Annotated in this window: 53 protein-coding genes (2 of these 53 only partly in view); 8 read left to right on the top strand and 45 right to left on the bottom strand. The window is 68.5% G+C overall.

What is annotated here, in order from left to right:
* From ACS5PM_RS16640 to ACS5PM_RS16520, 25 genes are all read right to left on the bottom strand, one after another.
* On the bottom strand, positions 1 to 552 hold the 5' portion of the coding sequence (locus ACS5PM_RS16640) for a right-handed parallel beta-helix repeat-containing protein (RefSeq protein ID WP_439388776.1). The gene continues 450 nt to the left of window position 1, outside the view; only the first 552 of its 1,002 coding nucleotides appear in the window; it begins with the start codon at positions 550 to 552; its stop codon lies beyond the left edge, outside the window.
* 14 nt (positions 553 to 566) lie between these two features.
* Positions 567 to 1,718: a GSCFA domain-containing protein gene (locus ACS5PM_RS16635; RefSeq protein WP_439388775.1), complete on the bottom strand. Its 1,152-nt coding sequence runs from the start codon at positions 1,716 to 1,718 to the stop codon at positions 567 to 569.
* The gene (locus ACS5PM_RS16630; RefSeq protein ID WP_439388774.1) at positions 1,636 to 2,469 is read right to left on the bottom strand and encodes a hypothetical protein; all 834 of its coding nucleotides are present in this window, start codon (positions 2,467 to 2,469) and stop codon (positions 1,636 to 1,638) included. The genes ACS5PM_RS16635 and ACS5PM_RS16630 overlap by 83 nt, the downstream gene beginning before the upstream one ends.
* Before the next feature lie 19 nt (positions 2,470 to 2,488).
* Positions 2,489 to 3,493, bottom strand: a complete 1,005-nt coding sequence (locus tag ACS5PM_RS16625; protein ID WP_439388773.1) for a polysaccharide pyruvyl transferase family protein — start codon at positions 3,491 to 3,493, stop codon at positions 2,489 to 2,491.
* 89 nt (positions 3,494 to 3,582) lie between these two features.
* Positions 3,583 to 4,752, bottom strand: a complete 1,170-nt coding sequence (locus tag ACS5PM_RS16620; protein WP_439388772.1) for a glycosyltransferase — start codon at positions 4,750 to 4,752, stop codon at positions 3,583 to 3,585.
* Positions 4,736 to 8,245 (bottom strand): glycosyltransferase family 4 protein, encoded by a 3,510-nt coding sequence (locus tag ACS5PM_RS16615; RefSeq protein WP_439388771.1) that lies wholly within the window; start codon positions 8,243 to 8,245, stop codon positions 4,736 to 4,738. Before ACS5PM_RS16615 ends, ACS5PM_RS16620 begins: the two co-directional genes overlap by 17 nt.
* 22 nt (positions 8,246 to 8,267) lie before the next feature.
* Entirely contained in the window at positions 8,268 to 9,530 is a 1,263-nt protein-coding gene (wecC, locus tag ACS5PM_RS16610; protein ID WP_439388770.1) for a UDP-N-acetyl-D-mannosamine dehydrogenase, read from the bottom strand.
* 15 nt (positions 9,531 to 9,545) lie between these two features.
* Entirely contained in the window at positions 9,546 to 10,670 is a 1,125-nt protein-coding gene (wecB, locus tag ACS5PM_RS16605; RefSeq protein WP_439388769.1) for a non-hydrolyzing UDP-N-acetylglucosamine 2-epimerase, read from the bottom strand.
* Between the two features lie 42 nt (positions 10,671 to 10,712).
* Positions 10,713 to 12,425: a glycosyltransferase family 4 protein gene (locus tag ACS5PM_RS16600; protein ID WP_439388768.1), complete on the bottom strand. Its 1,713-nt coding sequence runs from the start codon at positions 12,423 to 12,425 to the stop codon at positions 10,713 to 10,715.
* On the bottom strand, positions 12,409 to 13,767 hold the full coding sequence (locus tag ACS5PM_RS16595) for a glycosyltransferase family 4 protein (RefSeq protein WP_439388767.1): 1,359 nt from the start codon (positions 13,765 to 13,767) through the stop codon (positions 12,409 to 12,411). The genes ACS5PM_RS16600 and ACS5PM_RS16595 overlap by 17 nt, the downstream gene beginning before the upstream one ends.
* A 17-nt stretch (positions 13,768 to 13,784) precedes the next feature.
* On the bottom strand, positions 13,785 to 16,319 hold the full coding sequence (locus ACS5PM_RS16590) for a polysaccharide pyruvyl transferase family protein (protein WP_439388766.1): 2,535 nt from the start codon (positions 16,317 to 16,319) through the stop codon (positions 13,785 to 13,787).
* 27 nt (positions 16,320 to 16,346) lie between these two features.
* Positions 16,347 to 17,447 (bottom strand): KpsE/RkpR family capsule polysaccharide export protein, encoded by a 1,101-nt coding sequence (locus tag ACS5PM_RS16585; RefSeq protein ID WP_439388765.1) that lies wholly within the window; start codon positions 17,445 to 17,447, stop codon positions 16,347 to 16,349.
* Between the two features lie 5 nt (positions 17,448 to 17,452).
* A complete protein-coding gene (locus ACS5PM_RS16580; protein ID WP_439388764.1) occupies positions 17,453 to 18,121 on the bottom strand; it encodes an ABC transporter ATP-binding protein in 669 nt (222 codons plus the stop codon).
* A complete protein-coding gene (locus ACS5PM_RS16575; protein ID WP_439388763.1) occupies positions 18,121 to 18,915 on the bottom strand; it encodes an ABC transporter permease in 795 nt (264 codons plus the stop codon). Before ACS5PM_RS16575 ends, ACS5PM_RS16580 begins: the two co-directional genes overlap by 1 nt.
* A 40-nt stretch (positions 18,916 to 18,955) precedes the next feature.
* Positions 18,956 to 20,854 carry a polysaccharide biosynthesis protein gene (locus ACS5PM_RS16570; protein ID WP_439388762.1) on the bottom strand — a complete coding sequence of 633 codons (1,899 nt, stop codon included), beginning with the start codon at positions 20,852 to 20,854 and terminating at the stop codon, positions 18,956 to 18,958.
* A complete protein-coding gene (locus ACS5PM_RS16565; RefSeq protein ID WP_439388761.1) occupies positions 20,847 to 21,443 on the bottom strand; it encodes a sugar transferase in 597 nt (198 codons plus the stop codon). Before ACS5PM_RS16565 ends, ACS5PM_RS16570 begins: the two co-directional genes overlap by 8 nt.
* Before the next feature lie 6 nt (positions 21,444 to 21,449).
* The gene (locus ACS5PM_RS16560; protein WP_439388760.1) at positions 21,450 to 22,616 is read right to left on the bottom strand and encodes a DegT/DnrJ/EryC1/StrS family aminotransferase; all 1,167 of its coding nucleotides are present in this window, start codon (positions 22,614 to 22,616) and stop codon (positions 21,450 to 21,452) included.
* A gap of 1 nt (position 22,617) precedes the next feature.
* A complete protein-coding gene (locus tag ACS5PM_RS16555; protein WP_439388759.1) occupies positions 22,618 to 23,322 on the bottom strand; it encodes a class I SAM-dependent methyltransferase in 705 nt (234 codons plus the stop codon).
* A complete protein-coding gene (locus ACS5PM_RS16550; protein ID WP_439388758.1) occupies positions 23,319 to 24,356 on the bottom strand; it encodes a glycosyltransferase family 2 protein in 1,038 nt (345 codons plus the stop codon). The genes ACS5PM_RS16555 and ACS5PM_RS16550 overlap by 4 nt, the downstream gene beginning before the upstream one ends.
* Before the next feature lie 70 nt (positions 24,357 to 24,426).
* Positions 24,427 to 25,575, bottom strand: coding sequence for a glycosyltransferase (locus ACS5PM_RS16545; protein ID WP_439388757.1), 1,149 nt, complete (start codon positions 25,573 to 25,575; stop codon positions 24,427 to 24,429).
* Positions 25,576 to 25,577: 2 nt separating this feature from the next.
* Positions 25,578 to 26,471, bottom strand: a complete 894-nt coding sequence (locus tag ACS5PM_RS16540) for a class I SAM-dependent methyltransferase (RefSeq protein WP_439388756.1) — start codon at positions 26,469 to 26,471, stop codon at positions 25,578 to 25,580.
* Between the two features lie 14 nt (positions 26,472 to 26,485).
* Positions 26,486 to 27,784 (bottom strand): oligosaccharide flippase family protein, encoded by a 1,299-nt coding sequence (locus ACS5PM_RS16535; RefSeq protein WP_439388755.1) that lies wholly within the window; start codon positions 27,782 to 27,784, stop codon positions 26,486 to 26,488.
* Positions 27,781 to 28,533, bottom strand: a complete 753-nt coding sequence (locus tag ACS5PM_RS16530; RefSeq protein ID WP_439388754.1) for a TylF/MycF/NovP-related O-methyltransferase — start codon at positions 28,531 to 28,533, stop codon at positions 27,781 to 27,783. Before ACS5PM_RS16530 ends, ACS5PM_RS16535 begins: the two co-directional genes overlap by 4 nt.
* Positions 28,534 to 28,561: 28 nt before the next feature.
* Positions 28,562 to 29,680, bottom strand: a complete 1,119-nt coding sequence (locus tag ACS5PM_RS16525; RefSeq protein ID WP_439388753.1) for a glycosyltransferase — start codon at positions 29,678 to 29,680, stop codon at positions 28,562 to 28,564.
* A 2-nt stretch (positions 29,681 to 29,682) separates the two neighbouring features.
* A complete protein-coding gene (locus tag ACS5PM_RS16520; RefSeq protein WP_439388752.1) occupies positions 29,683 to 30,234 on the bottom strand; it encodes an acyltransferase in 552 nt (183 codons plus the stop codon).
* A gap of 89 nt (positions 30,235 to 30,323) precedes the next feature.
* On the opposite strand from ACS5PM_RS16520, the gene lysS reads away from it, so the two are divergent.
* Positions 30,324 to 31,841: a lysine--tRNA ligase gene (gene lysS / locus ACS5PM_RS16515; RefSeq protein ID WP_439388751.1), complete on the top strand. Its 1,518-nt coding sequence runs from the start codon at positions 30,324 to 30,326 to the stop codon at positions 31,839 to 31,841.
* Positions 31,842 to 31,884: 43 nt separating this feature from the next.
* Entirely contained in the window at positions 31,885 to 32,442 is a 558-nt protein-coding gene (locus tag ACS5PM_RS16510) for a pyridoxamine 5'-phosphate oxidase (protein WP_439388750.1), read from the top strand.
* Positions 32,443 to 32,445: 3 nt separating this feature from the next.
* On the opposite strand, the gene ACS5PM_RS16505 is transcribed toward ACS5PM_RS16510, so the two are convergent.
* The 6 genes from ACS5PM_RS16505 to ACS5PM_RS16480 form a co-directional block, all read right to left on the bottom strand.
* A complete protein-coding gene (locus ACS5PM_RS16505) occupies positions 32,446 to 33,240 on the bottom strand; it encodes an enoyl-CoA hydratase (protein WP_439388749.1) in 795 nt (264 codons plus the stop codon).
* Between the two features lie 26 nt (positions 33,241 to 33,266).
* On the bottom strand, positions 33,267 to 34,454 hold the full coding sequence (locus tag ACS5PM_RS16500) for a DUF3108 domain-containing protein (RefSeq protein ID WP_439388748.1): 1,188 nt from the start codon (positions 34,452 to 34,454) through the stop codon (positions 33,267 to 33,269).
* A gap of 29 nt (positions 34,455 to 34,483) precedes the next feature.
* Positions 34,484 to 36,223: a M61 family metallopeptidase gene (locus tag ACS5PM_RS16495; RefSeq protein WP_439388747.1), complete on the bottom strand. Its 1,740-nt coding sequence runs from the start codon at positions 36,221 to 36,223 to the stop codon at positions 34,484 to 34,486.
* Positions 36,224 to 36,238: 15 nt separating this feature from the next.
* The gene (locus ACS5PM_RS16490; protein WP_439388746.1) at positions 36,239 to 36,706 is read right to left on the bottom strand and encodes a DUF3429 domain-containing protein; all 468 of its coding nucleotides are present in this window, start codon (positions 36,704 to 36,706) and stop codon (positions 36,239 to 36,241) included.
* A 136-nt stretch (positions 36,707 to 36,842) separates the two neighbouring features.
* Complete coding sequence (locus tag ACS5PM_RS16485; protein ID WP_439388745.1) at positions 36,843 to 37,604, bottom strand: DsbC family protein; 762 nt, start codon at positions 37,602 to 37,604, stop codon at positions 36,843 to 36,845.
* A 37-nt stretch (positions 37,605 to 37,641) separates the two neighbouring features.
* Positions 37,642 to 38,754 carry an FAD-dependent monooxygenase gene (locus tag ACS5PM_RS16480; RefSeq protein WP_439388744.1) on the bottom strand — a complete coding sequence of 371 codons (1,113 nt, stop codon included), beginning with the start codon at positions 38,752 to 38,754 and terminating at the stop codon, positions 37,642 to 37,644.
* Positions 38,755 to 38,885: 131 nt separating this feature from the next.
* Between ACS5PM_RS16480 and ychF the strand changes: the two genes are divergently transcribed.
* Both ychF and fumC read left to right on the top strand, forming a co-directional pair.
* Positions 38,886 to 39,980 (top strand): redox-regulated ATPase YchF, encoded by a 1,095-nt coding sequence (gene ychF, locus ACS5PM_RS16475; protein WP_439388743.1) that lies wholly within the window; start codon positions 38,886 to 38,888, stop codon positions 39,978 to 39,980.
* 47 nt (positions 39,981 to 40,027) lie between these two features.
* On the top strand, positions 40,028 to 41,416 hold the full coding sequence (gene fumC / locus ACS5PM_RS16470; RefSeq protein ID WP_439388742.1) for a class II fumarate hydratase: 1,389 nt from the start codon (positions 40,028 to 40,030) through the stop codon (positions 41,414 to 41,416).
* On the opposite strand, the gene ACS5PM_RS16465 is transcribed toward fumC, so the two are convergent.
* Positions 41,413 to 42,702, bottom strand: coding sequence for a hypothetical protein (locus ACS5PM_RS16465; protein WP_439388741.1), 1,290 nt, complete (start codon positions 42,700 to 42,702; stop codon positions 41,413 to 41,415). The genes fumC and ACS5PM_RS16465 overlap by 4 nt on opposite strands.
* A 338-nt stretch (positions 42,703 to 43,040) precedes the next feature.
* On the opposite strand from ACS5PM_RS16465, the gene rpoH reads away from it, so the two are divergent.
* On the top strand, positions 43,041 to 43,970 hold the full coding sequence (gene rpoH, locus ACS5PM_RS16460; protein WP_439388740.1) for an RNA polymerase sigma factor RpoH: 930 nt from the start codon (positions 43,041 to 43,043) through the stop codon (positions 43,968 to 43,970).
* 58 nt (positions 43,971 to 44,028) lie between these two features.
* On the opposite strand, the gene ACS5PM_RS16455 is transcribed toward rpoH, so the two are convergent.
* The 5 genes from ACS5PM_RS16455 to ACS5PM_RS16435 are packed head-to-tail and all read right to left on the bottom strand — an operon-like array spanning position 44,029 to position 48,149.
* Positions 44,029 to 44,634, bottom strand: a complete 606-nt coding sequence (locus ACS5PM_RS16455) for an SCO family protein (protein ID WP_439388739.1) — start codon at positions 44,632 to 44,634, stop codon at positions 44,029 to 44,031.
* A 20-nt stretch (positions 44,635 to 44,654) separates the two neighbouring features.
* A complete protein-coding gene (gene cyoE / locus ACS5PM_RS16450) occupies positions 44,655 to 45,569 on the bottom strand; it encodes a heme o synthase (protein WP_439388738.1) in 915 nt (304 codons plus the stop codon).
* A complete protein-coding gene (locus ACS5PM_RS16445) occupies positions 45,566 to 46,720 on the bottom strand; it encodes a COX15/CtaA family protein (protein WP_439388737.1) in 1,155 nt (384 codons plus the stop codon). The genes cyoE and ACS5PM_RS16445 overlap by 4 nt, the downstream gene beginning before the upstream one ends.
* A gap of 3 nt (positions 46,721 to 46,723) precedes the next feature.
* Positions 46,724 to 47,440, bottom strand: coding sequence for an SCO family protein (locus ACS5PM_RS16440; RefSeq protein ID WP_439388736.1), 717 nt, complete (start codon positions 47,438 to 47,440; stop codon positions 46,724 to 46,726).
* Complete coding sequence (locus tag ACS5PM_RS16435; RefSeq protein WP_439388735.1) at positions 47,394 to 48,149, bottom strand: SURF1 family protein; 756 nt, start codon at positions 48,147 to 48,149, stop codon at positions 47,394 to 47,396. The genes ACS5PM_RS16440 and ACS5PM_RS16435 overlap by 47 nt, the downstream gene beginning before the upstream one ends.
* Positions 48,150 to 48,188: 39 nt before the next feature.
* Here ACS5PM_RS16435 and ACS5PM_RS16430 point away from each other — a divergent pair, with 39 nt between their 5' ends.
* Entirely contained in the window at positions 48,189 to 48,425 is a 237-nt protein-coding gene (locus ACS5PM_RS16430; RefSeq protein ID WP_439388734.1) for a twin transmembrane helix small protein, read from the top strand.
* 81 nt (positions 48,426 to 48,506) lie between these two features.
* Here ACS5PM_RS16430 and ACS5PM_RS16425 read toward each other — a convergent pair whose 3' ends face one another.
* The 7 genes from ACS5PM_RS16425 to ACS5PM_RS16395 all read right to left on the bottom strand — a co-directional run bounded on the left by ACS5PM_RS16425 (position 48,507) and on the right by ACS5PM_RS16395 (position 54,558).
* Positions 48,507 to 49,391, bottom strand: coding sequence for a cytochrome c oxidase subunit 3 (locus ACS5PM_RS16425; RefSeq protein WP_439388733.1), 885 nt, complete (start codon positions 49,389 to 49,391; stop codon positions 48,507 to 48,509).
* Between the two features lie 40 nt (positions 49,392 to 49,431).
* Positions 49,432 to 49,689 (bottom strand): DUF2970 domain-containing protein, encoded by a 258-nt coding sequence (locus tag ACS5PM_RS16420; protein WP_439388732.1) that lies wholly within the window; start codon positions 49,687 to 49,689, stop codon positions 49,432 to 49,434.
* On the bottom strand, positions 49,686 to 50,300 hold the full coding sequence (locus ACS5PM_RS16415) for a cytochrome c oxidase assembly protein (RefSeq protein ID WP_439388731.1): 615 nt from the start codon (positions 50,298 to 50,300) through the stop codon (positions 49,686 to 49,688). Before ACS5PM_RS16415 ends, ACS5PM_RS16420 begins: the two co-directional genes overlap by 4 nt.
* Before the next feature lie 32 nt (positions 50,301 to 50,332).
* Positions 50,333 to 50,452 (bottom strand): cytochrome oxidase small assembly protein, encoded by a 120-nt coding sequence (locus ACS5PM_RS16410; protein ID WP_439388730.1) that lies wholly within the window; start codon positions 50,450 to 50,452, stop codon positions 50,333 to 50,335.
* A gap of 5 nt (positions 50,453 to 50,457) precedes the next feature.
* Entirely contained in the window at positions 50,458 to 52,083 is a 1,626-nt protein-coding gene (gene ctaD, locus ACS5PM_RS16405) for a cytochrome c oxidase subunit I (protein ID WP_439388729.1), read from the bottom strand.
* A 57-nt stretch (positions 52,084 to 52,140) separates the two neighbouring features.
* Positions 52,141 to 53,316, bottom strand: coding sequence for a cytochrome c oxidase subunit II (coxB, locus tag ACS5PM_RS16400; RefSeq protein WP_439388728.1), 1,176 nt, complete (start codon positions 53,314 to 53,316; stop codon positions 52,141 to 52,143).
* A gap of 321 nt (positions 53,317 to 53,637) precedes the next feature.
* Positions 53,638 to 54,558: a biotin synthase gene (locus ACS5PM_RS16395; protein WP_439388727.1), complete on the bottom strand. Its 921-nt coding sequence runs from the start codon at positions 54,556 to 54,558 to the stop codon at positions 53,638 to 53,640.
* 147 nt (positions 54,559 to 54,705) lie between these two features.
* Here ACS5PM_RS16395 and ACS5PM_RS16390 point away from each other — a divergent pair, with 147 nt between their 5' ends.
* Positions 54,706 to 55,290: a ComF family protein gene (locus ACS5PM_RS16390; RefSeq protein ID WP_439388726.1), complete on the top strand. Its 585-nt coding sequence runs from the start codon at positions 54,706 to 54,708 to the stop codon at positions 55,288 to 55,290.
* Positions 55,291 to 55,332: 42 nt separating this feature from the next.
* On the top strand, positions 55,333 to 55,812 hold the full coding sequence (locus ACS5PM_RS16385; protein WP_439388725.1) for a tRNA (cytidine(34)-2'-O)-methyltransferase: 480 nt from the start codon (positions 55,333 to 55,335) through the stop codon (positions 55,810 to 55,812).
* A 4-nt stretch (positions 55,813 to 55,816) separates the two neighbouring features.
* Here the strand turns inward: ACS5PM_RS16385 and ACS5PM_RS16380 are convergent, their stop codons facing one another.
* On the bottom strand, positions 55,817 to 55,852 hold the 3' end of the coding sequence (locus tag ACS5PM_RS16380; RefSeq protein WP_439388724.1) for an NAD(P)H-dependent glycerol-3-phosphate dehydrogenase. 945 nt of this gene lie beyond the right edge of the window; the window shows 36 of its 981 coding nt (coding positions 946–981); its start codon lies off the right edge, out of view; it ends in the stop codon at positions 55,817 to 55,819.

Genomic DNA, 55,852 nt, shown 5'->3' with positions numbered 1-55,852 from the left:
GCCGATGGCAGCAAAAGAGGGCTCGATGCCCTTGGTGTGCTGGCCAATGTCCTCGAAGCGGTTGAGTTCGATGACGTTGCCGCCGGACCACTGGCGCGCATCAAAGCGATCGCCGAAGAACTGGATCGCGCCGCGAAAATTGCGCACGATGAAGCCTCGCACCGTCACGTTGCTGGTGGTCCCCGCCTGGCCGCGGACCAGCAGCCACGTGGTGCCGCCTCCCCCGCCATCGAACTCGGCGTGACCGGTCGGGTCCGCGCCGCCATCAAGGACCAGGCGCGAACCGGCCTTCGGGAACTTCGTGACCTCGACGATCTGAGCGCCATACTGCCCAGGCAAGAAATGGACGGTCACCGTTTCTGAATCAAGGCCGCGGTTGGCGAGCTGCATCGCCCTGGCGACCGTCTTGACCGGCCGCTCGGGCGAAGCTCCATCGTTGAGATCGGCCCCCGAAGGCGAAACGAACACCGTGGCGGCCATCACGCATGAGGGCCCGAACACGCATGACACGAGCCATGCCGCCACATGCCAGCCGAGCCGCGAATTCGCCACCGCGTTCCTCCGGGCTAGCCCACCAGACGCTCTTCGTCGCAGATCAGGTCCGCGACGGCAGAGCTCAGGCTGGGCTTGGTGGCTTGGGGCGAGGCATCGCCCGCTTCGACCTTCATCTGCACGCCGGGCAAGAGATGATGGAAGAAGCGACCCATGACGTGGCGCACGCCGTCCTCGGTCACGGAGCGCAAGTCGGGGGCGAAGTAAGCGCCTCTGGCCGCCGTGCCGGTGACGATCTCGTACGAGGGGAAGTAGCAAACGCGCTCGAATCGGTCCGTGATGAACTGGGCAGCGACACGAAGGACGGATTTCGAATAGGTGGTGGCGCTGAGCACGTGATGGCCGGAATAGGTCGCGAGCAGCGGCACAGGCGACACCGTCAAGATGATCGACACCGCCGGGTTCACCGAGCGCAGGCGCTCGACGAATTGCACGAGGTCATCCTGGACGGCCGCCGCATCGAAGTTGACGAAGGCATGCCGGCTCGCGTCGAACTCACCGTAGCCGCAACCTGGGCACACAGGGTAGACAGCGCCGTCTCTCTGATCCATCCAGGCCTCCGTCAGCCCGAGCGTGAAGACGAAGCACTCGCAGGACTCGAACATGTGCCGGACTCGCGCAAGGTGCTGAGTGCGATCGGCGAGAAGTTCAGCCAGTGAGCGGTATCCCTCCGGATGAACAGACGGCCTGAAGGGGTCGACCCACCGATGGCCGGCCGCCCAGGCGCTGTCGAGGGGCTCGAACCGGCCGTAGGCCCGGTCGAACAACTGAAGGAGCTGTCTCGCGGTGTAGATGTTGCCGTACCTTGCCGAGAACGTCCCGTACTGGAACTGCACGGCAACTTCCGGTTCGATGAAGCTCGGCGCCGGCTCGGCCACGAAATAGTTGCAGCCGTGCTTTTGCAGATAGCGCGCGATGTGCTGGGCGAAACAACTCCCCGCGGTAGCCACGCGACTCTGCGCCGTCAGCGTGAAAGGAACCGACGTCACGGGGTCGATGCTTGGCGGGGGCGTTCCTGCGACCGCATGCCGCCAATAGGCAGACGCCTCCAACTTGCGATAGGGACAGGTGGCCGATCTATCGTCAGACATGGTGTCGGGCTCGCCCTTCCATAACAAAGCGTCGCAGCGCACCCAGGTAGGCTGCGCCGTATTCAGCGGTGGCATGAGTGGCGTCTGCGCACAGTTCTGCGCGACGATACCCATCTGACCCGAACACCTCATCCGGAGGAGGCAGGTAGCGGCCGCCGCAGGCTTCGGACACCCGCCGGGAGATCCGGCATTGGGCTCGCCACACAGCGTGCCGAAACTCGATCGGCGCAACGTCCTCGGGCCCGATCCGGGTGATCCCTCGGGCCCGGAAGAGCTCGCGCGTGCGATCGGGCAGGTGCTCCACGATGAACCGCGAATCCGGCACCGGGGGCGGGCCTTCGAGGTGCACCAGCCCGGCCACCTTGTCCAACGGCAGCAGTCGATACATCTCGGCGCACGACTCCATCGAGCGCGCCAGTTGGTACTCGATGAGGTCGTAGGGGACGAAGATGCAGTTGCCGTGGGGCGCCTGCGCGTCCGGGTCGTCGGGGTCCAGGAAGGCCACCCTCTCACCCCCCTCGAACAAGCTGAGCCGATTGGCCTGGTTTCCGCCGACCACGGAGGCCAGCCACACGCGCCGTCCCCGCTGTTCGGCCAGGGCCTGCTGGATCGCGCGGGTCACCACTGGATTGGCCATCTTCCGGCCCATCGAGTCTGTCACGGTCAAGCCGCCCGGGAACGCCTCGGACCCCGTGGAGACAACCCGGATCCCGACCTCGTCCTCCATGACGGGGGCCAGCTTGCTCCGCAAGGCATTCGCCATGCAGTTGGCGTGGCTGTTTCCGAACAACAGCACCAGATCGCCGGATTCAGCATTGCGGGTCAATGGTCCTCCCGTGTTCGGTTCAAAGGGCTCGCAGCGCTTGCGCCAGCCTCGACATGGTGCCTTCGGCCCTTTGTCTCAGCATGCGGCGCGTCGTGGTCGGGATCCTGGGCATGTAGGGCGAGAACCGGTCTGGCAGATGCTCGTCCGCCAGAGACGACAACAGCTCGGGCCGTTCCGCCATGCGCATCAAGTTGCGGCTCTTGTCCGTGGCGGAAAGGACCAGGCTCGGGACGCCATAGTGCAGGGCAACGACGGTGCCATGGAACTTCATGCTCGCCAGCACGGTGCACTCGCCGATCGCGACGCACAGATCCGTCAGCGACTCGCTGTGAGCCACCTCCTTGCCATCGACCTGCAGGTCAGCCGCCCGCTCGAGGTCGCGTCGGCCCACTTCGCCGATGCCCAGCACGATGTGGCGCACCGCATACCCGCTGCCAATCGCCTTCTCGCACAGCCTTTGCACGTGATCCAGGCGATCAGGCTCACCCTTGCGATCGCGGGTCACCACGCCGAGAACCTTCGCGGCTTTGGCCGGCGGCGCGACCTTCGGCATGGGCAGCCCGAAGACGATGTCCGCGGAGTTCATCGTCTCTACAGTGGGCTTGAGGTTGCGGGCGATCCATTCCGCGCTCTCCTTGTCGCGGGCCTCCACCATCCGGACGTTCGGATGCTGGAAGAACTTTGCCTGGGTGGCGATGGCCGCCGCGCTGGCACCCTTCCACGTCGGCACCCCTACGCCCACGACGAATACGGGAACCGAAAGGTAGGCCGACTTCCAGTAGAGCTCGGAAACCGTCCAGGGCATCACGAGATCGCCGCCGCCGATGACGATCGCATCGATGCCGCGCATCACCTCTTCCAGTGGCCGGCTGAAGTAGGGTTTGGAGGTCAGGTCGTTCAGGACCTTGAGCTCAAACTCCTTGCCCAGCCAATGCTTGAACGTCTCGATGAACAGTTCGTCTCCAAAATTGCCCCAGCCGAAGAAGCCAACCAGTCCGATGGTCTTCCTGCCTTGGTTGTCCATATCACCTTTCACTGCATTTGATCGTGATGGAAGCCGGTGTCGCCGGGCGGCCCGCCTCGGCACTCGGCAGGGCCATGCGCAAGTGCAGGCTATGTGAATGCCAGGCGCATCCGCAGCCCTGCGAAGAAGGCATCCGAAATCCGCTCCGGTCGCAGTTCCCGCGCCAGGCCGAGCGCCGCGTCACGCCGCCGCGCGAGATCGGTGCCGGCCGCGTCGATCAGTGCGACTGTCAGTCCCGCCTCGTCCGCAGGATCATAGAGAAGGCCGGCGGACTCGCCAATGTTGTCGATAAAGCCACCGATCCGCGGCCCGATCACCGGCACCCCGAACGACGTGGCCATCAGGGCCGCTCCGGAGTTGAGGGTCCTCTCGTACGGGCACACCGCGGCATCGGCGGCACGGAAGAAGTACTGGATCTCGTCGCTGCCGATGGTTCGCAACTCGAGAGTGACGTCGCTGCGGCCGTGGGCCCACAGGCGCAGGGCACGGGCAACCGCTTCGTCGGCAGGCGCGCCAGCGATGATCAGGCGCAAGGGCCGGACGGACGCCGCCCGAGCGGCATCGAATGCGGTCATCAAGCCGGCATAGCCCTTGTAGCCGAGGACAGCGCCGAACGACAGGAAGACGACCTCTTCCTGCGCGATGCGCCATTCGGCGCGCGCCTGCATCGGGCTTAGCCAGTCGGCATGCGCACCGAGGTAAGACGGATGCGGCACACACAGTTCCTTGTCCGCATCCCAGCGGTAGTGGGGACTGCACAGCGCCCGGCTTTGCGAGGTCATGACGTGCACTACATCTGCGGCGTCGGCGACCATCTGGTGAATCCGCCGGTCGTGCTCGGGCCAACGGGTCTCATGGGGCATCACGTTGTGGACAGTCCACACGACACGGTGCCCCGCCATGCGGATGCGCCGCAGTACGGCAGCAAATTCATCGACCGCCTTGTCAGCGGCCGCCTCGTCGGCGGCCTTGGCCGTACCGCCATGAAGCCAGTGGAAGTGGCAGATGACGGGGCCGACCCAAGGGATGCGCCCCAACAGTTCGGTATGGAGCAAGGGAAGCAGATGGCAGCCATGCCTGCGGGCCTGCCCGTACAACATGGCCTGATACTGGTTGCGCCGGGCGACCGGCGCGTACGCCAGAAGCACCTGTGCCGCCTGCGCCTCGCCGCCAAGCAGGGACTCGCGGATGCCGGGATCACTGGACAGGCGTTCGCATTCGGCCCAGAGTCCCTCCTCTCGATCAACCAGTATGTGCATCCTGGCTCCTCTGGGCCGGGCGAGATGCGCGGTAGCGCGAAATCACCTGCAGGTACATCTCCCGGTACCGCCGGGCATTGGCCTTCCAGGTCCGATGCTCGAAGACCCAATCGCGTGCTCGCGAGGCCATCTCATCGCGCAGTGCCGGATCGCCAGCGTATCGCAGGATCGTCGCGGCGAGACTGTCCGCGTTGCTCGCCTCGGCGATCAGGCCGCGCTCTCCATCGCCCACGACTTCACGCAGGGCCGGCAGGTCGGTCACGATCAAGGGGCGGCTCAGGGCCATCGCCTCGTAGGGCTTCAACGGAGTCACCCAGTCCGCGGCGTAGTCTGGAATGCGCGGAATCACGAACACATCGATAGCCATGTAGTAGGCCTTGATCTCGTGATGATCGACTTCGCCCGCGAAATGGACGGCCTCGGCCAGTCCCAGTTGCTGGACGAGTTGCTCCAGGTTCTTTCGCTCAGGACCGTCGCCGACGAACAGGCATCGGCAGTCCAGGCCGCGTTCACGGATCCTGGCCACGGCCTCGACGAGGTGGCAATGGCCTTCGCGCCTGGACATGTTCGACACGTACCCCACCACGAGTTGCGCGCCCGCCAGCGCCTCTATCCGCGCGGGCGGCGGAGCCTCGCGGAACTCCTCGGCGTCGATCCCGTTGGGGATCACGTCGATCTTCTGCTCGGGGACGCCGCGCTCGATCAGGATGCGGCGCATGCTCTCGGAAATCGTCACCACGTGGTCGGCCATCGCCATGCAGCGATTCTCCTTGCGGATGCGCAATTGGGTGCGCTCCATGGCGAAGACCCGCGGTCCTGCCGGCGCCCAGGTGTGTTCGTGGAAGGAGCGCACTTCATAGATCACCGGGATGTCGAAGACATCTCGCAACGCAAAGGCCTGCAACGCCAGCTCATAGCCGCGGATCCCGGACGCTGCATGCACCAGGCTGGCGCCACGCTGCGCCACGATTCCGGCGGCCTGCACGGCCCCCATCCTGACCCGCGCGGGAGGCGAAAGTGTCCGGATGCCGTTCGTGTTCGGACCGATGCGGAAATGGTCGCATCCCGCCACTTGCTCCCTGGGAAGCACGTTGCCGTCGACCACGCCGTCGTAGGCCGGATAGCCCGGCGGCGTGATCACGAAAGGATCCAGCCCCTCTTCGAGCTGCGATTTCAGCGTGTTCAGGCAGCGGATCGCGCCCCCGGTGTTCTCGAACGGGTAGGCCGTCTTGTGCAAGTGGCACACAGTCAGTCCTTGGCCGGCTGGCGGGCTCCGCCTGGCTGCGATGCGCGGATACCAGTCCGTGTCGAGTTCTTCCAGCTCTGCGCGCACGGCACGCCAGAGCCTCGAAGCCTCGGGCTTGGCGGCCTGGTGCCGGACCTGCAGGTCGGCCAGTCGCATTTGCAGTGACAGCGCTCCCTCCGCCTGTGCCAGGCGCAGCGCAGGCTCCAGCCAAGCTTCGTGGGGAACCCAGGAGTCGATCATCTGCGCCATTGACTCCAGCGTGAGGACCGTCAAGTCGGCGGCCGTTGCACTGAGCGACGGACTGGCCGCGTACGCGTGGAGGTCCACGCCGAGTTCGCTGACACCAGGTTTGACAACGAAACTCTTGAACTGCCAGCCCTCCTCCTGGAGCGCATGGGAAGGTACGTACAGGTAGGCGCCAAACCGAGCCGAATGCGCCAGCTCCTGCCACTTGCCTTTGACCGGCAGCCCGCCCTCGTCATACGCAAGAACGGACAGGATCGCCGCCTTCGGTTGCGCGCCTGCCTCGTCTTCGAGACGCGCACGCCACACGACGACATCGCCCGGCGCCACGCGGATATTCTCGGCACGCCTCCAGCGGTGCGGCTGGGCCAGCCCCTTGTAGCGCTCGCTTTCCAGCCGCCTGACAAGGCGCCGAACCAGGTCGTGATCGCCTTGCGCATGGGCGACCCTGATCGCGGGCTCGAGCCAGATGGCGTCAGGCTCCCAGCTGGCCAGTATGGTGGCGATGGACTCGACCGTCAGGACGAATGCGCTCGAGTCCACCACCTGGACAGCAGGCCCCTCGGCCAGACGACGAAGGTCCAGCTCGACCTCGACAACCCCTTGCGGAACGATGAATGAAGCGAAGGACCAGCCTGGTTCATCCTTGGGATGCGAGGCCACGTTCGAAAAGTTGGAGACGCGATCCGAATGCGCCAGGCCTTCGACTCTCGCCACGACGGCCAACCCGGTGGCGTCGATCAGGCTCACCGCAAGCACAGCTGCATGGGGCGACCCACGGCCCTCCTCCGCCTCGAGCCTGGCGCGCCAGATCAGTGTCGTCCCCGCGGCGACCGGGATGCGCAGGGCGGTCGGCCAGCCCGGTACGGCGCGCTCGGAGGATGTCGATTGCGTCTGTCCGAGCAGGCGCAGCAGTTCCTGTTGCAGGCCGGACTGGCCTGCCGCCCGCGCCACCTGGATGGCAGGGTCGATCCACGCACGATGAGGCACCCAAGTCTGCACCGCCCTGGTCACGGTGGCCACATTCAGGACAATGAACTCGACCTCGGTCAGCCGCAGCGCCGGTCCGCCGGCCTCGACGAACGCATCGAGCTTCAAGGAAGCCACGCCTGCCGGCACCTGGAACGCCTTGACGGTCCAGCCTGCACTTTCGGGCCGGAAAGAGCGGGCATAGAAGAAGTTCGGATAGCGCGCCGAATGCGAAACACCCACGGCGGCCAGATCGACCGGAGATCCGGACTCATCGGACATCGAAATCGAAATCACGGCCGCCTTGACGCCGGCGCGATCAGGATCCTCGAGTCGTCCGCGCCAGACCAGCACGTCCCCCGCCTGGACTGTCAGCGGAGCCGTCGCCACCCAGCCGGCGAGAGTGCGCCTGGGTGTCCGAGCCGTGGCGAGCCGTGCAGGCTTCGTCCCCTGGGTCGCCGGTTTAGGCGTGGATTCCGCTGTCTTCGGGGCAGCCGGCACGCTCTGGGTGATCCGTGGTGTCGATGCCAGGCTGATACCGTCCGTGGTGTCGTCGGCGCGCCATCGGATCTCGAGCCGCCGCGCACCGCGAGGAGGCTGGACCTCACGAGGGGTCAAGCCCGGCGCCGACCCTGAGCTCACCCGGAAGACCAGGAACGCCGGATCCTGCCGCGACGATTGGCAACCGGCGTACGGCGGGGGAAGGGGATTGCCGGTGGCGTCGAAGAAGCGCACGGAGCCGGTGAATCCGGCAGGCGCCTTCGCAGACTCCAGCCGCCAGTCGATGGCGATGTCGATCGGCAATGACCCATCGACGAGCGATCGCAACAACATCGCTCGACCTTCAGCCAGCTTCACGGGCTGCCATGCCGCCTCCGCCGGCACTCCGCCGCGCAGGTCGACGATATGACCGGTGGACGTCGCAGTCACCGTGGCGGCGTCGCCGGACCCGTCCTTCGAAGCAGCTTGCGTGTTCGAAAGATCGTGATTCGTCCCGAACGCTTTCCTCAGCATCCGCAGCAGCGGGGCATTCATGGCTTGAGCTGGGGTGGGCTCGTCAGGCCAGCACGCCGACGGCGTCAACGCAAACGTGATTGGCAGACAGCACGGCCTGCAGATCGGCGAACTCCCGGTGCGCCACCAGGACGACAATGATGTCGCTCTTGGCCAGTGCGGTCGCGAGGTCGACGAGTTCTGCCACTTCCAGCGTGCGCGGCAGCTTCTCGACGTTGGGTTCGACCACCTTCATCCGGGCGCGGGTCTCGCGCGCAAGCTGCTCGGCGATGTGCAGCGCCGGGCTTTCACGCAGGTCGTCGATGTTCGGCTTGAACGCCAGGCCCAGCACCGCCAAAGTCACTTCGGATTCGGCCTTGCCCGTGCGAGCGATGGCTTCCTTCACCTTGTCGAGCACCCACCCCGGCTTGCCGTCGTTCACTTCGCGGGCCGTACGGATGAGCCGCGCCTGATCCGGCGTCTTGTCGACGATGAACCAGGGGTCGACCGCGATGCAGTGGCCGCCCACACCAGCCCCAGGTTGCAGGATCTTGACGCGCGGATGATGGTTGGCCAGCCGGATCAGCTCCCAGACATCGATGTCGAGCGTGTCGCATATCAACGAGAGCTCGTTGGCAAAGGCGATATTGACATCGCGGAACGAGTTCTCCGTCAGCTTGCACATCTCCGCCGTGCGTGCGTTGGTGACCAGGAGCTCTCCTTCGACGAAGGTCCGGTAGAGCTCGACGGCGCGGGCCGAACACTCCGGCGTGAGGCCGCCGATGATCCGGTCGTTGGCCACCAGCTCACGCACGACGTGGCCGGGCAGCACCCGCTCGGGGCAGTAGGCGACATTGACGTCCACCTGCCCCTGGTGCGCCCCCGCAAAGCGCAGGTCTGGACGAGCCTGTGACAGCCAACCCACCATCTGTTCGGTCGTGCCCACCGGGGACGTCGACTCCAGCACCACCAGGTCGCCCTTCTTCAGGACAGGCGCTATCGATTCGGAGGCAGCCTTGACATAGCTCACGTCGGGTTCGTGTTCGCCCTTGAACGGCGTCGGCACGGCGATGAGGAACGCGTCGGCAGGCTCCGGGCGTGTCGTGGCTCGCAGATAGCCCTCCGTGACCGCGCTGCGGACGATCATGTCGAGTTCCGGCTCGACGATGTGGATGCGTCCTTTGTTGATCGTGTCCACCGCATGCTGGTTGATGTCAATGCCGATGACCTTGGTCTTGCGGGCCGCGAACATGGCGGCCGTCGGCAGGCCGATGTAGCCCAGACCGATCATGGAAACCGTACGGAACTTTTCTTGGGGAGTCGTCATGGAGGGCCCTGCAATTCAATTGAGGCAAGTCGGCAGCTCGCCGACGATTCTTTCGCAAGCACGGCCGTCGCCGTACGGGTTGTGCGCGAAGCTCATGCGCCGGTACTCTTCGGGGTCGTCCAGCAGGCCGCTGATGCTCGAGACGATCCGCTCGACGTCGGTTCCCACGAGCCGGACCGTGCCGGCGTCGACGGCCTCGGGGCGCTCAGTCGTGTCGCGCATCACAAGCACCGGCTTGCCCAGCGCCGGCGCCTCTTCCTGCACCCCGCCCGAGTCAGTGAGGATCAAGGTGGAGCGCGCCATCAGGTAGACGAACGGCAGGTAGTCCTGCGGTTCGATCAGGTGCACGTTGGGGATCGACGAAAGCAGCCGGTTCACCGGCTCCTGCACGTTCGGATTCAGGTGGACCGGGTAGACGAGGTCCATGTCCGGATAGCGGCGTGCCAGGTCAGCGATCGACTGGCAGATCCTCTCGAAGCCGCCACCGAAGTTTTCGCGCCGGTGCCCGGTGATGAGCAGCATGCGCGCGTCCTTGCGAAGGTAGTCGAAGCGACGCGCCATGTCGGCGCGCAGCGAATCGGTTTGCTCGAGCTTGGCCTTGACCGCGAGCAGTGCGTCGATGACCGTGTTGCCCGTCACGACGATGGACTGCGGTCGAACGTTCTCCCGCAAGAGGTTGTCGCGCGAGGCCACGGTCGGAGCGAAGTGCACGCGCGCCAGTGCGCCGGTCAGCTTTCGGTTGGCCTCTTCCGGCCAGGGCGCATACAGGTTGCCCGTGCGCAGGCCCGCCTCGACGTGCCCTACCGGAATGCGCTGATAGAAAGCGGCCAGCGAGGCTGCGAACGTGGTCGTCGTGTCGCCATGAACCAGCACGATGTCTGGCTTCTCGGACTCGTACACCGAACGGATCGACTGCAGGATGTCACTGGTGATCGAGTAGAGATCCTGCCCCGGCCGCATCAGGTCCAGATCGTGATCGGGACGGATCTGGAACAACTCCAGGACCTGGTCCAGCATCTGGCGATGCTGGGCGGTGACACACACCTTGCTCACGAACCCGGCTGATTGCTCCAGCCGCTTGACCAAGGGCGCCATCTTGATGGCTTCCGGCCGGGTGCCGAAGACCGTGAGGACCTTCATCTTGAAAGTTGCTCCCTGCAAAACCGGTAATTATCGCCGACATCACCCGGCCGCCCGATGGGCCGCCGCCGCTGCGTAGGCACGCTCCACGGCCTCGGCAGAGGCATGCCAGCCGCGTCGGGCTTCGACCCATTGCCGAGCCCGATGCCCCATGGCGCGGGCCTCTGGAAGATCGTCAAGCAGGCGCTCCAGCGCCTTTGCAAGCTCCTGGACGCTGCCCTTGGCGAAGACGCGCCCGTTCACGCCTTCGTCGATGACTTCGGCCATGGCCGCCACGCTGGACACCACGATCGGCTTGCCCAGCGCCATCGCCTCGAAGGGCTTCAACGGAGACACCAGTTCGCACACGGGCCACGCCTTGCGGGGAAAGGCGCAGACGTCCATCAGCGCGTAGTAGTCCGGGACATCCTCGTGCGCGACCCGCCCGGGCAGGCTCACCTGGTCAGCGATCCCGTTCTCATCGATGGCCCGCCGGATGGCCTCCTCGTGCAAGCCGTCGCCGACCAGCAGCAAATGGAACGTCCTGCCGGTGCGGCGCAATTGCGCGCACGCCAGGACAAGGTCGTCGAGTCCCTCGTAGTCGACGAAGGACCCTGCGTACCCGATGACCGGACGATCCGCCGGCAGGCCGATGCGCCGGGCCAGTTCGGCGCTGCGCGGCCGGGGCTGCAGCGTCTGCACATCGACTCCATTCGGGGCCACTTCAATGCGGTCCGCCGGCGCGCCCCGCCGGATGAGTTCGTTGCGCATGGCTTGCGTCAAGGTGACCACCGCATCGGCCTGTCGCAGCAGTTCGCTCTCGAAATGGCGCAGGTACCGGTACTCCGTGGTGAAGGCGAAATCCGGGTTGGAACTGACGCGCGTGACGTCCCAGAAGCCGCGAACCTCGTAGACGAAGGGCAAGCCGGCCTCGTGCGCTGCGATGCAAGCCGGAAGGGCCGTCATGTAGTTGGACGCGGCATGAACCACCGCCGGCCTCAGCTCGGCGACGAACTGCCCCACCTCGTCCGCCGCGGCGAGCAGATAGGGCATGTGGCCCAGCGTGCGACGGGTCGAACGCGGCATGCGCCCGTAGTCGAGTCCCCCCACCCGATCGCGCAAGGGGAGTTCGCCCCCCACCGAGTGCCCCGCATCCTCGGGATAACCGGGTCGGCTGTAGGGCATGACTTCCCATCCGCGTTCACGCAGCGCCGTGAGCAGCCCGTGCGAGCGGGTGGCGTAGCCGTTGGAGGTATAGGGCAGCCGATAGGCCAGCAGCGCCAGCACGCGCCCGGGGATCGGCTCGCAAGCCGCCACACCCGGCGGATTCCCCAGGCGCGCCATCACGGCGCATCTTTCGCGGATGGCGCTGATCAGGCGCCGGTCGCCTTCACCCGGCGGCGACGCCGCCTCCAGCGCATTGGCCCATTCCGCGGCCTCCTTGAGCCGGGCCGCCTCGTAGGCAATGCGACACGCCTGCCTCAGCGTGGCAGCGTCATGGCGCGCCGCCAGTGCGCGTGTGGCGAGTTCCATGGCCAAGTCGACATGACCGCGGGCCAGCGCCCACGCTCCCGCAGGATGCAGCCATCCCTGGCTCACGATTTGCGCGGTGATGGCCTTCCAGGCAACGGACGGGCCGATCGACGGGCTGCCCGGCAGGACCGCCTGCGGCCACCAGCGCGCCATCGCCGCGCCGGCATCCTTCGGGCCGATCCGCAAGGCGGTACGCAGGCGGCGCAGCAACCGATTCAGCCCGCCTTCAAACCAGCCGGGCATAGAGGGCCGCCAGGCGCTGGGCGTAGGCGGCCTCGGAGAACTTCTCCGCCTGCCGGCGGCCCCGGACCCCGAGTTCGAAGCACAGGTCATCGTCGGCATCCAGCCGCTTCATCGCTTCGGCGATGGCTTCGGTCCTGTAGGGATCGACCAGGAGTGCGGCATCGCCCGCGACCTCGGGAATCGAACTCGCGGTGGATGCGATGACCGGCGTGCCCAGTTGCATCGCTTCGAGCACGGGCAGGCCGAAGCCCTCGTATAACGAGGGAAAGACGACTGCACGCGCTCCGCGGATCAGGTGGATCAGCGCCGGGAACGGCAAGTACTCGATCCGCCGCACCCGGCGATCCGCGGTCGGCACACTTTCCAGCAGCCGGGTCTCGAGCGCGGAACGCCAGGCGCGCGCCCCGACGATCACCAGCTGCGAGCCCACGTTGGCCGACATGAACGCCTCGATGATCCTCGCCACGTTCTTCTTGGGCTCGATCGAGCCGTAGAAGAGGAAGTAGCCCCGCGGCTCCAGGCCGAAATTCCGCCCCACCGTATCAGCGACCGTGTCGTCGTCGACTTCCGCGAGTTCCCTCGGCACGTGGACGGCCTGGTAGGTGTTGGTCACCCGGTCCTCCGGCACGCCGAGCAACTGGATGATGTCCCGGCGCGAAGCTTCGGACACCGTCACGATGTGGTCTGCCGTGCGCGCGATCCACTGCATCAACGCGAGGTAGCCGGCCTTGCGGTCCAGCGTCGTGTAGGGCAGGCGCAAGGGCACCAGGTCGTGCAGCGTATAGATGTTCGGGGCGCCCGCCACGCGCATCGGCAATGGATAGGTCCAATGCACGATATCCGGCGCCTCGGGCAGGCGGATGCGCTGCAGCGAGCGGAACATGTCGAACTTGATCGCGCCGCGATCGAACACCCGATAGGCATTCCACAGACGGTCAAAGCGCGGCAGCCGTGACATGACCCCCTGAGTCACCACCGCGCCCGTGACCGGAATCCGGAAGGCGCGGTGGCCGTTGCGAAAGCCGATCGCCCGCACCATGCGCAACGTCTTGATGATCCTGTGCAGCGGCGGCGGCGTCGCGTCGAAGAACATCACCTCCTTGAGGAGGTCGTCGTGCTTGGCCTTGATCGGGGCACCGTAGAGAACGTCGACGTTGGCCCCCATGTCCTTCAACGTGTGGCTGAGGTTGCGCCCGTAGGTCGCCACGCCCGTGCCTTTGTCCAGGGACAGGTTGAAGCCGTCGATGAGCACCTGCAGCGGTCGCCCCGCGCGGCGAGGCAGCGTCGGTGGCTGCGACGGCGCGAAAGCCGCAGTTGAATCCGTGTGGCGTTGTTCCGGCATCTTGTTCCGCCCTGTCATCAGAATCGCATCCCCTTCAGTCGCCCGGCATCCGGGATGCGCGAGACGAGGGGGTCGTAAGCCAGAGGCAGGGGAAAGCTTTCCACCAGCGCGGAGGCGTCATACCGGAACGGCTCCCAGCGCTGATCGATCGCCCGGATCACCGCCTCCCAGTCCGAGCGCTCCTCCCGCCGCTGCGAATACATCTCGAAAGCGTTGCGCGGCCCTCCCCGGTAGAACTCCCAGATGCGGGGATCGGTGGTGCAGTCCTCCTCCAGCGAAATGGTCAGCGGGCCGTTTGGCACGTTGACCATCTGCCGGTAGTTCAGCACCGGAATTCCATATGCCTCGGCGATCACCACGCCATGGAAGCTCTGCGACACGATCCGCTTGCACGACAGGATCGCCCGAAGCGTCTTGCGGATGCCGTCCCAGGTCGGCTCGTGCCAGGTGTTGATCAGCAGCACCGAGCCGGCATCGGATGGGTCGATATGGAAACGCAGCGAATCAGCCGGCGGCCGGGCATCAGGCCCGAACCCCTGCACGTCCTGGATGTGCGGGATCACACCCAGCTCGTAGCGCTTCTCGACCGGCTCGTCGAATATCGAAGGCAGAAGCCAGACCGGATCGCCATAGACCTCGGGCACCGCGATGCCGAAATCGCGCAGATGCCTGGCGCTTATCGGCCCCCGGATGGCTCGAACGTCGTAGTGCGTGCGAGGAACGCTGCCGGCAAGCACACCGCCGCGGATGGACACGCCGCTGCCCCAGATCACGGCTTCGCCGTTGCGAATCGCGTGCGCAATGCTGCCCACGGCCACCAGCTTCGTCTCGGGCCTGTCGAAACCGACGTGATGGACACGCCTGCCCGACAGCGCCGAGACCATCACGGCACTGAGCGAATCGCCGAGGTTTCCATAGCCCTGCGTGTCCTTCGTGGACGCAGCCCAACAGAGCGCGACGCTACCGCCCTTGTCGCTGGCGTTGCGGACCAGCCCGCCCACGCGATAGCGCTCACCGGCATCAGGCATCGGCGGCAAGGGCTCCACGTCCAGCCCCTGGTCCTGTTCCTGCTGGTCGGAATCCCCACCGCCCCACGGCGCCAGAAGCTCGCGTAGCGCGGCCACGTGCACGCTGACGCGGGCCGAAAATGTATCGGCGCGCGGACGCCCCACGACATGCAGGTCTCCGGCGACGGCCTGCGCCAGGCGCGTCACTCCTTGGGTCACATCCACGTCGGTGGTCAGGAGCTTGCAATCTCCGTCCGACACCGTTCTGAGCAGGCGCGTCTTCTTGCCCTCGGGGCCGTCCAGCGCCAACACGGGCACGTCGCAAAGAATGGCGAGCACCAGACCGTGGAACCGAGTCGTGATCAAGCCGCGGTACTGAGAGAAGCCGTGCACCAGGTTCTCGAACGGCGCGCCGCGGAAGTCCTGGATGGACGCCGTGCAGCCGAGCTTGAGCAGCAGCGGCGACAGCCGCTTGGCATGGGACACGTCATCGTTCGACATCAGCAGCAGGTCAACCTGCTGGCCGGCCAGCACCCGGACGAGCGCAGAGCCCGGATCATTCAGGCCGGCCACCACGTGAACGTTGTCCAGCAGTTCGCCAGCCATGGCCAGACGCGCGGGTTGATGCAGGCTGGGCCGTGTGGCCCGGCGCGCGCGCAACGCCCATGCAAACAGCAGGTCGGGACCGGTGTGAACCTCGGCCAATCCCAGTCCTTGCAGCAGTTCGGTACTGGACGCATCGCGCGTCGTCGATCGATGGAACAAGGGGACGCAGGCGCGGGCGAACTCTCGCGTCGCATCGTCGCGATCGAGGCCGCCGGCGTGGTCCTGGTCGGACACACCGATCATGGCGACCGGCACGCCCGCCAGCCTGCACATCGGACCGAACTTCAGGTAGTTCGCGAGATTCTGCGTTTCGTTGCGCCCGTCCCGGCTGGCATAGATCAGCCCGCCGCCGCCGACCACGACGGCGTCGAAGCGCTTCAGGTGGCCCGGCGCGACATCCGAATCGCTCCACCACACGCGCGCATTGGCATGCCGTCGCAGAAGATCGGCCAGCACATAGGCCAGCAGGTCGTCTCCGATGTTGCCCATGCCCGAGGCGCCGACGACGAGCACCCGGGGACCCTTGCCGTGGCGCGCGCCAGGCGCCGCGCGGAACTCGTGTTCAGGGTCGCCGCGGCCGGCCAGGTAGTCGCCAACGCGTTCGCGCCAAACCTGCCAATGCCGCACGCTGAGCCACGAGGCCTTTTGCGACCAGCCGAACCGGCCGCACAGGACGAACACCTCGTTCGCCCAGCGGCAATGCCTCCGCTCGGCATGCTCCTCATGGACCCAGGGGGCGAGCCGGTGCGCATCATCCTTGCTGCAGCACCATGCGATGCGGCGGCCCTCGTGTCGCAAGCCCCACGAATACTCCAGCGGCACGAAGCGGGGGTGCTCTCCCAGAAACTCGGAGGGAACGAGCACGAGCTCCGCATCGTCCGCGGCCTCCAGGGCCGCTTTGAACGCCGCCGCCCAATAGCGGTCGTCACGCCAACTCATGGGACGCCCTGCTCTCTGTTCGGCATGTCAATCGATGTGATCTTCGATCGTGGCCACGAGCAGCCTCACGATGCCGAACCCCAGGAAGAAGGCGAGCGCCAACGCTGTCAGGTCGTAGAGCCGGCGCGGATACTCGGCCTTCTCCGGCCGCGTGGGCGAAGCCACCAGCACCAGGCTCTTGATCTTGCGAGTCGATTCCAGCCGCGCGGTCTCCATCGAGATCGTCGCTGCCTTGAAGGACTCCTCAGCGAAATTGAACTCGATCTGCAGCTCGCGAAACTCACCCGCGAGCGTGTTCAGGCGGGGCGCACCGGCCCGCCCGGAAGTCCCGCGCGCACCTTCGCTGGCCATCTGCTCGCGCAGCGCATCGACCTGCTGCCGCATCGCCTTGACCTGGTACGAGCTCGGATCCATGAAGGCTTCGGCGGCTTTCAGATCGGCCTCGAGCTTCGTCAGGCGCGACTGCAGCTCCAGCGTCAGGGCCGAACTGGCCTGGGCCTGCGCGGCCGGGTCCAGCATCCGGTTCTGCTCCTGGAACGCCAGCATCTTCAGCTTGGCCTGGCGATACTTGTCGAAAGACTTGGCCAGTTCGGAAGCAGCGAAGCTCATCTGTTCTCTCGCGAGGCGCTGCGAGATCTCGTTGATGAAGTTCTCGCTGGCCGCCACGATGGCTCGGTTGATCTTCTGCGATTCCTCTGCCGTGAAGCCCTGGGTGCGCAAAGTCAGCAGCCCGGTGGCGTCGTCGAAGTGGGCGTCGACGCGATCGCGGTAATAGGCCAGGAAGTCATCGCTGGTGGCGCGCGGCGACAGCCGAAGCAGGACATCCAGCCGGGGGGCGCCGTAGGCCTTGCGCAGGTCCAGCTGCTTGTCGAGCAGCTGGAGCATGTCCATGGATTGGACGTGGGACTGCAAGAGCAGCAGGTCGGAGTGCGAATTGGCGCCGCTGACCTGAAAGATCGAGGCCAGGCCAGCCAGGCCAATGGGTTGGTCGCCGCTTTGCTTGATCGTGATCACCGACTCGCTGACGTAGCGATCCGCTGCGAACAGGTAGAGGTAGGCCGCTGCGAAGAGCGTCGGAAGCGCGATGAGGACCAACGAAAGGTTGCGGGCGGTCAGCCGCTTGAGCATGTGCTTCAACCCTTGCCTCCCATGCGTTCGTAAGCGGCTATGCCCGCCTCGACGTCGTGATAGACCGTTGCCCGGCCGGCATCGAGGTGAACGACCACCTCGCACATCGCACGTATCAGCTTCATGCTGTGAGACACCAAAATCAGTTTGGACGACCTCATGCGCTCATCGAACAGCACGCGGCTCTTGGCCTTGAAACGTGCGTCTCCGACGCCCATGACCTCGTCGATCAGGTAGTAATCAAACTGGAAGGCCATGCTGCTTGCAAAGGCCACGCGTGCCCGCATGCCGGACGAGTAGGTGGCGACCGGCATGTCGAACCACTCGCCGATTTCCGCGAAGTCGGCGACGAAGTTCTCCACGCGCTTCATGGCCTCCCCCCGCACCCCGTAAAGCCGACACACGAAGCGCACGTTCTCGCGTCCGGTGGCCGAGGTGACCATGCCGCCGGACAGGCCGACCGGCCAGGACAGTCGCTGAGGCGTCACGATGCGCCCGCTGTCCGGGAGATCGACCCCGGCCAGCAGGTTCATCATCGTCGACTTGCCGGCACCATTGCGGCCGATCAGTCCCACGCTGACGCCTTCGGGCACCTCGAAGGACAAGTCGCGGAAGATGGTCTTGCGCCCTCGCAAGGTGAGATAGCTCTTCGTGAGCCCTTCGACCCGGATCATCAGGTGGTCACCCGACTGAGGCGGCGAAGCCGGTAGAGAGCCAGGCCGACGAAGAGCGCGACAGCTCCGGTGAAGAAGACCACTCGGTAGGACAGTTGGTCCATGGACACGTAGTCGGGCAGGCCCAGATCGCGACTGGCCTCGACCCAATGCAGCAAGGGATTCCAAGCCAGCACGTCCACGACCTGCGAGGGAAATCGCGCCACCGGAAGGACCACGCCGGACGCCAGGTACAGCGGCATGAACAAGACCCGTATGACGGCGCGCGTGTCCGGGATGAAGCTCGAGATCGCCGCGAAGACCATGCCGAGTCCGAGGCTGAACGCCACGACTCCTCCCATCAGCGTCATCCATTCGATGGGGCGCGCAGGCACCAGGTCGTAGCCATAGAAGATCGTCAGCGCCAAGGCGATGATCAGGAACAGCACCGACTCCAGGGCCAGCGTGAAAAGGGCCTTGGTAAAGATGACATCGATCAGGTGCACCGGGCGGTAGGACAGCAATCCGCGACTGGTGTTCACGCCTTCCATCGTCTGTATGCAGATGCTACGGAAGAGGAAGTAAGGCAGCAGCCCGTACAGCAGGAAGACGGGGTAGTCGTATCCCGTCACGTGGCGATCGATGATGAAACCGAACATGATCACCGGGAACGCCACGTGCGCGATCGGCTCGATCAGCGCCCAGAAGAAGCCCACCCGGCTGCGGGCAAAGCGGGCGGAGAACTCCCTCAGCATCAGCGCGTAAAGCACGTCCTTCTGGACTTGGTACGGAGAGCGGATCTCTATCGGTTGCATGTTCGTGGGGGCGAAAGGCCGCAACGGCGACGTCTCGACCTCAGCCGGCCGCCCGGTATTCGGGCACCCAGCGGACCAGCACGTCGCGCACGACGGATTCGGATGAAGGCGAGCCGGCTGACTCAAGCGCAACCAGGGATTGTCGCAGGTTCACGAGGCTGGGCCCGCCCCCCAGCCTGGCCACTCGCAATCGCCGTATGGCGGTCGGTATTGTTGCATCGCCGTCCGCCAGCAGTTCCTCGTACAGCTTCTCGCCCGCGCGCAGGCCGGTGAAGACGATCGGCACTTCCCGTTCGCTGCGTCCCGCCAGCCGGATCATCGTGCGCGCCAGGTCCAGGATCTTCACCGGCTCGCCCATGTCCAGCACCAGCACCTGGCCGCTCTCCCCAATGGCTGCGGCCTGCAGCACCAGACGGGTGGCCTCGGGGATGGTCATGAAGTAGCGCGTGATGTCCGGATGCGTCACCGTCACCGGGCCGCCCTTGGCGATCTGCTCCTTGAACTTCGGGATCACGCTGCCCGACGAGCCGAGCACGTTGCCGAAGCGGACCGCCATGAAGCGGGTCCGCGGATGCTCGGCGGCCATCGCGGAGACCACGAGTTCCGCCGCGCGCTTGGTGGCCCCCATCACGTTGGTCGGGTTGACGGCCTTGTCGGTGCTGATCAACACGAAGCGCTCGGCCCGGTGCTCGGCCGCGGCCAGCGCGGCGTGGTAGGTGCCGAGGGTGTTGTTGCGCAGCGCCGCCCAGGCGTTGTGGTCCTCCTCCATCAGCGGCACGTGCTTGAAGGCCGCGGCGTGGAAGACGACCTGCGGCCGCCACCGCGCGAAGGCGACCCGCAGGTGATCCAGGTCCTTCACGTCGCCGATCAGCCGCACCAGCTCCAGCGCCGGGAATCGCTCACCCAGGTCCTGCTCGATCGCATACAGGTTGTACTCGGACAGTTCGTACAGCACCAGGCGTGCCGGGCCGAGGCGCGCCACCTGGCGGCACAGCTCGCTGCCGATCGAGCCGCCGGCGCCGGTCACCAGCACGGTCTTGCCGGCCAGGGATTCCGCGATGCCGGCTTCGTCCAGCCTGACCGGCTCGCGGCCCAGCAGGTCCTCCGGCTCGATGTCGCGCAGGCGGTCGACCGAGCCACCGCCGCTGCTCAGCTCCTCGGCCGAGGGCACCGTCAGCACCGGCAGCCTGGCCTCGCTGGCGAGCGCCACCGCTCGCCGGCGCTGGGCCGCGCTGGCCGACGGCATGGCCACGATGACATGGGTCGCACTTCCGCGCACGCCCTTGTCGAGCACCGCGTCCAGCGGGCCGATCACGGGCACGCCGGCCACGCGCGCGCCCTGCTTGGCCGGGTCGTCGTCGAGCAGGCCCAGCACGATCCAGCCCTGGCGGTGGATGCCGGCCAGCAGGCGCCGCGCCGCATCGCCGGCACCGAAGACGATGGCCCGGCGCATGTCGGCCGTGCCCCCCGCGATTCGGGCCCGGGCGTGCTCGTAGAGCATGCGATAGGCGATGCGCACCATGCACAGCCCCATCAGCGACAGCACCGGGTGCAGCGCCAGCACCGCCCGCGGCACTTCGCGCAGCTGCAACATCAGCACCACCACCGCGCTGGCGAGGCCGGCCAGGCCGCAGGCGATGGTGAGCCGGCCGACCTCGTCGAAGCCCGAGAACCGCCACATGCCGCGCGGTACGCCGACCGCGATGAACACGATCAGGTACAGCGCCGTGACGCCCGCCATCACCGCAAGGTCGTACGCCGGCCGGGCCGACAGCCAGCGCTCGAAGCCGAGGCGGAACAGGTAGGTGAGGTTCCAGCACAGGACGATCACCACGGCGTCGATGACGAGCGACAAAGGCCGCCGGTAGGGACGGATGCGCGCCATCGCGCGCTCGAGACGCAGCCACACGCTGGGGGACGAAGCTTGCGGTTCAGCCATGGGAAAACAACAAGCGCACGGTGCGCCCGATCAACTTCAGGTCGGTCGCCAGGTTGGCGCTTTCGACGTACTGCGCGGCCAGCTTCAGCTTGGCCGGCATCACCACCTCGACGTACTCGCGCTCCGGGTCCGCGGCCCGCGCCAGCAGTCCGCTCTCGTCGCGGAACTGCAGCGACGCGGGATCGGTGATGCCCGGCCGCACCGAGAGCACCTTCTCGCGCAGCCCGGGCGGGTACATCGCCACGTAGCGCGGCACCTCGGGCCGCGGCCCGACGAGGCTCATGTCGCCCTTGAGGACGTCGATCAATTGCGGCAGCTCGTCGAGCTTGTGCCGCCGCAGGAAGGCCCCGGCCCGCGTGATGCGGGCATCGGCGCCCACGGTGATCTGCGGCCCGTGCGGCGCTTCATGGCTCATGGTGCGGAACTTGTGGATCCGAAACGGCACCCCGAAGCGCCCCACCCGCTCCTGTCGGAAGAACACCGGGCCCGGCGAGTCCAGCCTCACCCAAAGCGCGACCACGAGCAGCAAGGGCGCCAGCAGCAACAGCCCGAGCGCGGCGCAGACGAGGTCGAACACTCGCTTGGCCATGCAGCGTCAGGCACCCAGCGCAGCGCGCACCGCGGCAACGACACGCCGCACATCGGCATCGGTCATGCGCGTGTACAACGGCAGGCTCAGCATCGCCTCGTATGCGCGCTGCGAGCACGGAAAGTCCTCGGCCCGCAGGCCGTAGCGGTCGCGCCAGTACGGCTGCAGGTGCAGCGGGATGTAATGCACGCTGCAGCCTATGCCCGCGGCGAACAGCTGCTCGACCAGCGCATCCCGGCCGATGGGCGCGCCCTCTGCCAAACGCAGCACGTAAAGGTGCCACGCGTGCGCGTCGCCGGCCGCCGGCCCGGGCGGCAGGATCACCGGCAGGTCGGCCAGCCCGGCATGGAACTGCGCCGCGATCTCCTCGCGCCGCTTCTGGAAGGCCGGCAGGCGCTTGAGCTGGTGCAGGCCGAGCGCGGCAGCGATGTCGGTCAGGTTGTACTTGAAGCCGGGGGCGACGATCTCGTAGTACCAGCTCGGCACCGTGGCGGTGAAGCGGTCGAAGGCGTCGCGGCTCATGCCGTGCAGGCGCATCACCTTCATGCGCCTGGCCAGCGCCGGGTCGCGCGTGACGACCATGCCGCCCTCACCCGTCGTGATGGTCTTGTTGGCGTAGAAGCTGAAGACGCAGGCGTCCGACTCCAGCGTGCCCACCAGCCGGCCGGCGCTGGTGGTGGGCAGGGCGTGGGCGGCATCCTCGACCACCTTCAAGCCGTGCCGCCGGGCCAGCGCCAGCAGGCGCGGCATGTCGGCCGCGAGGCCGGCGAAATGCACGGGGATGACGGCCTTGGTGCGGGGCGTGATGGCGGCCTCGACCGCATCGATATCGATGCACAGCGTGCCCGGGTCGATGTCGACCAGCTTCACGTCGGCGCCGAGGTAGCGCGCCACCTCGGCGGTCGCGGTGAAGGTGTGGGTGGTGGTGATGACCTCGTCTCCCGGGCCGACGCCCAGGGCTTCGAGTGCGAGGTGCAGGCCGGCAGTCGCCGAGTTCACCGCGAGCGATTCGATGGCGGGGTCGCCGAGGAACTCGGTGAAGGCCTGCTCGAAGCGTCTGGCCTTGGGGCCGGTGGTGACCCAGCCGGAGCGCAGGGTGTCGACCACCTCGGCGATCTCCTCCTCGCCGATCTCGGGCAGCGCAAACGGCAGGAAGGGCAGCGACTCGGGCATGTCAGTCCTTGGCGATCCAGCACAGCAGGTGGGTGCGCAGGAACGGCAATGTGTTGAAGACAGTGTAGAGGCCGGGGTGCAGGCGCACGGCCGCGCGCGCCAGCGGTGGCGCCAGCGTCAGGCGGCGGGCCTGCAGCCGGCCCTGAGGGAACAGCGCGCGCACGCGGGACAGGGGCACGCCGCGCACGTCCGGGTTGCGCGGATTGTCGACGGTGAAGTCGTACCAGAGGATGCCGCCGCCGGGCTTGACGGCGGACCACATGGCCTCGGCCAGCTGCTCCTGGAAGGCATCGTCGAGCAGCGAGGAGAACACCGTGGCCTGGAACACGACGTCCGCCGGTGCCAGCGCCGGCAGCAGCTCCAGCGCGTTGCCGTTCATCAGTCGCAGCGACTCCGGCAATGCATGGCGCGCGACGGCGTGGCGATCGGCCAGCAGCTCGATGCCGGCCAGGCGCTCGGGCGCGAAGCCGAAGCGCAGGAAATCGAGCAGGTTGCCGCCGCTGCCGGAGCCGACCTCGATGAGATCCAGGCCGGAAAGCTCGCTCCACCCGAGGCCGGCGAACAGCCTCAGCAGCGCTCGCTGGCGCTCCTGCAGCGCGGCGAGCGCGGCCGGGTTCAGCAGCGAGTAGCGCACGTCATGCGACGCCCGGCGCGAGTAGCGCTCGCGCACGCGATCGGTCTCGTCCGGGCGCGTATCCGCCTTCATCGGGTGAGCACCGCGAAGCGTTCGCGCCCGCGGCCATGGCGCCACGCATCCCAGGCGCCCAGCAGCGAGCCGGCGCCGTAGCTCAGGTGGTAGGCGGCGATCGCGACCGGCACGCGCACGGCGGCGTGCCAGTCGAAGCCGATAGACGCATGCGCTTCCCGGATCACCAGCGCCGACATGGCCGCGACGCCGAGGCCGTACAACGCCACCAGCGATCGCAGCGGCGTGGCGAGCCCCACAAGCGCGAGCACGCCGGCGACGACCAGCGCGGCCACGAACGCGCCTGGCACCAGTTGCCTCCACGAGGCCGCCTGCCGGTGCTTCTTCATCACGAAAGGCTTCCAGTAGCCGTACTGCAGGTACTGCCTCGCCAGCGCCGCCAGCGAGGCGCGGGGCCGGTACACGCTGCGGATGGCCGCCGATTGCCACACCCGCCCGCCACCGCGCGTGATGCGCAGGTTGTGCTCGTCGTCCTGGTTGCGCACCAGCGACTCGTCGAAGAGGCCGAAGCGCTCGAAGCTCGCGCGCGGCCAGCAGCCGAGATAGACCGTGTCGACCCAGCCGCTGTGATCGAGCGCGCGCGAGGCTGCCCCGCCTGCGACCCAGCGCGACTGAAACGCCGCGGCCACGGCATGGGCCATCGGTTCGGCATCCGCATCCGGCACCGCGTGCCAGGGGCCGCCGACGTTGTCTGCACCGGTCTGCTCCAGCGCCGCCAGGCACTGAGCGACGTAGTCCGGCGCGTACTCGGTGTGCACGTCCATGCGCACGATGACCTCGCCTTCCGACCGCGCCAGCGCCTGATTCAGGCCGGTGGAAACGATGCGCCCGGGGTTGTCGATCCACACGATGCGAGGGTCCGCGGCGCAGAGCTGCGCCAGGCGATCTCGCGTGCCATCGTCGCTCAGGCCGTCGGCGATGACGAGCTGCAGGCGAGCGCCCTGCGGCAGCTCCTGGGCGAGCGCGCTGCGGCAGAAGGCCTCGATGTAGCGCGCCTCGTTGCGGCACGGGACGATGATCGACACCAGTCTCATGTCGCCCCCAAGGCCCTGCGGGCCGCCCCCCCGAGGGGGAGCGAGCTGCTTCGGAGCGGCCGTGCACAGCTCATGCCGCGACCTCCAGGCCCCGCCCGTGCGTGCGCGAGGCCACGCTGCGCACCAGGGCCGTCCAGCGCGCCACCTGCCGCTCGGCGCTGAACATCGCACGGTGGCGCGCCAATGCCGCCTCGGCCATCGTCTGCCGCCGCGCAGGATCGACGAGCAGCTCGACCACCGATCGGGCCAGGGCCGCCGTGTCGCCCGGCGGTACGAGCAGGCCGGTGTCGGCCGACAGGACTTCGGCCGGCCCGGTGGGGCAGTCGAAGGCGACCGAGGGCACGCCCATCGCCTGGGCTTCGAGCAGCGCCAGCGGCATGCCTTCGTAGCGCGAAGGCAGCACGAACACGGCCGCGGCGCGGTACTGGTCCGCCATGCGCTCGCTGTGGGCGACCCACTCGACGCTGCCCGTGATGCCCAGCGCAGCAGCCTGGGCGTGCAAGCCGGCACGCAGCGGCCCGTCGCCAACGATGCGCAGCCGCGCACCCGGGACCGAGGCGAGCACCTGCGGCCAGGCCGCCAGCAACAGATCCATGCCCTTCTGCGCCACCAGGCGGCCCACCGCCAGCACCCGTGGATCGCGCGGCAGTGACGGCCCTTCGGCACTGAGCGCCGAGGCATTGGGGATCACCTCGGTGCGAGGGTTCAGCGCCCGGAAGCGAGCGGCATCGGCCTCGGTCAGGCTCACCACCGCGGCGACCCGCGGATACAGCCGCGCGCGCAGCCAGCGCCACGGCCTGGACCGCGCGTCGAAATGGTTGTGGTCGCAGCAGATGGTTCGCGGCGCTAGCGAGCGGTCGGCCAGCAGGACGGAGGCCGCAGTGGTCAGGCCGTTGAGGATCAGCACGTCGGGTCGGGCCTCGCATGCGAGGCGGGCGATCGTGCGGCCGATGCGCCATTGGGTCACCAGGATCTGCCCATGCGACTCGTGCCCCGCGACACCGTCAAGCCGGCCCGACTTGCCTGGCAGTCCACCGAGGCGGGTCACGGCCTCGTCCAGCGGATAGGGCCAGTCGGCCGGCAGCGGTGCCGCGGTGGCGACGCTCACCTGCATGCCCTGCCGCGAGAAAGCGTTCGCCAGGCCGCACACGAACCGTTCCACGCCGCCGGCCAGCGCGAGCGATTCGCAGGCGAGCATGACGTGCGGCGTGGTGGCCATGGTCAGCCCGCGCGGCCGATCAGGCGGGCCACGTCCACGCGGGTGTAGTCGGGCGCGGGCAAGGCCAGGCCGCTGCGCCGCATCGCCCGCCACCGCTCGCGCGCGCCGCGCAGCGTGTCACGCAAGCCGAGCGCCTCCAGCACACGCAGTGCGGCGCGCGGCCGCGAAACAGTCGCGGCGACCGGCGCGACCGGCGACTTGAGCCATTCGTCCTTCGCATAGTCGGACTGCTGGGGCGGCGGCAACTCACCCGGCTCTCGCAGCTTGCGCGCCAGCACCAGCATGTAGACCTCGTGGCTGTTGCACAGGTTCACCCGCCGCCGCACGGCCAGCGGACTCGCCACGCGCCACCAATGGCGGTGATCGGCCTTCAGGGCGAAGAAGACATCCAGCAGCTCGAAGCCGCGCTCGGGCTGGTAGAGGTTGAAGAACAGCTCGGGGGAGAACTGGTAGAAGCCGTGGCCGCTGAGGTTGTTGGCGGGCAAGGCATGCAGCACGTGGCCTCCCACGCGGCACAGGTCGACGCAGTTGCGCCAGGCGACGGGGAAGTTGAAGACGTGCTCCAGGCAGCCGAAGTCCAGCACCGCGTCGAAGCGGCCGCGCTCCGGGCTCTGTGCTGGCCAGGGCGCATTCATGTCGTGGATCAGGCGAGCGCCTTCGTACGGCGAGGCATCCACCGCGTCGGCCTCGCGAGCGCCGAACCACTGCGTCAGCACGGGCTCGAAGTACGCCGGCACCTCGCTCAGCGGCGGCAGGCCACGGCGCAGTCGATGCGCCTGCAGGTCACCCGGCTCGACGAAGACCGCCTGGCGTCCGATCGCCAGCGTGCGCTCGAAGCGCACGCCCCGGTCCTGCGCATGCGCGAGGAAGTTCAGGTTGTGGATGTCTATGCCCATGGTTCTCGTTGCCTTCAGCCTCGCTGCCGCAGGCGCGCGGTGAGGCCGACACCGGCCAGTGCGACGGCGATCACGGTCAGTTCCACGGCCAGGGCCGTCCAGGCCAGGCCGAGGGCGCCTGCCTGGCCGCCCACCGTGAGCGCGCTCGCCACGCCGGCGATGCCGCCGACGACGACGCAGGCGCGGTAGGCCCGGTCGTAGCGGCCGCTGCCCAGCATCCAGTAGCCGATGAACTTCCAGCCCAGCAGCAGCGGCAGCAACAGTCCGAGCACCGTCGCCACGGCCTGCACCGCGCCCGGCGCGAAGCCGTGGCCATCCCGCGCCAGCCAAGTCTGCGCCCAGGGCCACGCGGCCAGCAGCAGAACGTAGAGCGCCGCCCCGACCACCAAGCCGCCCACCGACCAGCGCAGGGCGTAGCGCAAGGCGCGCCGCTCACCGCCCTCGCCGGCAAACAGGCCCACGATGCGCGGATAGACCAGCGCGAACACCGGCTCGGCGCCCGCCAGCAGCGAGCGCACGATGCGATCGGCCATGTAGTAGGTGCCCAGGTCCGCCTTGCTCATTCGGCTCGATGCCGCGGCGGGCAGTGCGAAGGAGTAGGCGGCGCCGGCCAGCGAGACGGGCAGCATGGTCCAGCCGAGGCGAAGACCCGGCAGCAGCTCGTCGCGCGCCCACAGCGCCTGGGCATGGCCGCTGGTGCGGGACAGATCCCGCCGCAGCCACCACCAACCAAGCACCGCCAACGCGCCGGACAGCAGCAATTGCAGCGCCAGGTAGTGGCCAACGCTGTCGGCGACGGCCCAGACCGCGGCGATGAACGTCGCCTGCAGCGCCACCTCCACTCGCGACCAGGCCGCGAGCTGCTGGCTGGCCTGCAGGTACCACGCGGCCGGCCAGCCCATGGCGACGGCCAGCGCGGCGATCCACAGCGTGTCGGCCCAGCGCGTCTGCGGGCTGCCCGCCCAGGCAGCGGCCAGGATGGCGAGCAGCGGCACCGGCAGGCTCAGCACCACCCGCGCCGTGAAGACCTGGCGGGCGATCGCCGCACGGCCCGCGTCATCGGCCACCACTGCGAGCCGCGTGGCCGCGGCGAGGAACCCGCCTTCGACCAGCGTGGACAGCAGCGCGGCCCAGACCAGGATGAAGCCGAGCCGGCCGAACTCTGCCGCACCAGTGCGCGAGGCCATCAGCGGCAGCAGCAGCAGCGGCCCGATCAGGCGCAGGGCCGCCGCCGCGTACACCGGCGGGAGCGCGCGACGCAGCGACGGGGATGACGCGGCGCTCGTCATCGCGACGGCCTGGCGGACGCTCACGCGCCCTCGTGCTTGACCATCAGCCGCGCGGTGTAGTCCACCCGGTGAAGGAAGACCGGCGCGGCGGCGAAGTATTCGTCCACCGCCTGGCGCGCCCCCTGCCAGTGGCCGTAGTCGTCGATGATCATCACGCCCTGGCGCGCCAGCAGCGGGTACAGGTGGGTCAGCTCGTGGCGGGTCGACTCGTACCAGTCGGTGTCCAGGCGCAGCAGGGCGACGCTGCGAGGCAAGGTGCCGGGGATGGTCTGTTCGACCGGCCCCTTGACGAAGTGGATGCGCTCGCGCGGATAGCCGGTGGACCACAGGTTGGCCTGCACGTCGTCCAGGCCCGCTTCGCACCACACGCCATCGCCCTTCGTGGTGCGGGCCAGCTGCGCTGCCGCCGATTCTCCGGTGTGGCTGCGGTCGTTCGCCGTGGGCTCGTTCATGCCCTCGAAGGTGTCGTAGAGGTACAGGTCGCGCGAGGTGTCGCCGCGGGCCATCAGCGCCAGCGCCACGAGCATCATGCTGCCGCCGCGCCAGACGCCGCATTCGACGATGTCACCGTGCACCCCGTGGCGCACGAGGTGGTCGACCGCGCCGAGCAGGCTGGCGCGGCGCTCGAGGCTCGTCATGGTGAAAGGGTCGACCCGGCGGATGAGCTCGCGGTCGGCGTCGGACAAGTCGGCCAGGGCCGCCGACTCGCGGTCGGCCGGGCTGGTGAGGTGGTAGCCGGCGCGGGCGAGCGCGCTCTTGATCAATCGCAGCATAGAGGGCGGGGATTGTCGCACCGCGACATCAGCCGAAATACGCGCCCCGCCCTTGGTCCAGCACCGTGTCCCAGCCGCAGGCGGCCTGGGCCGCGGCGAAGGCCCGCGCGAAGCGCTCGGGCTCGGCGGCGAGGCGGTCCAGGCAGGCGAGCACGGCTTCGGGGGTGCGCTCCTTCATCACGAGGTCGGCGAGGCCGTGGCGGCGCATGAAGTCGCCCAGGTCGCCACTGTCGCTGCAGATGAAATGGCAGCCGGCATGCAGCAGGGTGTAGAGAACGCCCGACTGGGTGGCGGCGGCGTGGGGCAGGACGAACACCACGTCCCGCGAGAACAGCTGCTGCAGCGCCGTGGCATCGAGGTAGCGGTCGTCGATACGGACGCCGAGGGCTTCCAGCGTGCGGCGCAGCGGCTGCAAGACATGGTCCCATCGGCCGATGACCTCCAGCCCCAGTCCACGCGCCTTCACTGCAGGCGAGCGGGCCAGCGCCTCGAACACCTCTACGCCCTTGTACGGCTTGACGGTGCCCCAGCAGACCAGCGCCGAGGGGCGCGCCATCGGCCGGTAGGGCCTGGGACCTTCGCCCGGCAGGGTGGGCAGCAGGCCGTGCGGCAGCACGACCGACTTGGGCGCGAAGGCCGCACCGTAGCGGCGGATGAAGTCGTCCTGGGTCGCGCTGCTCGCAAAGACCAGCGTGCGAGCCAGTTCAGCGATGCGTTGAGTCGGGCGGTGGCGCTGGCCGGTGAATCCATGCGGCACGGCGTTGTGAACCGTGAACACGAGCTGGTCTCGCAACGCGTACAGCAGCGGCCACTCGAGCGGCCACAACACGCTGAACTGCAGGTTGACGACGTCGAACCGGCGGCGTTCACGCCAGAGCCGCCACAGCAGGCCTGCATAGGCCAGCACGCCACGCCACCGCGGCGCCACCGAGCCGGACACTGCGGCCGTCACCACGCGGACGCCCGGCAGGCGGCGCATTTCGTCCAGGCACGGGCCGTTGTAGCGCGTCATCGATCCGAAGAAGCTGACCTGGGCGCCGCGCCGGGCCAGCGCAGCCACGAGTTGTTCGTCGTACGGCAGCACGAAGGAGCCCCCGTCCAGCACCGCGATGCGTCGCGGCGCGCCCTGCCCGGCCGAGTGCGCCACGGTCAGTGCGCCAGCCAGTAGCGGCGGCGCAGGGTGTAGGTGGGCTCGGCGCGACGCTCGCCCAGGTCCTGCGCGGGGTTGCCGCCCACCACGCGCATAGGCGGCACGTCCTTGGTGACGACCGCGCCGGCCATCACGACGCAGCCCCGGCCCAGGTGCACGCCGGGCATCACCATGGCACCGGCGAAAAGGACCACGTGGTCGTCGATGTGCACAGCGGCCCCCTTGACCGCGAAATCGGGGTCATGCGGATCGTGGCCCAGGGTGTAGATGCGCACGTCGTGGGCGATCGAGACATTGCGGCCGATCTCCAGCCCGGCCCGGTTGTCGAGATAGACGCCGCGGTTGACCAGCGTGTGGGCCCCGATGCGCAGGCGACGGACGTGGAAGAAGCGGATCCCGCCCTGCAGCGTGGCCGTGCGGTCGATGTCGAAGCGGCAGGCGCGGTACAGCAGCGGCCGCAGCACGAAAGGCAGGCACCCGTGCAGCCCGTTGACCAGGCCGAGTCCGAGGAAGTAGGCCTGGGCCTTGAGGTGCGCGATCCAGCGGGTCATAGGTGGCGCGGGATTGTCGCATCGGGCTGCCGCGTGACAGGTCCCGCAAGGGTCCTTACCTACAATGCCGGATTCCCCGGAACACAGCCATGACCGATCTTCAAGCCTCCCCGCCGCCCGACGACAACCAGCTGATCGCCGAACGGCGCGAGAAACTGGCCGCCCTGCGGGCGCAGGCCCAGGCCTCGGGCCAGGCGGTCTTCCCGAACGATTTCAAGCCCACGCACCACGCGGCCGACCTGCACCACCGCCACGGCCACGTGCCCAACGAGGAGCTCGAGCCGCAGGGCGTCAAGGTGGCCGTGGCCGGCCGCATGATGCTCAAGCGCGTGATGGGCAAGGCCTGCTTCGCCACGCTGCAGGACGGCTCGGGCCGCATCCAGCTCTACGTGACGCTGGACGCCGTCGGCGCCGAGGCGCTGGCCGCCTTCAAGCACTGGGACCTGGGCGACATCCTGGCCTGCGAGGGCACCCTGTTCCGCACCAAGGCCGGCGAGCTGTCGGTCAAGGCCGCCAGCGTGCGCCTGCTCACCAAGAGCCTGCGCCCGCTGCCGGACAAGTTCCACGGCATGACCGACCAGGAGCAGAAGTACCGCCAGCGCTACGTCGACCTGATCACCGACGACGCCGCGCGCTCGCGCTTCGTCGCCCGCAGCAAGGCGGTCAGCTCGATCCGCAGCTTCATGGTCGAGCACGGCTTCCTCGAGGTCGAGACGCCGATGCTGCACCCGATCCCGGGCGGCGCGAACGCCAAGCCCTTCGCCACCCACCACAACGCGCTGGACCAGGAGATGTTCCTGCGCATCGCGCCCGAGCTCTACCTCAAGCGCCTGGTGGTCGGCGGCTTCGAGCGTGTGTTCGAGATCAACCGCAACTTCCGCAACGAAGGCATCTCGGTCCGGCACAACCCGGAATTCACGATGATGGAGTTCTATGCGGCCTACTGGAACCACCACGACCTGATGGACTTCACCGAGGCCGTGTTGCGTCATGCCGCGCGCGCGGCCACCGGGTCGGCGGCCATCACCTATGCCGGCAAGCCGGTCGCCCTGGACAAGCCCTTCGCCCGCCTGACGGTGCGCCAGGCGCTGGTGACGCACGCCGGCGTGAGCGAGGTCGAGTCGACCGACGCCGCGGCTCTTCACGCCAGGCTCAAGTCGCTGGGCGAGGAGCCGCCGGCGCACTGGACGCTGGCCGAGCTGCAGTTCGGGCTGTTCGAGGCGGCGGTGGAAGAAAAGCTCTGGGAGCCGACCTTCATCATCGACTACCCGGTCGAGGTCAGCCCCCTCGCTCGCGCTTCGGACGCCGACCCGTCGATCACCGAGCGCTTCGAGCTCTTCATCACCGGCCGCGAGTACGCCAACGGCTTCTCGGAGCTCAACGACGCCGAGGATCAGGCCGCCCGTTTCCAGGCCCAGGCCAACAACAAGGCGGCCGGCGACGAAGAGGCGATGTACTACGACGCCGATTTCATCCGCGCGCTGGAGTACGGCATGCCCCCGACCGGCGGCTGCGGCATCGGCATCGACCGGCTGATCATGCTGCTGACCGACAGCCCCAGCATCCGCGACGTGATCCTGTTCCCGGCCCTGCGCCGGGAGGCTTGAGCGACATCAAGCCCTGGCGCCGCGACGGCGCGATCATGGTTCGATGAACTCGCCGCCCATGCCCTCGGAGCTCGCGTCGATCCACGAGCGGATCTGGGCCGAGCTGCAGCGCGCGGCGGCCGAGCGGGGTCACCCCTGGCGCACGCCGGTGCTCGCCACCGCCGCAGGCAAGGCGGGCTGCGACGCCCGCATCATCGTCCTGCGCGAGATCTACCCCGAGGTCCGTGAGCTGGTCTTCTTCACCGATGCCCGCTCGCCCAAGGTGGGGCAGATCGGCCACCACCCCCAGGCCCTCATGGTGGCCTGGTCGCCCGAGCTCGGCTGGCAGCTGCGGATGGCGGCGAGGCTGGAGATCTCGACCAGCGGCCTGGCCGTCTCGTCGCGATGGGCGCGGCTGAAGATGACGCCGGCCGCGCAGGACTACCTTTCGCCGCTGCCCCCCGGCAGCCCGCTCGCGCATCCAATGCCCGAGCGTGGATCGCGAGAGCACTTCGCCGTCGTCACCGCCCGCGTCGAGCGCATCGACTGGCTCGACCTGGCGGTGGCCGGGCAACGGCGCGCCCTCTTCGACGCCGCCGGCGCGCGCTGGATCCAGCCCTGAAGGTCAGGACTGCGGGCGCTCGAACTTTGGCGGCCGCTTGTCGAGAAACGCCGCCATGCCCTCGCGCTGGTCGGCGGTGCCGAACATCGCGTGGAAAAGGCGCCGCTCGTACCAGAGGCCGTCGGACAGGGACGACTCGAAGGCGCGGTTGACCGCCTCCTTGGCGGCCATCAACGAGACCTGCCCGAGGCCGTTGATCTTCTCGGCCACGCCCAGGGCCTCTTCCATCAGGCGGTCGGCGGGGACCACGCGCGAGACGAGGCCCCAGGCGTCGGCCTCCTGTGCGTTGATCCAGCGATTGGTGAGCACCATGTCCATCGCCTTGGCCTTGCCGATGGCACGCGGCAGGCGCTGCGTGCCGCCCGCGCCCGGCACCACGCCGATGGTGATCTCCGGCTGGCCGAACTTCGCGTTGTCAGCCGCGATGACGATGTCGCACATCATCGCCACCTCGCAGCCGCCGCCCAGGGCCACTCCGCCGACCGCCGCGATCACCGGCTTGCGCACGCGGCGCATGGTCTCCCAGTTGCGGCTGATGTACTCGGTGCGGTAGGTGTGGCTGAAGTCGTAGTCCTTCATCGCCGCGATGTCGGCGCCGGCGGCGAAGGCCTTCTCGTTGCCGGTGAGGACCACACAGCCGATGCCCGGGTCGGCGTCGAACGCCAGCAGCGCCTGGCCCAGCTCGTCCATCAGCTGGTCGTTCAGGGCGTTCATCTGCTTGGGGCGGTTCAGCCGGATGAGGCCGGTGCGCAGTTCGCCCTCGCCGTGGCGCTCGGTCAGGATGCATTCGTAGGCCATGGGCCCTCCTCGTTCGTGGACAGTGCTCAACGGACTATACGGCTGGCTCCCGAGGCCGCCGCAGGCGCGGCACCGGCCTGCAGCGGCAGGCTCTTGAGGGTCAGTTCACCGTAGTTCTCGGCATCCTGCCGCAGCGTGATCCTGGCCGGCAGGTACTGCAGCGAGGGCGCGATCCAGATGTCCACCAGCCACTCCTTGCCGCGCCGGCTGGTGGGCCGCGGCTCGAGGTGGTAGGCCTTGATGGCGCCGAAGGGCAGCTGCAGGTCGACCGGCTCGCGCACGTCGTAGGTCCAGCGGCCTATGCGGCGCGGCAGCGCGAGCGGGAACTCCACCACCCGGCCGGGCTGCAGCAACTCGGGCCGGGTGAGGAACAGCCAGGTCATCTGCACGAACTGGCTGGCGGTGTCCTGCACGCCGGGGATGGGATCGTTGACCTTGCCGTTGGCCAGCTGGATGCGATCGGGCTCGAAGAGCACCGAGACGCGCGCGGTGTCGTGGAAGAGGCGATCCGTCTCCTCGTCGTAACGCCGCGGCGCCAGGCCCAGCGGGCCGAGCTGGCCGTCGCTGACCATGCGCCGGCCGCCCAGCGGCGGCACGCGCACCTCGAGCCGCACCTGGTAGCGCGAACCTTCGCGCAGCCACTCGACCTTGGCGTTGCCGTACACCGGGCCCATGCTGTAGCCCTCGAAGGTGTAGCTGAGCCGCGTGGACGGCGGCCAGTCGAAGGCCACGCCGCTGGCCGCCGCCGAAGCCGCGGCGGCGGCCACCGGCGCGCTCGCTGCAGGCTCGGAGGCGGCGTCGGCCAATGCGGGAACCGGCGCCGACGCGGCCGCGGAGGCCGTCGGCAAGGGCGGCACAGCACTCGCCGCGGCGACGACGGTCTCGACGGCGCTGGCAGCCGTCTCCACGGGCTCGCTGGCGGCGGGAGGGGGCTGCGACGCCGCCGAAGCCGCCGGCCGCGGCGGGCGGGCCACGGGAGCCGGCGCCGGCCGAGGCTGCGCAGCGGCCACGAAGACGGGCGGCGCCGCGGGCGCCAGTTCGCGCACGAAAGCCACCTCGATGGCCTCCGGCATGTCGTCGGCGGCGCCCTCGCCCAGGCGGCTGTCCGGCAACTGGCTGGCCACCCACCAGTGCGCCGCGCTCACCGCCAGCACCAGCAGCAGCGCACCCAAGCGGCGGCGCAGGTGCCAAGGGGTCAGCCGGCGAGCGGTCATCGCTTCGCCTTCAGGTTCATCGGGACGACTCAGTCGCCCAGCCAGCCGCGGCGCAGGGCCAGGGCGGCAGGCGAGGCCTGCGCGTCGGGCGCCAGTACCAGGGTGCGCTCGAGCGCCGGCACGGGCAGCGGCCGCAGGGTGAGCGTGCGCACGCGCTGGCCGCGAACCAGCATCAGCTCGAACGGGCGGCTTTCGGCGCCCCATTGCTGCGCATCGTCGAAGCGGCGGATGCGCCAGCCATCGATGGCCAGCAGTTCGTCCCCGGCAGAGACCCCGGCCGCCGCGGCGGCACTGCCCGCCAGCACCGCCTTGACCTGCACGCCGGTCACCGGCCCTTCCGACAGCTTCAGGCCGAGCGACGCGCTCCAGCCGGCCTTCTCTTCGCTGTGGCCGATGCCCGCAGCGGCCAACGCGGGCATCAGCGGCAGCTCGGCTCGACCGTGCACCCAGCCGGCCAGCGCATCCGCCAGCTTGCGTCCGCCCAGGGCCTCGACCTCGGCCAGCACGAGCTCCTCGGTGACCGCACCGCGCGGAGCGGCCTTCCACAGGCGGCGCATCAGCGCGTCCAGCGATTCGCCGGCCTGGCGCAGGTGCAGGTCGAGCAGCAACGCGAGCAGCGAGCCCTTGGTGTAGTAGCTCACCGTCGCGTTGGGCGTGTTCTCGTCGCTGCGGTAGTACTTGACCCAGGCATCGAAGCTGGCCTCGGCCACGCTTTGCACCCGCTGCCCGGGGGTGGCGCGGACGCCGTTGATCGTGCGGGCGATCAGCTTGAGGTAGCGCGCGCTGTCTATCAGGCCGGCGCGGCGCAGCATCAGGTCGTCGTAGTAGGACGTGAAGCCCTCGAAGAGCCAGAGCAGCCGGGTGTAGTTCTCGCGGCTGTAGTCCAGCTGCATGAACTCCGCCGGCTTCAGGCGCTTGACGTTCCAGGCGTGGAAGTACTCGTGGCTGATGAGGCCCAGCAGGTTCAGGTAGCCGTCGCCCACCGCCGCCTGGCCCTGGCGCGGCAGGTCGCGCCGGTTGGCCAGCAGTGCCGTGCTGGCCCGGTGCTCCAGGCCCCCATAGCCGTCCTCCACCGTGTTGAGCAAGAACACGTAGCGCTCGAAGGGCGGCTTGCCGCGGCCGTGCCAGAAGGCGATGTGCGCCGCGCACAGGCGCTTGACGTCCGCCAGCAGGCGTTCACCGTCGAAGTTCGCCCAGGCACCGGCGACGACGAATTCGTGCGGCACGCCGGCGGCCTCGAAGCGGCCGCGCCAGAAGGTCCCGAGCTCGAAAGGGTGGTCGACCAGCTCGTCGTAATCGGCGCTGGCAAAACCGTTGCGCACGCCAGGCAGCGGCGGCATCGCGGTGGCGACCTCCCAGCCCGAAGGCAAGCCGGCCAGCCGCAGCTCGTGAGGGTGGCTCTCCTGGCCATGCACGCGCAGGCACAGGCTGGTCGAGTTGAAGAAGCCGCGGCTGTCGTCCAGGTAGGCCGTGCGCACGGAGGTGTCGAAGGCGTAGGCGTCGTACTCCAGGGTCAGAGCGCCCCGGCCACCGGTCTCGGCGCGCCAGCTGGTCTTGTCCAGCTGGGTCAAGGGCACTTCGCGGCTGCCCTGGCGCGCGACCAGCCCGCTCAGGTGACGGCCGAACTCGCGCACCATGTAGCTGCCCGGGATCCACACCGGCAGGCTGAGCACTTGGTCACTCGCCGGCGCGGGCACGGTCAAGGTGACGTGGTAGCGGTGGGCGGCGGCGTCGGCCAGGTCGATTCGGTAGCGGATCGAGGTCGTCATCGCGGCGGCCGTCCTTCAGCTGCCGGCCGCGCCGATGAAGCAGCTCAGGGCCGCCACCGCGCTCAGCCGGAATCGCAGCGTGAGCCACGCGGCGAGGCCGTGCGCCACGTACAGGCGCCGATCGACGGCATAGCAGACGAGCAGCATGGCCCCCAGCAGCACCAGGCCGGCGTAGGCCGGCATCAGCACGCCGACGGCCGCGGCCAACGGAGGCACCACGGACCAGGCGAAGCTCGCCGGCTCGCCCTGCCCGGCGCGCATCGCCAGGCCCCAGTGGATGCCGCCCAGGAAAGCCACCACGCAGGCCGCGTAGCCGGCCAGCGCCAGGGTGACCAGGGCCTGCGCCTCGGGATAAACCAGCCAGATCAGCGCGGCGCCCAGGATGAAGGGGACGAGGCCTGCGGCGCCCAGTTGCCGGGCCAGGCGAGGAGGTTCGGCCAGCGGCGCCGGCGGGGCGGAAAGGCGGGTGGTCGCGAGACTCATGGCGCGCATTGTCGCTGCAGCGCCCTCGGCTGGCGCCGGCCATCCCCTGGACGACTGCTCTTTCAGCCGATCGGCGCCGGAGCCGGCGCCCAGGCCCGGCGATCACGTCGCCCGCCGGCACCGGCCTCGCGTGCGTTCAGGACTTCTTGGCCTCGCGCGCTTCCTTCATGCGCGCCTCGAGCCGCTCGGCCGGCAGGGCGCCCGGCGAACGGGTGCCGTCCTCGAAGACCACGGCCGGCGTGCCGTTGATCTTGTAGCGGCGGCCGAGCTCCAGGTTGCGGTCGAGCGCGGCGGTGTCGCACTTGTCGCCCTTCGGCGGCGCCACGCCATCGATCATCCAGGAGCGCCAGACCTTGGAGTTCTCCTTGGCACACCAGATGTCCTTCGACTTCACGGTCGAGTCCGGGCCGAGGATGGGCAGCAGGAAGGTGTAGATGGTCACGTCCTTGAGGGCGACCAGGTCTCGCTCGATTCGCTTGCAATAGCCGCAGTTGGGATCGGCGAAGACCACCAGCTTGCGCAGCCCGGTGCCCTGCTTGAAGACCATCGCGTCCTTCAGCGGCAGCGAGGCGACGTCGATCATCGTCAGCTTGTCGATGCGCGCCCGCGTCATGTCGGTCTTGGTCTTCGTTTCCAGCATCGCGCCTTCGAAGAGGTAGGCACCGGTCTCGTCGGAATAGAGGATGTCGGTGCCTATGCGCAGCTCGTACAGGCCGGGGATGGGCGTCTTGCTGATCTCGTCGATCTTGGGCAGCTCCGGCATGCGGTCGGCGAGGGTCTTGCGGATCGCCGCCTCGTCGGCACGCGCCGGCAGGGCGGCTGAGGCGAACAGGCCGGCCAGCGCCAGGCTGGTCAGTACACGGGAGGCAACGCCGGGGCGGCGGATCGGGAATGACATGGGAATCCTTCTGGAGGCGTTGTCTTTCGGACGGGGCTCAGGCGTCGAGCGCCTGGGCCACCAGCCAGCGCTTGACCGGTCCGATACGGTTGACCAGACCCAGGCCGCGGTTGCGAAGTTCCCGCAGCACGGGTTGCTGGCCGGCGAAAAGTTGCCACAAGCCGTCTGTGGCCTGGCTCATGGCCCAGGTGCCGGGGGCGCGGCGGCGGGCGTAGCGGCGCAGCAGGTCGGCGTCGCCCAGCGGGCGCCAGGCCTCGCGCCCGGCCAGCACCTCGGCCAGGGCGGCCACGTCGGCCAGGCCCAGGTTCAGGCCCTGCCCGGCCAGCGGATGCACGACATGGGCGGCATCGCCGACCAGCGCCCAGCCCGGGCCGCTGACCTCCGAGGCGTGCCCTATCGCCAGCGGCCACGCGGCGCGCTCACTGGCCAGGCCCAGCCGCCCGGCGCTGCCACCGGTGGCCTCGTTCAAGGCGGCTTCGAAGGCCGGCGCCTCCATGGCCAGCAGGCGCTCGGCTTCGGCGTCGGGCAGCGACCAGACCAGGCCGTAGCTGGAACCGGCCTGCGGCCTGTCGAAGGGCAGCAGGGCGAGGATGTCGGGCGAGCGGAACCACTGCCGGGCGACTCCGGCGTGCTGGCGGTCGGCCACCAGCCGCGCGGCGATGGCCCGCTGGCCGTAGCTGTGGTGTTCGAAGCGCACGCCGAGCTGATCACGCAGGGAGGAAGCGCGGCCCTCGGCCACCACCGTCAGGGGCGCGGCGGGCGGCTCGGGCACCAGGGTGATCCGGGGGTTGTAATCGGCCGCGGTGTCGAGCACAGCCTCCAGGGCGGCTGCGTCCACGATCCAGGCCAGGGCCGGCAGCTTCTCCTTCCAGGCGGAGAAGTCGAGCCGCGCGCCAGGGGAGTCGCCCGCAACCTGCATGTCGTGCACCGCCGTGCGGGCATCGGCTGGCAGCGTTTCCCAGGCTTTCAGCCCGGTCAGGAGGGCGACGGAGCTCGGGTTCAGCGCGTAGGCCCGGACATCGGGCACCGCGGTGGCCGCACGCTGCGGCCGGGTCTGCAGCGCCACGCGCAGGCCCTGGCGGGCCAGCGTCAGGGCCAGGGCACGGCTCACGATGCCCGAGCCGAGGATGCGCACGTCGTAGGCGGTCATGTAGCGGCGGATTGTAGGCAGCCCGCCTAAAATAGCGGGTTCGGCGCACTGCAAGCCCACCCCTATCCCCTGTTCGGGGTCGAGTTCGGGGTCGACAGGGGTGCGCCCTCTCACCACCCCCGGAAGCCCCCATGAGCCTCAAGTGCGGCATCGTCGGCCTGCCCAACGTCGGCAAGTCCACCCTGTTCAATGCCCTGACCAAGGCCGGCATCGCCGCCGAGAACTACCCGTTCTGCACCATCGAGCCGAACGTCGGCGTGGTGGAGCTGCCCGATGCCCGCCTGCAGGCGCTGGCCGGGATCGTGGAGCCCGAGCGCGTCGTGCCGGCGATCGTCGAGTTCGTCGACATAGCGGGCCTGGTGGCCGGCGCCAGCAAGGGCGAGGGCCTGGGCAACCAGTTCCTCTCGCACATCCGCGAGACCGACGCCATCGTCAACGTCGTGCGCTGCTTCGACGACGAGAACGTGATCCACGTGGCCGGCAAGGTGGACCCGATCGCCGACATCGAGGTCATCCAGACGGAGCTGTGCCTGGCCGACCTGGCCACGGTCGAGAAGAGCCTGCAGCGCTACAGCAAGGTGGCCAAGGCGGGCGGCGACAAGGAGGCCCAGCGACTGGTGGACGTGCTGAAGAAGTGCGAGGCCGCGCTGAACGAGGCCAGGCCGGTGCGATCCATCGCCTTCAGCAAGGAAGAGCAGGTGGTTCTCAAGCCGCTGTGCCTGATCACCGCCAAGCCGGCGATGTTCGTGGGGAACGTGTCCGAGTCCGGCTTCGAGAACAACCCCTACCTCGACCGCCTGCGCGACTACGCGGCCAGGCAGAACGCTCCCGTCGTGGCCATCTGCGCCAAGACCGAGAGCGAGCTGGCGGACATGAGCGACGAGGACAAGTCGATGTTCCTGGCCGAGATGGGCCAGGACGAACCGGGCCTGAACCGCCTGATCCGCGCCGCCTTCAAGCTGCTGGGCCTGCAGACCTACTTCACGGCGGGCGTGAAGGAAGTGCGCGCCTGGACGATCCACGTCGGAGACACAGCGCCCCAGGCTGCCGCCGTGATCCACACCGACTTCGAGCGCGGCTTCATCCGCGCCCAAACCATCGCCTACGACGATTTCATCCAGTACGGCGGCGAGCAGGGCGCCAAGGATGCCGGCAAGATGCGGGCGGAAGGCAAGGAGTACGTCGTCAAGGATGGCGACGTGCTGCACTTCCTGTTCAACGTCTGAGCGGTGTCCGGCAGCTTGCCCGGCGGGCGCCGCCGGGAGCTGCCGACATGACCCGACCTGCCACCCGAACCGAGCGAGATTCGTTCGGCGACATCGAAGTCCCCGCCGAAGCGCTCTGGGGCGCGCAGACCCAGCGCTCGCTGGAACACTTCCGCATCTCGTCGGAGCGGATGCCCGAGGCGCTGCTGACCGCGCTGGCCCGCATCAAGCGAGCCGCGGCAGAGGTCAACGCCGAGCTGGGCCTGCTGGACAGTGGACTGGCCCGCGGGATTGTCCTGGCGGCCGACGAAGTCCTCGCCGGGCGTCACCCCGGGGCCTTCCCGCTGTCCGTCTGGCAGACCGGCTCCGGCACCCAGACCAACATGAACATGAACGAGGTGCTGGCCAACCGCGCCTCGGAGCTGCTGGGCGGCGAGCGCGGCGAGGGCCGGCGCGTGCATCCCAACGACCACGTCAACCGCGGCCAGTCGTCCAACGACGTCTTCCCCACCGCCATGCACGTGGCCGCCGCCGTGGCGATCGCGCACGACCTGCTGCCGCCGCTGAAGGCGCTGCGCGACACTCTGGCCGCCAAGTCCGAGGCCTTCGCCTCTATCGTCAAGATCGGCCGGACCCATCTGCAGGACGCGACCCCGCTGACCCTGGGCCAGGAGATGTCGGGCTGGGTGGCCCAGCTGGATCTCGCGCAGCGGGCGATCGAGCTGAACCTCGCGGGCCTGCACGAGCTAGCGATCGGCGGCACCGCCGTCGGCACCGGGCTGAACACCGATCCGCGCTTCGGCGATCGCGTGGCGCAGCGGCTGGCGGCCGACACCGGGCTGCCCTTCCGTGTCGCCCCCAACCGGTTCGCGGCCCTGGCCGGTCATGAGCCGATGGTTGCAGCGCACGGCGCGCTCAAGGCCCTGGCGACGGCCCTCACCAAGATCGCCAACGACGTCCGCTGGCTGGCCTCGGGACCGCGCAGCGGCCTGGGCGAGCTGCGCATCCCGGAGAACGAGCCGGGCAGCTCCATCATGCCCGGCAAGGTCAACCCGACGCAGTGCGAGGCGCTGACCATGGCCTGCTGCCAGGTGATGGGCAACGACGTGGCCCTGGGAATAGGCGCCGCCAGCGGCAACTTCGAGCTGAATGTCTACAAGCCGCTGATCGCCCACGCCTTCCTGCAGAGCGTGCGGCTGCTGGCCGACGGCATGGCCAGCTTCGACGCCCACTGCGCGCGAGGCATGGAGCCGGACGAGGCGCGCATCGGGGAGCTGCTGGAGCGCTCGCTGATGCTGGTGACCGCGTTGAACCCGCACATCGGCTACGACCGCGCCGCCGCCATCGCCAAGCATGCGCATGCGAATGGCCTGTCGCTGCGCGAGGCCGCGCTGGCCGTGGGCGGCCTGACGGGCGAGGAGTTCGACGCCTGGGTGCGTCCGGAAAAGATGGTCTAGGCGAGCGGCGCGCCGGCATGGCCTGCGAAGCGGAATCCCAGCTGCATCTCGACCAGCGGCACCGGGTAGGTCGTCTGGCAGCGCCAGCCTCGCCAGGCCAGCCCTGACAGGCCGGCGCGCCGCAGCACCGCCGTCAGGACGCTGGCGTGGTCGCCGATGCCGGCCAGAGGCGGGAGCGCTGCCCCGGCCGCCAGCTGCTCTATCGGTGCGCTGAGGTTCAGGCGGCGGTAGTGCGGCACGCCAGGCACCGGCGGCGTCAGCAGCGCGCCCGTCGGCCCCGGCAGGTAGAAGCCGACCTGAGGCAAAGCATCCGGCCACACCCCGTCGGCGAGGTAGATCTCGCGCACCAGACGCTGGCAGGGCGTGTTCAGCATGTAGTTGCGCACCACGGTGCTCGGCTGGGCGGGATGCAGGGGCTCGATGGCGCTGTAGCGCATGGCGGTCGTCAGCCGGGCCGGCAGCGGATCCGACCCCTGCGGGCCGAGCAGGAAAGTGCAGCTGCTGCCTTCGCGCTCCACCTCCAGTGCGGGCAGCGGCAGGCTGGAGCCTTCGGCGATGAAGTAGCGGCGGGCGTCCTCGGCATCGCTCGCTCCGGGCGTGCCGCCGTCGACCGGCCGAACGGCCAGGGGGTCGGGAGGCGCGCCGGACGCTTCGGGCTTGGCGTGCAGGCTGAGCAGGGGCAGCGGCGTGCCGGGGGTGATGCGCCGCAGGCCGATCCGCCGGTGCACCTCCACGGCATCCACCCGCTCGCCATCGGGCGACGGGAACAGGAAGATGGCCGTCGACAAGGTCTCGCAGTAGTGACCGAAGAGAAAGGAGACGGCCTTGAAGGACGCCTGCCGGGCCATCTGTTCCCTTCGCTCGCGGATGGACGAGAGCTCTTCGCCCAGACGGGCATCGAGGGCCTGGCGGCCGCCAGGCAAGGCGTCCAGCAGGGCTGCGAAGGCCTCGACTGCGCGCTCGAAAACCGGCAGGCGCTCGGCCGCCTCGGGCACCTGGCGACTGCGCTCCAGCAGGATGCGCAGGCCGGTGGGGGAAGGCAGGAGGTGGAGGAACTGGGAATCCGACTCGGCCTTGACCGCCTGCACCAGGCGGCTCGCCAGGCTCTTGTCCAGCCCGATGCGGCGCATCAGACGAACCGGCCGCGGCGGTTGGCCGGCCAGCGTGTCCAGCAGGGGGATGAGCGACTCCCGCAGTGCCACCGCCACCGACGCCTCGGGCGGCTCGCCGGCCGTTTCGGGAGCTGGGAGGGTGAGGTCAGTCAGCAGTTCGGTGACGGAAGGCACGGTTGCAGGCGACGGCAATGGGAGGCTGCGCGGAGTATCGGCGATGCAGGACGTCGCCTCGAAGGGGCTTGACCCGGCACGAGAGGCATCTTTTCTTTCCCGCAGAGCACAAATCGTGCGCAGCTCATAGTCGTGACATTTTTCACGCTTGGAGGCAAGAACAACGCCGCAAAGATTCTTCTGCAGAATCGACCGTATCGCCTGCCGGGGCAGGTCGCCTTTTTCCAGATGCAGACCTGGACTTGAGAACCGGGCCCGGAACCACCACTTAGCACTCGCGGACAAGGAGTGCTAATATTTGCGGAACCGGGCAGCCGCCTGGTGAGTCACATCCTTCGATGAACCACACCACCGCCTCCACCTCCCTGGCCCTGCGCGACCCGTGGGCGCTGGTCCCGCCGGTCGGCAACCTCGACGCGTACATCTCGGCCGTCAACCGCATTCCGCTGCTCACGCCGGAAGAGGAGTCGAGCTTCGCCACGCGCCTGCGCGAGACGGGCGACCTCGAGGCCGCCGGCCGCCTGGTGCTCTCGCACCTGCGCCTGGTCGTCTCGGTCTCTCGCCAATACCTGGGCTACGGCTTGCCGCACGGCGACCTGATCCAGGAGGGCAACGTCGGCCTGATGAAGGCCGTCAAGCGATTCGACCCAGCGCAAGGCGTGCGCCTGGTGAGCTACGCGCTTCACTGGATCAAGGCCGAGATCCACGAGTACATCCTGCGCAACTGGCGCATGGTCAAGGTGGCCACCACCAAGGCCCAGCGCAAGCTGTTCTTCAACCTGCGGTCGATGAAGCAGGGCCTGAAGAACCAGGCCGTCGAGGGCGAGACCTTCCGCAGCGCCCTGACGCCGGCGGAGATCGACGTGGTGGCTCGCGAGCTCAACGTCAAGCCGTCCGAGGTCGTCGAGATGGAAACGCGGATGGCCGGCGGCGACGTCGCCCTGGAGCCGCAGACGGACGACAGCGGCGAGGAGACCTTCGCGCCCATCACCTACCTCGCCGACGAGAACCACGAGCCCACCCGGGTGCTCGAGGCCCGTGGCCGCGACCAGATGTCCAGCGACGGGATCGCCAGCGCGCTGGACCAGCTCGATGCCCGCAGCCGCCGCATCGTCGAAGAACGCTGGCTCAAGGTGAACGACGATTCCACGGGTGGCATGACGCTGCACCAGCTGGCGGCCGAATACGGCGTCAGTGCCGAGCGCATCCGCCAGATCGAGGTCGCCGCGCTGAAGAAGATGCGCAAGGCGCTGGAAGCGACGGCCTGACCGGGTCCGCACGCAACGACACTGCAACGGCCCTTCGGGGCCGTTTTCCGTTGCCGCCTCAGGCGCCTTCCAGCAGCGCCTTCACGTCCTGGGCGAGGGCCTCGGCACCGGCGCCGTAGCGCTCCGCCAGCCGCACGCGCCCCTGGGGATCGAAGACATAGGAGTTGGCGGTGTGGTCCATGGTGTAGCTGCCGTCGGCCTTGCCGGGCACCTTGGCGAAGAACACCTTGAACTCGCGCGCCACGTCCTTCGTCTGGTCCACGCTGCCACGCAGCGCCACGAATCCGGGCCCGAAGCTGTTCACATAAGCCTTGAGCACGGGCGCCGTGTCGCGCTCCGGGTCGACGGTGACGAAGACGCCGACGACCTTGTCGCCTTGCTCTCCCAGCTTCTTCTTCACCGCGGCGATTTCGGCCAGCGTCGTCGGGCAGACGTCGGGGCACTGGGTGTAGCCGAAAAAGACGACGGCCACCTTGCCCTTGAAGTCCGCCAATGTGCGCGGCTGGCCGTCGGCATCGGTGAGGTTGAGCTGGCGCGCATAGTCGGCGCCGGTGATGTCTATGCCCTGGAAGGCGACGGGCGTCTTCTGGCAGCCGGCCAATCCGGCCAGCGCCAGGCCGGCGAAACTCATGGCAGCGAGGCGGCGAAGGAAGGGAGTCGTCATGGGTGGGTGCGCTTTCGGGGTCAGGCCAGCAGCGGGCTCAGGTAGTGGTCGACCAGCAGCGCCGCGAACAGCAGCGACAGGTGAAGGATCGAGAAACGGAAGGCCTGGCGGGCCAGGGTGTCCGAATAGTCGCGCCAGAGGCGGAATCCATACAGGATGAACGCCGCGCCCAGCATGATCGCCGCGGCCAGGTAGATCCACCCGCTCATGCCGTACACGAAGGGCAGCATCGTGCCGGCGAACAGCACGATGGTGTAGAGAAAGACGTGCAGTCGCGTGAACTCCGCGCCGTGCGTCACCGGCAGCATCGGCAGGCCCGCGCGGGCGTAGTCCTCGGCGCGGTACAGGGCCAGCGCCCAGAAGTGCGGCGGCGTCCAGAGGAAGATGATGAGGCACAGCAGCCAGGCCTCGGGGCCCGCATCGCCGCGCACGGCTGTCCAGCCCAGGACCGGAGGCATGGCCCCGGAGGCGCCGCCGATCACGATGTTCTGCGGCGTCAGCGGCTTGAGCACCACCGTGTAGATGATGGCGTAGCCGACGAAGGTCGCCAGCGTCAGCATCATGGTCAGCGGATTCACCCACAGCCAGAGGATGGCGCAGCCGATCGCGCACAGCAGCAGCGAGAAGGCCAGCGTGTGGCGATCGGCCAGCTCGCCCTTGGCCGTCGGACGCCAGGCCGTGCGCTTCATGCGCCGGTCGATCTCCCGCTCGACCAGGCAATTGAAGGCTGCCGCGGCGCTGGCCACGAGCCAGATGCCTGCCGTCGCGGCGATCACGATGCGCCAATCCGGCCAGCCCGGACTCGCCAGCAGCATGCCGATCACGGCACAGAAGACGATGAGCTGGACCACCCGCGGCTTGGTCAGGGCCAGGTACTGGGACCAGCGGGACGGAGGCGACGAAGACAAGGCGGGCGAGGACACAGTCGGATTCATGGTGAGGTCAGGCCGTGTGGCGTGGCCGATGGGGCGCCGGCCGATGCGGCAGCAGGAACGGCAAGGGCACGGACCTGCAACGCCACGAGCAGCCAGGTCAGCGCCGCGGCACCGGCGGTGTGCATGAGGGCGGCCACCAGCGGCCAGTGCAGCACGACGTTGGCTGCGCCCGTGGCGACCTGCAGCACAGTGAGCCCAAACAACGCCTGAGCCACCGCCCGAGCGACGCCAGCCGACTGCCGCCGCAACGCGGTGGCCAGAGCCAGCAGCACCGCCACGAGAACGAGCGCGAAGACTCGGTGAGCCCAGTGGATGGCCACCAGGGCCTGTGCCGGCAGGAATCCGCCTTCGCCGGCCCTGCCGAGATGGCGCAGGATCGTGAAGCCCTGCTCCGCGTCCATGCCTTCCGGCCACCACTGCCCGTTGCACTGCGGGAACCCACGACAGGCCAGCACCGCATAGTTGGTGCTGACCCAGGCCCCGAGCAGCACCTGCACGAGCAGCAAGGGCAGTGCGATGGCCAGCAGCGCACGCGAGGCCGGGCCCAGGGCCAGCGATCGCCCGCGGTAGCGCTCGGCCTGGAAGGCCAGCAGGGCCAGCAGGATCAGTCCGCCCAGGAGGTGCAGAGTGACGATGGCGGGGTAAAGCTTCAAGGTGACCGTGAATCGCCCGAACATCCCCTGCACGATCACCCAGGCCAGCGTGGCCAGGGGCCAGCCGATGGAGAAAGGCAATTCGCGTCGCGCTCGAAGGCTCATCGCCGCGGCTACCAGGATGAGCGCCCCGACGGCCATCGCCAGGTAGCGGTGGACCATCTCGATCCAGGCCTTGTGCCGGGTGACCGGCCCGGTGGGCTGCGCCGCTTCGGCCGCCGCGATCTGCTCGTTGGCGGCGAACGGGTGGGCTTCGCCGTAGCAGCCGGGCCAGTCAGGGCAGCCGAGCCCGGAGTCGGTGAGCCGCGTGAAGGCGCCGAAGACCACGAGGTCGAAGGTCAGGAACAGGGTCAGGACGGTCAGCGCGGCGCGGCGGGCGGACGGCCCTGACGCACGCTGCCGCCAGGCCCACCAACCCAGCGGCAGCAGGGCCAGGCCGGACGCGAGCGCCAGCAGGCCCAGGGCCGGTGAATAGTCGACCACAGCGACGGCGTTCATGCGTCAGTGCTCGCGGCCCGGGCGATCCCAGAAGGCGGACGCCCGCAGCAGCCGGTCCAGGTCCTTGTGGAAGAGCTTGGGATCCAACGCCGCCGGCGCGCGCATCATCCACTCCCCCATCGGATCGACGAGGTACAGGTGGTCTTCCAGCGTCTGCCCCGGCGCCGGCAGGAGCCAGCGCTCCAGGGCTTCGCGCTGCACGCGCAACACCATCGCCGGCGCATCCCCGGCAGCGACGGCCTGCTCTATCGGGGCGCGCAACGGCGCTTCGTCGACGACGAGCCAGACACGGTCGATGCGGTCACGCTCGCGGCCGGCCATCTCGCGCAGCTGTCGTTGGGCGTACAGATGGTCCTCGCAACGGCGATCGCATTGCCCCCCGGCGACGACCACCAGCAGCCACTGGCCTCTGAGCGACGCGCTCGCGACCGGCCTGCCTTCGAGGTCGCGAAGCCCCAGCCCCTCCGGGATGCCGCGGGTGGGCTGGACGAGGTCGGCGTAGTTGTTGCGCGCGCTCGGCCGCCACACGTAGTACGTGAAATAGGAAACGATCACCGGCGCGGCGCAGGCCAGCAGCACCAGCAACGCCGTGAAGCGGCCCCCTGTGCGACGCTGGCGCACATCGGCGGGCAGGTGCGGGGCGGGCCCGCCGTGCACCTTCATCGCCAGCGGGTCAGGCGCGGCCGCGGCGACGGGGTCGGACGAGTTGGAACCAGACATAGAGTCCTGCAGTGAGGGCGCAGAAGGCAAACCATTGCGCCGCGTAGCCGTAGTGCTTGGCCACATCGACAGCCGGCATGGGCCAGTCGCGCAGCAGGCCATCGCCGGCGTTGCCCGGCTGGGGCAGTTCGGCCACGGCCCATGGCCGCAGCGCCAGGTGCGTCGCGGCCGCGTAGTCGGCGAAATCGAGATTCTGCCGGATCGGCCCCGTGGCTTCGGAGCCGAGGGACGCCAGCCGCGACGGCCATGGGGCAATGCGCCCCAGCACCTCGACCTCTCCTGTCGGGGTCGTGTACGGCGCGATGCGTGTGCGCTCGGCGATGTGACGCGGCAGCCATCCCCGCTCCACGAGCACCGCATCGCCGCCGGCCAGCCTCAGCGGCGTCAGCACGAAGAAGCCCGGCCGGCCCTGCATCTGCCGGTTGTCCAGGTAGATGGTGTGTTCAGGCAGCCAGGTGCCGTGCAGGCGGATTCGGCGGTGTCGCTGCCGTTGCGCTTCAGACTCGCTGGCGGGCTGGGCATCGGAGGCGAGCTCGGGAGCGGCAGCTTGCGACTCGATGGCCGTTTGCAGGGCGATCTTCTGGGCCGCGCGGTCGAGTTGCCACCACCCCAGCCGCGCGGTGACGGCCATCACCAGCAGCGCGGCGAGCAGGATGAGCGCGGGCCGACGCGGCCGGCTCGAAGACAGGTCAGCCGCTGGGGCCGTCATCGCGGGAGTGCCGAAAGCCGGATGGAATAATCGGTGGCCATGAAGGTGCTCATCGTGATCGCGCTGCTGGCCATCGTCGGGGCGCTCGCAAGCGCCGGACTTTTCATGCTGCGCCGTGGGCGCATCGAATCGGCAGACGACGACCCGGCCCGCCGCGACAGGCGCATGGCCCGCGCACTCGCCCTGCGCGTGGGCTTGTCCATCGGCCTGTTCCTGCTCATCCTGCTGGCCTATTCACTGGGCTGGATCCAGCCTTCCGGCGTGCCCTTGAAGTAGCGCGCGCCGCCTGCCCAAACACAAAGCGCCGCGGTCAGCGGCGCTTCGCACTTCACGGCCGGCGCAACGCGCCTGCTTGGCTCAAAGCCAGTACACCACGATGTACAGGCCCAGCCAGACCACGTCGACGAAGTGCCAGTACCAGGCTGCCCCTTCGAAGCCGAAGTGCCGAGTCGGCGTGAAGTGGCCCTTGGCCAGGCGCAGCGTGATGAACAGCAGCATCAGCATGCCGACGAACACGTGGAAGCCGTGGAAGCCGGTCAGCATGAAGAAGGTCGAACCGTAGATGCCCGAGGTGAGCTTGAGGCCCAGCTCGTGATAGGCATGGATGTACTCGTAGGCCTGGAAGCCGAGGAAAGTGATGCCCAGCAGCACCGTGATCCACATCCAGAACACGGCCTTGGAGCGCTGGGCCGCGATCAAGGCGTGGTGGGCGATGGTCAGCGTCGCGCCGGAGGTGAGCAGGATGGCCGTGTTCAGCGTCGGGATGGGCCACGGACCCATGGTGTTGAAGGGCGCGACCGTGCCGGCCGGCGACGCGGTGGCACCCGCGGCCACGCTGGGCCAGACGGCCTTGAAGTCAGGCCACAGCAGCTGGTTCTCCAGGCTGCCCAGCGAAGGCACCGAGTAGATGCGGGCCCAGAACAGCGCGCCGAAGAAGGCGGCGAAGAACATCACCTCCGAGAAGATGAACCAGCTCATGCTCCAGCGGAACGAGATGTCTATGCGCTGCGAGTACTGGCCGCCTTCGCTCTCGCCGATCGCCTCCTTGAACCAGAAGAACAGCGTTCCCAGCCAGATCACCAGGCCGGCCAGCAGCGAATAGGCGCCCCAGGTGTGGCCGTTGACCCACTGTCCCGCGCCGAGGATGACGAAGAAAAGGCCGAGCGCGGCCGTGGCCGGGTGGCGCGACGGGGCGGGCACGAAGTAGTAGGGCGTCGCCCCGTGGTTGCTCGCTGCGGACATGTGGTGTGCTCCTCGAACCGAATGTTGCGCGTGTTGTGTTTCAGGTGGCGACGCCGCTGCCGACTATCCATTTGACCAGGACGACCAGCACCAGCACGAAGATCACCGCGCCTATGACACCGGCGACGATGACGTGTACCGGGTTCAGCTGGCTGACGTCCTGCTCGTAGCCCCTGCCCTTGCGGATGCCCAGGAATGACCAGGCGACGGCGCGCAGGGTGCCGAGCAACGAGCCCTTGCGTGCGGCCGCGGCACGCAGGCCATCGCCCTGCTCTTCCGGCGGACGCTGTTCGCTCATGACTTCGCCCCCCCCGCCGGCGCGGGCGCCGCGGCGTTGGTGGAAGGCGCCGGAGGCACCTTGCCGCCCACCTCGAAGAAGGTATAGGACAGCGTGATGGTGGTGACGTCCTTCGGCAGCTTCGGGTCGACGTAGAAGACGACCGGCCACTCGCGGGCCTCACCGGGCTTCAGCGTGTACTCGTTGAAGCAGAAACACTCCAGCTTGTTGAAGTGGGCCGCCGCCTGGTGCGGCGCATAGCTGGCGATGGCCTGCGCGGCCATGGTCCGGTCCTGGCGGTTGCGGAACTCGTACATCACCGTCGCGAGTTCCCCCGGGTGGACCTGCACGGAGGCCACTGCGGGCCGGAAATCCCATGGGCCCCGGGCGTTGGCGTCGAACTCCACCGTGATGCTTCGCGAAGTGTCGATCTGCGTGTTCGCCGGCCGCTCTCGCTTGCCGCCGTTCTCGCCCAGGCTCAGCACGTTGATGCCCAGCGCCTCGCAGATGTGCTTGTACATCGGCACCAGGGCATAACCGAAGGCCGACATGGCCACCACGACGACCAGCAGCTTGGCGACCATCTGACGATGGTCCCGCCGTGCCAGTGCCGAGGGCCAGTTGAACTTCATCCGTCATGCCCCTGGTGCTTGTCGGCTGCCGCTCAGCGACCGAACAGCACCACCTTGGCCACGAAACCGATGCCGAGCACCAGCGCAACCGACGCCAGGATCCAGGCCAGGCGGCGGTTGGCGCTTTGCTGTTCGGGCGTCTGGCGGGCCATGGTCGTCAGCCGATCACCCGGGTTGCCGAGGCGTCCAGCTTGGGCGGGTTCTCGAAGGTGTGGAAGGGCGCCGGAGACGGCACTTCCCACTCCAGGCCCTCGGCGCCTTCCCAGGGCTTCTGCGGTGCCGGCGCGCCCTGCCCGCGCATCATCGGCACGACCACGAAGACGAAGAAGTACACCTGCATCAGGCCGAAACCGAAGGCGCCGAGCGACGCGATCATGTTGAAGTCGGCGAACTGCATCGGGTAGTCGGCATAGCGACGAGGCATGCCGGCCAGGCCCAGGAAGTGCATCGGGAAGAAGGTCACGTTGAAGAAGATCAACGAACCCCAGAAATGGATCTTGCCGCGCGTCTCGGAATACATGACGCCCGTCCACTTCGGCCCCCAGTAGTACACGCCGGCGAACAGCGCGTACAGCGAACCGGCCACCAGCACGTAGTGGAAGTGGGCCACGACGTAGTAGGTGTCCTGCAACTGCTGGTCGACCGGAGCCATCGACAGGATCAGGCCGGTGAAGCCGCCCATCGAGAACACGAAGATGAAGCCCACGGCCCACAGCATCGGTGTCTCGAAGGTCATCGAGCCGCGCCACATCGTCGCCACCCAGTTGAAGATCTTCACGCCCGTGGGCACCGCGATCAGCATGGTCGCGTACATGAAGAACAGCTGGCCGGTCACCGGCATGCCGGTGGTGTACATGTGGTGCGCCCACACGATGAACGACAGGATCGCGATCGACGCGGTCGCGTACACCATGGAGGTGTAGCCGAACAGCTTCTTGCGAGCGAAGGCCGGGATGATCGCGCTCACGATGCCGAACGCCGGCAGGATCATGATGTAGACCTCGGGGTGCCCGAAGAACCAGAAGATGTGCTGGTACATCACCGGGTCGCCGCCGCCGGCGGGGTTGAAGAAGCTGGTGCCGAAGTGGCGGTCGGTCAGCGTCATCGTGATCGCGCCGGCCAGCACGGGCATCACCGCGATCAGCAGGTAGGCGGTGATCAGCCAGGTCCAGGCGAACAGCGGCATCTTCATCAGCGTCATGCCCGGCGCACGCATGTTCAGGATCGTGACGATGATGTTGATCGAGCCCATGATCGACGACGCGCCCATGATGTGCATCGCGAAGATGCCGGCGTCCATCGACGGGCCCATCTGCAGCGTCAGCGGCGCGTAGAGCGTCCAGCCCGCGGCGGGGGCGCCTCCGGGCATGAAGAACGAACCGGCCAGCATGATGGCCGCCGGGATCAGCAGCCAGAAGCTCAGGTTGTTCATCCGCGCGAAGGCCATGTCCGACGCGCCGATCTGCAGCGGGATCATCCAGTTCGCGAAGCCGACGAAGGCCGGCATGATCGCCCCGAACACCATGATCAGCCCGTGCATCGTGGTGAACGAGTTGAACAGCTCCGGGTTGAAGAACTGCAGGCCCGGCTTGAACAGCTCCAGGCGGATGCACAGCGCCAGGATGCCGCCGATCATCAGCATCGTGAACGAGAACAACAGGTACATCGTGCCGATGTCCTTGTGGTTCGTCGCGAACAGCCAGCGCCGCCAGCCGTGCGGATGGCCGTGGTCGTGGTCGTCGTGCGCGTGGCCGCCGGCGGGATGGTCGAGAACTGCGCTCATGAGGTCTTCCTTGTCTCTACGCTGCGCGATGGCTCGCTGACGAGCTCACCGACGGTCTCACTGGCGGGCCGCCACCACTTCCGAAGGCTGCACCGTCTGGCCGGTGTGGTTGCTCCAGGTGTTCTTGGTGTAGGTCACGACGGCGGCGATGTCGGTGTCGGACAGCACGCCCTTCCACGGCGGCATGGCGCCGTTGTTCTGGCCGTTCAGCACGACCTTGACCTGGACCGTCTTGTCCGCATCGAGCACCTTCGGCGAGCCGTCCAGCGCCTTGATCGGGCCGGCGCCCTTGCCGTCGGGCTTGTGGCAGACGGCGCAGTTGGCGGCATAGACCTTCTCGCCGCGGGCGACCAGGTCGGGCTGGGTCCACACCTTGTTCGGATCGTCGGCCTTGGCCGCGATCTTCTTCTGCTCGCCAGCGACCCAGGCGGCGTAGTCCTGCTGGGACAGCACCTTCACGTGGATCGGCATGTAGGCGTGCTCCTTGCCGCAAAGCTCGGCGCATTGCCCGTAGTAGTCGCCCGGCTTCTCGGCACGGAACCAGGTGTCGCGCACGAAACCCGGGATGGCATCTTGCTTGACCGCGAAGGCCGGCACCATCCAGGCGTGGATGACGTCGGCAGCGGTGGTGATGACGCGCACCTTCTGGTTGACCGGCACCACGAGCGGGTTGTCGACGCGCAGCAGGTAATCGTCGCCTTGCGGCTGGCCGGCATCCGACTGCTCTCGCTGGCTCACGTCGAGCGTGGACAGGAAGGAGATGCCGGCGCCCTCGCCCTTCAGGTACTCGTAGCCCCACTTCCACTGGTAGCCGGTGGCCTTGATGGTGATGTCGGCGTTGGTGGTGTCCTTCTGCGCAACCACCGTCCGGGTGGCGGCGAAGCCCATGCCGGTGACGATGATGAACGGCACGATGGTCCACGCGATTTCGACCGCGACGCTTTCGTGGAAGTTCGCGGACTTGCTGCCGCGGGACTTCCGGTGCCGCAGGATCGACCAGAACATCACGCCGAAGACGGCGACGAAGATCACGACGCAGATGATCAGGATCCAGTTGTGAAGCGTCTGCACGTCGCTGGCGATGCGAGTGACCGGCGGGTGCAGGTCGATCTGGTTGACCGCCGGGCCCCCGGGCAGGTCCTTGACCGCCAGCGCCGCCGTCGATGCCAGGCCTGCCGCCAGCGCGAGTGCGCCTTGCGCGAAGCCCTTGCAAAGCTTTGTTGTCGTCTTCATCGTCGTCGTCACTTCAGTTCCAAACCCAAACCACCATCGATCCGGGCCCTGCCAACGAGGCGGGGCCAAGCCGAGGCGCACGGTGCCCGTTCACGTTGCCGCAGGCCAGGCGGGCCGGGTGCGATCGCTCAGACAGCCTGAGCGGGCTCCACAAACCGAGGCGCCCGAAGCCGCTGCGGGCCCAGGCGCCTTGCCAGATTGCGCACGACGCGCAGGTTGCAGACCAGGACGCGGCGGGGTCGGGGTTCACACGACACTGCCGTGACGGAGATCAACATGCGCGCTAACTGATTCACGTTAACCTGAGAATTCTATCCGACGCTATTGGCGACGCCCCGGCTTGCGCAGCATCGATTTCATGTCGTCCAGCGCGATCTGCGTCTGCGCCTCGACCTTCGGGCCGGTATCGGCACCGCGGAAGGCGTGGCCATAGACGAGTTCCAGCTGCAGCACGAGGCGCCCTTCGCGGTCCGCCCGGGCCTGCAACTGCTCCAGCAAGCCTGCCTTCCACCGCGGCGTGCGAAGACCCGGGTAGCGGCCCGGTGCAGCATTCACGCCCAGCCCGCGAAGTTCGGCCAGCAGCGCATCGGGGGAGGCATAGTTCAGGCTCAAGGTCTCCTGGTCCATCACCGGCTCGGCAAAGCCGCTCGCGACGAGCATGTCGCCCAGGTCGTGCATGTCGACGAAAGGCGCGTGAGCCTCGCCCCAGCCGCTGGCGGCGTAGAGCTCGCGCAGCAGGGACAGGCTGCCCGGCCCGAGCGTGGAGAACATCAGGAAGGCGCCAGGCGCCAGCGCACGGTGCCAGGCCTGCATCATCGGCAGCGGGTCGCGCTCGAAGTGCAGGCGCATGTTCGACCACACCAGCCCCGCCTCGCCGGGCTGGATGCCGCCGGATTCGACTGACCGTGGCGCGCCGCCGCCGAGGGTCCATCGCCGCCACCATGGCGCCGCGGCGGCCGACGTCATGGCACCTTCGCGCCACACCAGCTGCTCAGCCCTCGGATAGGCGGCAGACAGCAATGCCGTGTTCACGCCGGCGGCACCTGACCAGTCCAGCACGACCTCCGGCTGATGCCGGATCCACTCCAGCCTCTCGCCCATGCGACGAGCGGCCTCCAGGTGCAGCCAAGGCGGCTGGGGCTGCCGCGCCAGGCGTTCCAGTGCGCGACGAGCGGCATGGGCATCGAACCGCACGGCACTGGGGGCAGGGGAGGCCGCGGCGGGCGTCGGAGCATCGGCCATCATCGATGGGCAGTATATTGAGGCGGCATGCGGACCGATCGCTCGTGGAACTTGCCGGCACCCTGTGGCATCTGCGGCGGCTGGACCCGTCCCGCCGGCGTCTGCGCGGATTGCGCGGGCCGCTTCGCGTCGGTGGCGACACGTTGCATGAGGTGCGCGCTGCGCGTTCCTGTAGGCGTCACGCTGTGCGGGACGTGCATTCGAAGACCACCGCTTTTCGAACGGGCCTTCGTCGCCTTCGACTACGCGTTCCCCTGGGACGACGCCATCGCGGCCTTCAAGTTTCGCCAGGCACTGGAGTGGGCCGCACCGTTGGCCCGTCAACTGGCCACGGCACTGCCGGCCGAGGCGGACGAGGTCGAACTGGTCACGGCCGTGCCGCTGGCCGCCGCCCGCCTGCGCGAGCGGGGCTACAACCAGGCCTGGGAAATTGCCCGGCGCGTGGCGCGGGCACGCGGGCGAACGGCTCGGCATGACTTGCTGCATCGCCTGCGCGAGACGCCGCACCAGGTCCATCTCGACCGAGCGCATCGGGATGCCAACCTGCGTGGCGCCTTCATGCCGGGCGGCGCAGACGCACGGGCCGCAGTGCGAGGCCGCTGCGTAGCCCTGGTGGACGACGTGATGACCACCGGCACGACGGCCCACGAGGCAACACGCGCCCTGCTCGAGGCCGGCGCGAGGTCGGTGCAGTTGTGGGTGCTCGCCCGCACGGAACGAAGCAGCGACTGAAGGCGGCGCCGAAAGGCCGACCACCACGGGGACAATGCCGCCATGTTCCGCATCGTCCTCGTGCATCCCGAGATTCCACCCAACACCGGCAATGTGATCCGGCTGGCTGCCAACACGGGCTGCGAACTGCATCTCATCGAGCCGTTGGGCTTCTCGATGGACGACAAGCTGCTGCGTCGCGCGGGCCTGGATTATCACGAGTACGCCCCGGTGCGCCGCCACGCCGACTGGCAAGCGTTCATGCAGGCCGCGAGCCCGGCACCCCCGATGCACGAGCGCTTCTTCGCCTTCACGACGCACGCGCAACGGCGCCACACCGACATCGACTGGCGCCCTGGCGACACGCTGGTCTTCGGCTGCGAGACCGCCGGGCTCCCGCCCGAGTTGCGCGAGCGCTTCCCCGATCCGCAGCGCGTGCGCCTGCCGATGCGGCCTGGCCAGCGCAGCCTGAACCTGAGCAATGCGGTGGCGGTGGCGGTGTTCGAGGCCTGGCGCCGCTGCGATTTCGCCGGCGCCGGCTGACGGATCAGGCCTCGGCGCGGGGATCGCGCTGCAGCAGCTG

It is taken from the genome of Ideonella flava (assembly GCF_051857595.1).
Taxonomy (GTDB): domain Bacteria; phylum Pseudomonadota; class Gammaproteobacteria; order Burkholderiales; family Burkholderiaceae_C; genus Ideonella.
The sequence above is the reverse complement of the archived record's forward strand: the minus strand, read 5'-3'. Positions and strand labels throughout refer to the sequence as shown.

Excerpts from the sequence above, each read along its gene's own strand:
- ACS5PM_RS16635 (WP_439388775.1), bottom strand. The coding sequence starts at position 1,718 with ATGCCACCGCTGAATACGGCGCAGCCTACCTGGGTGCGCTGCGACGCT.
- ACS5PM_RS16625 (WP_439388773.1), bottom strand. The coding sequence starts at position 3,493 with ATGGACAACCAAGGCAGGAAGACCATCGGACTGGTTGGCTTCTTCGGC.
- ACS5PM_RS16620 (WP_439388772.1), bottom strand. The coding sequence starts at position 4,752 with ATGCACATACTGGTTGATCGAGAGGAGGGACTCTGGGCCGAATGCGAA.
- ACS5PM_RS16615 (WP_439388771.1), bottom strand. The coding sequence starts at position 8,245 with ATGAATGCCCCGCTGCTGCGGATGCTGAGGAAAGCGTTCGGGACGAAT.
- wecC (WP_439388770.1), bottom strand. The coding sequence starts at position 9,530 with ATGACGACTCCCCAAGAAAAGTTCCGTACGGTTTCCATGATCGGTCTG.
- wecB (WP_439388769.1), bottom strand. The coding sequence starts at position 10,670 with ATGAAGGTCCTCACGGTCTTCGGCACCCGGCCGGAAGCCATCAAGATG.
- ACS5PM_RS16600 (WP_439388768.1), bottom strand. The coding sequence starts at position 12,425 with ATGCCCGGCTGGTTTGAAGGCGGGCTGAATCGGTTGCTGCGCCGCCTG.
- ACS5PM_RS16595 (WP_439388767.1), bottom strand. The coding sequence starts at position 13,767 with ATGCCGGAACAACGCCACACGGATTCAACTGCGGCTTTCGCGCCGTCG.
- ACS5PM_RS16590 (WP_439388766.1), bottom strand. The coding sequence starts at position 16,319 with ATGAGTTGGCGTGACGACCGCTATTGGGCGGCGGCGTTCAAAGCGGCC.
- ACS5PM_RS16585 (WP_439388765.1), bottom strand. The coding sequence starts at position 17,447 with ATGCTCAAGCGGCTGACCGCCCGCAACCTTTCGTTGGTCCTCATCGCG.
- ACS5PM_RS16580 (WP_439388764.1), bottom strand. The coding sequence starts at position 18,121 with ATGATCCGGGTCGAAGGGCTCACGAAGAGCTATCTCACCTTGCGAGGG.
- ACS5PM_RS16575 (WP_439388763.1), bottom strand. The coding sequence starts at position 18,915 with ATGCAACCGATAGAGATCCGCTCTCCGTACCAAGTCCAGAAGGACGTG.
- ACS5PM_RS16570 (WP_439388762.1), bottom strand. The coding sequence starts at position 20,854 with ATGGCTGAACCGCAAGCTTCGTCCCCCAGCGTGTGGCTGCGTCTCGAG.
- ACS5PM_RS16565 (WP_439388761.1), bottom strand. The coding sequence starts at position 21,443 with ATGGCCAAGCGAGTGTTCGACCTCGTCTGCGCCGCGCTCGGGCTGTTG.
- ACS5PM_RS16560 (WP_439388760.1), bottom strand. The coding sequence starts at position 22,616 with ATGCCCGAGTCGCTGCCCTTCCTGCCGTTTGCGCTGCCCGAGATCGGC.
- ACS5PM_RS16555 (WP_439388759.1), bottom strand. The coding sequence starts at position 23,322 with ATGAAGGCGGATACGCGCCCGGACGAGACCGATCGCGTGCGCGAGCGC.
- ACS5PM_RS16550 (WP_439388758.1), bottom strand. The coding sequence starts at position 24,356 with ATGAGACTGGTGTCGATCATCGTCCCGTGCCGCAACGAGGCGCGCTAC.
- ACS5PM_RS16545 (WP_439388757.1), bottom strand. The coding sequence starts at position 25,575 with ATGGCCACCACGCCGCACGTCATGCTCGCCTGCGAATCGCTCGCGCTG.
- ACS5PM_RS16540 (WP_439388756.1), bottom strand. The coding sequence starts at position 26,471 with ATGGGCATAGACATCCACAACCTGAACTTCCTCGCGCATGCGCAGGAC.
- ACS5PM_RS16530 (WP_439388754.1), bottom strand. The coding sequence starts at position 28,533 with ATGCTGCGATTGATCAAGAGCGCGCTCGCCCGCGCCGGCTACCACCTC.
- ACS5PM_RS16520 (WP_439388752.1), bottom strand. The coding sequence starts at position 30,234 with ATGACCCGCTGGATCGCGCACCTCAAGGCCCAGGCCTACTTCCTCGGA.
- lysS (WP_439388751.1), top strand. The coding sequence starts at position 30,324 with ATGACCGATCTTCAAGCCTCCCCGCCGCCCGACGACAACCAGCTGATC.
- ACS5PM_RS16510 (WP_439388750.1), top strand. The coding sequence starts at position 31,885 with ATGAACTCGCCGCCCATGCCCTCGGAGCTCGCGTCGATCCACGAGCGG.
- ACS5PM_RS16505 (WP_439388749.1), bottom strand. The coding sequence starts at position 33,240 with ATGGCCTACGAATGCATCCTGACCGAGCGCCACGGCGAGGGCGAACTG.
- ACS5PM_RS16500 (WP_439388748.1), bottom strand. The coding sequence starts at position 34,454 with ATGACCGCTCGCCGGCTGACCCCTTGGCACCTGCGCCGCCGCTTGGGT.
- ACS5PM_RS16495 (WP_439388747.1), bottom strand. The coding sequence starts at position 36,223 with ATGACGACCTCGATCCGCTACCGAATCGACCTGGCCGACGCCGCCGCC.
- ACS5PM_RS16490 (WP_439388746.1), bottom strand. The coding sequence starts at position 36,706 with ATGAGTCTCGCGACCACCCGCCTTTCCGCCCCGCCGGCGCCGCTGGCC.
- ACS5PM_RS16485 (WP_439388745.1), bottom strand. The coding sequence starts at position 37,604 with ATGTCATTCCCGATCCGCCGCCCCGGCGTTGCCTCCCGTGTACTGACC.
- ACS5PM_RS16480 (WP_439388744.1), bottom strand. The coding sequence starts at position 38,754 with ATGACCGCCTACGACGTGCGCATCCTCGGCTCGGGCATCGTGAGCCGT.
- ychF (WP_439388743.1), top strand. The coding sequence starts at position 38,886 with ATGAGCCTCAAGTGCGGCATCGTCGGCCTGCCCAACGTCGGCAAGTCC.
- fumC (WP_439388742.1), top strand. The coding sequence starts at position 40,028 with ATGACCCGACCTGCCACCCGAACCGAGCGAGATTCGTTCGGCGACATC.
- rpoH (WP_439388740.1), top strand. The coding sequence starts at position 43,041 with ATGAACCACACCACCGCCTCCACCTCCCTGGCCCTGCGCGACCCGTGG.
- ACS5PM_RS16455 (WP_439388739.1), bottom strand. The coding sequence starts at position 44,634 with ATGACGACTCCCTTCCTTCGCCGCCTCGCTGCCATGAGTTTCGCCGGC.
- cyoE (WP_439388738.1), bottom strand. The coding sequence starts at position 45,569 with ATGAATCCGACTGTGTCCTCGCCCGCCTTGTCTTCGTCGCCTCCGTCC.
- ACS5PM_RS16445 (WP_439388737.1), bottom strand. The coding sequence starts at position 46,720 with ATGAACGCCGTCGCTGTGGTCGACTATTCACCGGCCCTGGGCCTGCTG.
- ACS5PM_RS16440 (WP_439388736.1), bottom strand. The coding sequence starts at position 47,440 with ATGTCTGGTTCCAACTCGTCCGACCCCGTCGCCGCGGCCGCGCCTGAC.
- ACS5PM_RS16435 (WP_439388735.1), bottom strand. The coding sequence starts at position 48,149 with ATGACGGCCCCAGCGGCTGACCTGTCTTCGAGCCGGCCGCGTCGGCCC.
- ACS5PM_RS16430 (WP_439388734.1), top strand. The coding sequence starts at position 48,189 with ATGAAGGTGCTCATCGTGATCGCGCTGCTGGCCATCGTCGGGGCGCTC.
- ACS5PM_RS16425 (WP_439388733.1), bottom strand. The coding sequence starts at position 49,391 with ATGTCCGCAGCGAGCAACCACGGGGCGACGCCCTACTACTTCGTGCCC.
- ACS5PM_RS16420 (WP_439388732.1), bottom strand. The coding sequence starts at position 49,689 with ATGAGCGAACAGCGTCCGCCGGAAGAGCAGGGCGATGGCCTGCGTGCC.
- ACS5PM_RS16415 (WP_439388731.1), bottom strand. The coding sequence starts at position 50,300 with ATGAAGTTCAACTGGCCCTCGGCACTGGCACGGCGGGACCATCGTCAG.
- ACS5PM_RS16410 (WP_439388730.1), bottom strand. The coding sequence starts at position 50,452 with ATGGCCCGCCAGACGCCCGAACAGCAAAGCGCCAACCGCCGCCTGGCC.
- ctaD (WP_439388729.1), bottom strand. The coding sequence starts at position 52,083 with ATGAGCGCAGTTCTCGACCATCCCGCCGGCGGCCACGCGCACGACGAC.
- coxB (WP_439388728.1), bottom strand. The coding sequence starts at position 53,316 with ATGAAGACGACAACAAAGCTTTGCAAGGGCTTCGCGCAAGGCGCACTC.
- ACS5PM_RS16395 (WP_439388727.1), bottom strand. The coding sequence starts at position 54,558 with ATGGCCGATGCTCCGACGCCCGCCGCGGCCTCCCCTGCCCCCAGTGCC.
- ACS5PM_RS16390 (WP_439388726.1), top strand. The coding sequence starts at position 54,706 with ATGAGGTGCGCGCTGCGCGTTCCTGTAGGCGTCACGCTGTGCGGGACG.
- ACS5PM_RS16385 (WP_439388725.1), top strand. The coding sequence starts at position 55,333 with ATGTTCCGCATCGTCCTCGTGCATCCCGAGATTCCACCCAACACCGGC.